This is a genomic window from Microbacterium sp. MRS-1 (assembly GCF_000585455.1).
GTDB lineage: Bacteria > Actinomycetota > Actinomycetes > Actinomycetales > Microbacteriaceae > Microbacterium > Microbacterium laevaniformans.
The window spans coordinates 1-55889 of the sequence record NZ_JAUF01000018.1; the positions used below are offsets into that span (position 1 = coordinate 1).

At 70.7% G+C, this 55889-nt stretch carries 54 protein-coding genes, 1 tRNA gene, 1 other RNA gene and 2 pseudogenes (1 of these 58 running past the window's edge); 34 read left to right on the forward strand and 24 right to left on the reverse strand.

Translation table 11 applies throughout. The features are described from left to right. The coding region (locus AS96_RS04535) for a sulfate/molybdate ABC transporter ATP-binding protein (RefSeq protein ID WP_036286152.1) at positions 1-973 on the forward strand (973 nt) is incomplete at its 5' end. Between the two features lie 24 nt (positions 974-997). Here the strand turns inward: AS96_RS04535 and AS96_RS04540 are convergent. Together AS96_RS04540 and AS96_RS04545 are read right to left on the reverse strand one after the other, a co-directional pair. Further along, positions 998-1513, reverse strand: coding sequence for a tetratricopeptide repeat protein (locus AS96_RS04540; RefSeq protein ID WP_005051408.1), 516 nt, complete (start codon positions 1511-1513; stop codon positions 998-1000). 12 nt (positions 1514-1525) lie between these two features. Beyond that, entirely contained in the window at positions 1526-3037 is a 1512-nt protein-coding gene (locus tag AS96_RS04545; protein WP_036286164.1) for an HNH endonuclease signature motif containing protein, read from the reverse strand. Between the two features lie 171 nt (positions 3038-3208). Between AS96_RS04545 and moaA the strand changes: the two genes are divergently transcribed. Then, the gene (moaA, locus tag AS96_RS04550; protein WP_005051403.1) at positions 3209-4267 is read left to right on the forward strand and encodes a GTP 3',8-cyclase MoaA; all 1059 of its coding nucleotides are present in this window, start codon (positions 3209-3211) and stop codon (positions 4265-4267) included. Between the two features lie 2 nt (positions 4268-4269). Here the strand turns inward: moaA and cydC are convergent, their stop codons facing one another. From cydC to AS96_RS04575, 5 genes are all read right to left on the reverse strand, one after another. Next, the gene (gene cydC, locus AS96_RS04555) at positions 4270-5949 is read right to left on the reverse strand and encodes a thiol reductant ABC exporter subunit CydC (RefSeq protein ID WP_005051401.1); all 1680 of its coding nucleotides are present in this window, start codon (positions 5947-5949) and stop codon (positions 4270-4272) included. Next, positions 5946-7649 (reverse strand): thiol reductant ABC exporter subunit CydD, encoded by a 1704-nt coding sequence (gene cydD, locus AS96_RS04560; RefSeq protein ID WP_051498751.1) that lies wholly within the window; start codon positions 7647-7649, stop codon positions 5946-5948. Before cydD ends, cydC begins: the two co-directional genes overlap by 4 nt. A 78-nt stretch (positions 7650-7727) precedes the next feature. Beyond that, a complete protein-coding gene (gene cydB, locus AS96_RS04565; protein ID WP_036286167.1) occupies positions 7728-8762 on the reverse strand; it encodes a cytochrome d ubiquinol oxidase subunit II in 1035 nt (344 codons plus the stop codon). A 12-nt stretch (positions 8763-8774) separates the two neighbouring features. Continuing rightward, complete coding sequence (locus AS96_RS04570) at positions 8775-10229, reverse strand: cytochrome ubiquinol oxidase subunit I (protein ID WP_036286168.1); 1455 nt, start codon at positions 10227-10229, stop codon at positions 8775-8777. Positions 10230-10329: 100 nt separating this feature from the next. Beyond that, positions 10330-10953 (reverse strand): ArsR family transcriptional regulator, encoded by a 624-nt coding sequence (locus tag AS96_RS04575; protein ID WP_036286170.1) that lies wholly within the window; start codon positions 10951-10953, stop codon positions 10330-10332. 329 nt (positions 10954-11282) lie between these two features. On the opposite strand from AS96_RS04575, the gene AS96_RS04585 reads away from it, so the two are divergent. Next, positions 11283-12587: an alpha/beta hydrolase gene (locus AS96_RS04585; RefSeq protein WP_036286176.1), complete on the forward strand. Its 1305-nt coding sequence runs from the start codon at positions 11283-11285 to the stop codon at positions 12585-12587. A gap of 278 nt (positions 12588-12865) precedes the next feature. Here AS96_RS04585 and AS96_RS04590 read toward each other — a convergent pair whose 3' ends face one another. The 3 genes from AS96_RS04590 to AS96_RS04600 form a co-directional block, all read right to left on the reverse strand. Further along, positions 12866-13798 (reverse strand): extracellular catalytic domain type 1 short-chain-length polyhydroxyalkanoate depolymerase, encoded by a 933-nt coding sequence (locus AS96_RS04590; RefSeq protein WP_036286178.1) that lies wholly within the window; start codon positions 13796-13798, stop codon positions 12866-12868. Between the two features lie 21 nt (positions 13799-13819). Continuing rightward, the gene (locus tag AS96_RS04595; protein WP_036286181.1) at positions 13820-14464 is read right to left on the reverse strand and encodes a dihydrofolate reductase family protein; all 645 of its coding nucleotides are present in this window, start codon (positions 14462-14464) and stop codon (positions 13820-13822) included. A gap of 168 nt (positions 14465-14632) precedes the next feature. Next, the gene (locus tag AS96_RS04600) at positions 14633-15664 is read right to left on the reverse strand and encodes an LLM class flavin-dependent oxidoreductase (protein ID WP_036286183.1); all 1032 of its coding nucleotides are present in this window, start codon (positions 15662-15664) and stop codon (positions 14633-14635) included. Positions 15665-15964: 300 nt separating this feature from the next. Between AS96_RS04600 and AS96_RS04605 the strand changes: the two genes are divergently transcribed. From AS96_RS04605 to AS96_RS04630, 8 genes and pseudogenes are all read left to right on the forward strand, one after another. Next, positions 15965-16915, forward strand: coding sequence for an aldo/keto reductase (locus AS96_RS04605; RefSeq protein ID WP_036286186.1), 951 nt, complete (start codon positions 15965-15967; stop codon positions 16913-16915). Positions 16916-16935: 20 nt separating this feature from the next. Beyond that, positions 16936-17286, forward strand: a complete 351-nt coding sequence (locus AS96_RS15620; protein ID WP_231477105.1) for a hypothetical protein — start codon at positions 16936-16938, stop codon at positions 17284-17286. 9 nt (positions 17287-17295) lie between these two features. Then, positions 17296-17682, forward strand: a complete 387-nt coding sequence (locus AS96_RS15625; protein ID WP_269319596.1) for a rhodanese-like domain-containing protein — start codon at positions 17296-17298, stop codon at positions 17680-17682. Between the two features lie 39 nt (positions 17683-17721). Continuing rightward, a complete protein-coding gene (locus AS96_RS15630) occupies positions 17722-17898 on the forward strand; it encodes a hypothetical protein (RefSeq protein WP_231477109.1) in 177 nt (58 codons plus the stop codon). Positions 17899-17913: 15 nt separating this feature from the next. Next, positions 17914-18798 (forward strand): annotated as a pseudogene (locus AS96_RS04615) (DNA glycosylase AlkZ-like family protein); the annotation flags it as partial. A gap of 33 nt (positions 18799-18831) precedes the next feature. After that, complete coding sequence (locus AS96_RS04620; protein ID WP_016464414.1) at positions 18832-19797, forward strand: hypothetical protein; 966 nt, start codon at positions 18832-18834, stop codon at positions 19795-19797. 103 nt (positions 19798-19900) lie between these two features. Beyond that, entirely contained in the window at positions 19901-21211 is a 1311-nt protein-coding gene (locus tag AS96_RS04625; protein ID WP_036286188.1) for an O-acetylhomoserine aminocarboxypropyltransferase/cysteine synthase family protein, read from the forward strand. Further along, positions 21208-22524: an LLM class flavin-dependent oxidoreductase gene (locus AS96_RS04630; protein WP_036286190.1), complete on the forward strand. Its 1317-nt coding sequence runs from the start codon at positions 21208-21210 to the stop codon at positions 22522-22524. The genes AS96_RS04625 and AS96_RS04630 overlap by 4 nt, the downstream gene beginning before the upstream one ends. 148 nt (positions 22525-22672) lie before the next feature. Here the strand turns inward: AS96_RS04630 and AS96_RS04635 are convergent, their stop codons facing one another. From AS96_RS04635 to AS96_RS04650, 4 genes and pseudogenes are all read right to left on the reverse strand, one after another. Then, on the reverse strand, positions 22673-23602 hold the full coding sequence (locus AS96_RS04635) for an ABC transporter substrate-binding protein (protein ID WP_036286192.1): 930 nt from the start codon (positions 23600-23602) through the stop codon (positions 22673-22675). A 36-nt stretch (positions 23603-23638) separates the two neighbouring features. Further along, the gene (locus AS96_RS04640; RefSeq protein WP_016464418.1) at positions 23639-24352 is read right to left on the reverse strand and encodes an ABC transporter permease; all 714 of its coding nucleotides are present in this window, start codon (positions 24350-24352) and stop codon (positions 23639-23641) included. Then, entirely contained in the window at positions 24349-25041 is a 693-nt protein-coding gene (locus tag AS96_RS04645) for an ABC transporter permease (RefSeq protein WP_036286194.1), read from the reverse strand. Before AS96_RS04645 ends, AS96_RS04640 begins: the two co-directional genes overlap by 4 nt. Continuing rightward, a pseudogene (locus AS96_RS04650) lies at positions 25038-25862 on the reverse strand (ABC transporter ATP-binding protein). Before AS96_RS04650 ends, AS96_RS04645 begins: the two are co-directional and overlap by 4 nt. Positions 25863-25956: 94 nt before the next feature. On the opposite strand from AS96_RS04650, the gene AS96_RS04655 reads away from it, so the two are divergent. After that, positions 25957-27384, forward strand: a complete 1428-nt coding sequence (locus tag AS96_RS04655) for a dihydrolipoyl dehydrogenase family protein (RefSeq protein ID WP_036286196.1) — start codon at positions 25957-25959, stop codon at positions 27382-27384. Between the two features lie 28 nt (positions 27385-27412). On the opposite strand, the gene AS96_RS04660 is transcribed toward AS96_RS04655, so the two are convergent. Next, positions 27413-28273: an NAD(P)H-binding protein gene (locus AS96_RS04660; RefSeq protein WP_036286198.1), complete on the reverse strand. Its 861-nt coding sequence runs from the start codon at positions 28271-28273 to the stop codon at positions 27413-27415. 95 nt (positions 28274-28368) lie between these two features. On the opposite strand from AS96_RS04660, the gene AS96_RS04665 reads away from it, so the two are divergent. Continuing rightward, the gene (locus AS96_RS04665; RefSeq protein ID WP_036286201.1) at positions 28369-28731 is read left to right on the forward strand and encodes a winged helix-turn-helix transcriptional regulator; all 363 of its coding nucleotides are present in this window, start codon (positions 28369-28371) and stop codon (positions 28729-28731) included. A gap of 9 nt (positions 28732-28740) precedes the next feature. On the opposite strand, the gene AS96_RS04670 is transcribed toward AS96_RS04665, so the two are convergent. Beyond that, on the reverse strand, positions 28741-29409 hold the full coding sequence (locus AS96_RS04670) for an NADPH-dependent F420 reductase (RefSeq protein WP_269319594.1): 669 nt from the start codon (positions 29407-29409) through the stop codon (positions 28741-28743). A gap of 48 nt (positions 29410-29457) precedes the next feature. On the opposite strand from AS96_RS04670, the gene AS96_RS04675 reads away from it, so the two are divergent. After that, entirely contained in the window at positions 29458-29838 is a 381-nt protein-coding gene (locus tag AS96_RS04675; protein WP_036286205.1) for a DUF3054 domain-containing protein, read from the forward strand. A gap of 27 nt (positions 29839-29865) precedes the next feature. Continuing rightward, positions 29866-31146: a M18 family aminopeptidase gene (locus tag AS96_RS04680; RefSeq protein WP_036286207.1), complete on the forward strand. Its 1281-nt coding sequence runs from the start codon at positions 29866-29868 to the stop codon at positions 31144-31146. A 12-nt stretch (positions 31147-31158) separates the two neighbouring features. On the opposite strand, the gene AS96_RS04685 is transcribed toward AS96_RS04680, so the two are convergent. Further along, on the reverse strand, positions 31159-32316 hold the full coding sequence (locus AS96_RS04685) for an MFS transporter (RefSeq protein ID WP_231477111.1): 1158 nt from the start codon (positions 32314-32316) through the stop codon (positions 31159-31161). Between the two features lie 326 nt (positions 32317-32642). Between AS96_RS04685 and AS96_RS04690 the strand changes: the two genes are divergently transcribed. Together AS96_RS04690 and AS96_RS04700 are read left to right on the forward strand one after the other, a co-directional pair. Next, on the forward strand, positions 32643-33971 hold the full coding sequence (locus AS96_RS04690) for an MFS transporter (RefSeq protein WP_231477112.1): 1329 nt from the start codon (positions 32643-32645) through the stop codon (positions 33969-33971). A gap of 287 nt (positions 33972-34258) precedes the next feature. Beyond that, on the forward strand, positions 34259-35092 hold the full coding sequence (locus AS96_RS04700; protein ID WP_036286216.1) for an SDR family NAD(P)-dependent oxidoreductase: 834 nt from the start codon (positions 34259-34261) through the stop codon (positions 35090-35092). Positions 35093-35164: 72 nt separating this feature from the next. On the opposite strand, the gene AS96_RS04705 is transcribed toward AS96_RS04700, so the two are convergent. After that, a complete protein-coding gene (locus AS96_RS04705; protein WP_036286219.1) occupies positions 35165-36199 on the reverse strand; it encodes a lactonase family protein in 1035 nt (344 codons plus the stop codon). Between the two features lie 36 nt (positions 36200-36235). Here AS96_RS04705 and AS96_RS04710 point away from each other — a divergent pair, with 36 nt between their 5' ends. The 5 genes from AS96_RS04710 (at position 36236) to AS96_RS04730 (ending at position 40075) form a co-directional block, all read left to right on the forward strand. After that, the gene (locus AS96_RS04710) at positions 36236-36883 is read left to right on the forward strand and encodes an NAD(P)H-binding protein (RefSeq protein WP_036286222.1); all 648 of its coding nucleotides are present in this window, start codon (positions 36236-36238) and stop codon (positions 36881-36883) included. A gap of 37 nt (positions 36884-36920) precedes the next feature. Further along, the gene (locus AS96_RS04715; protein ID WP_036286225.1) at positions 36921-37100 is read left to right on the forward strand and encodes a hypothetical protein; all 180 of its coding nucleotides are present in this window, start codon (positions 36921-36923) and stop codon (positions 37098-37100) included. Between the two features lie 70 nt (positions 37101-37170). Then, the gene (locus AS96_RS04720; RefSeq protein ID WP_036286430.1) at positions 37171-37725 is read left to right on the forward strand and encodes an NYN domain-containing protein; all 555 of its coding nucleotides are present in this window, start codon (positions 37171-37173) and stop codon (positions 37723-37725) included. 85 nt (positions 37726-37810) lie between these two features. Further along, complete coding sequence (locus tag AS96_RS04725; protein WP_036286431.1) at positions 37811-38383, forward strand: PadR family transcriptional regulator; 573 nt, start codon at positions 37811-37813, stop codon at positions 38381-38383. A gap of 6 nt (positions 38384-38389) precedes the next feature. Then, the gene (locus AS96_RS04730; protein ID WP_036286228.1) at positions 38390-40075 is read left to right on the forward strand and encodes an ABC1 kinase family protein; all 1686 of its coding nucleotides are present in this window, start codon (positions 38390-38392) and stop codon (positions 40073-40075) included. Here AS96_RS04730 and AS96_RS04735 read toward each other — a convergent pair. Then, complete coding sequence (locus AS96_RS04735; protein WP_036286231.1) at positions 40072-40980, reverse strand: ATP-grasp domain-containing protein; 909 nt, start codon at positions 40978-40980, stop codon at positions 40072-40074. The two genes, AS96_RS04730 and AS96_RS04735, sit on opposite strands and share 4 nt — an antisense overlap. 142 nt (positions 40981-41122) lie before the next feature. Between AS96_RS04735 and AS96_RS15900 the strand changes: the two genes are divergently transcribed. From AS96_RS15900 to AS96_RS04755, 4 genes are all read left to right on the forward strand, one after another. Then, on the forward strand, positions 41123-41254 hold the full coding sequence (locus AS96_RS15900; RefSeq protein ID WP_269319595.1) for a hypothetical protein: 132 nt from the start codon (positions 41123-41125) through the stop codon (positions 41252-41254). A gap of 26 nt (positions 41255-41280) precedes the next feature. Beyond that, entirely contained in the window at positions 41281-41985 is a 705-nt protein-coding gene (locus AS96_RS04745; RefSeq protein ID WP_036286237.1) for an NUDIX hydrolase, read from the forward strand. 208 nt (positions 41986-42193) lie between these two features. Beyond that, positions 42194-42535 (forward strand): hypothetical protein, encoded by a 342-nt coding sequence (locus AS96_RS04750; protein WP_051498752.1) that lies wholly within the window; start codon positions 42194-42196, stop codon positions 42533-42535. A 123-nt stretch (positions 42536-42658) separates the two neighbouring features. Beyond that, positions 42659-42747, forward strand: a tRNA-Ser gene (locus tag AS96_RS04755). Position 42748: 1 nt separating this feature from the next. Here AS96_RS04755 and AS96_RS04760 read toward each other — a convergent pair. After that, positions 42749-43096, reverse strand: coding sequence for a GNAT family N-acetyltransferase (locus AS96_RS04760; protein ID WP_231477113.1), 348 nt, complete (start codon positions 43094-43096; stop codon positions 42749-42751). After that, a complete protein-coding gene (locus AS96_RS04765) occupies positions 43093-43440 on the reverse strand; it encodes an ArsR/SmtB family transcription factor (protein ID WP_036286238.1) in 348 nt (115 codons plus the stop codon). The genes AS96_RS04760 and AS96_RS04765 overlap by 4 nt, the downstream gene beginning before the upstream one ends. An 88-nt stretch (positions 43441-43528) precedes the next feature. Here AS96_RS04765 and AS96_RS04770 point away from each other — a divergent pair, with 88 nt between their 5' ends. The 3 genes from AS96_RS04770 (at position 43529) to AS96_RS04780 (ending at position 46896) form a co-directional block, all read left to right on the forward strand. Next, positions 43529-44851 (forward strand): NAD(P)-binding domain-containing protein, encoded by a 1323-nt coding sequence (locus tag AS96_RS04770; protein WP_036286239.1) that lies wholly within the window; start codon positions 43529-43531, stop codon positions 44849-44851. A 19-nt stretch (positions 44852-44870) separates the two neighbouring features. After that, positions 44871-45275 carry an arsenate reductase ArsC gene (locus tag AS96_RS04775; protein WP_036286240.1) on the forward strand — a complete coding sequence of 135 codons (405 nt, stop codon included), beginning with the start codon at positions 44871-44873 and terminating at the stop codon, positions 45273-45275. A gap of 211 nt (positions 45276-45486) precedes the next feature. Continuing rightward, on the forward strand, positions 45487-46896 hold the full coding sequence (locus AS96_RS04780; RefSeq protein ID WP_036286241.1) for a dicarboxylate/amino acid:cation symporter: 1410 nt from the start codon (positions 45487-45489) through the stop codon (positions 46894-46896). 22 nt (positions 46897-46918) lie between these two features. Here AS96_RS04780 and AS96_RS04785 read toward each other — a convergent pair whose 3' ends face one another. From AS96_RS04785 to AS96_RS04795, 3 genes are read right to left on the reverse strand one after another with little or no spacing between them, the layout of a single operon-like run. Beyond that, positions 46919-49165: a transglutaminase family protein gene (locus AS96_RS04785; protein WP_036286243.1), complete on the reverse strand. Its 2247-nt coding sequence runs from the start codon at positions 49163-49165 to the stop codon at positions 46919-46921. Continuing rightward, entirely contained in the window at positions 49152-50441 is a 1290-nt protein-coding gene (locus AS96_RS04790; RefSeq protein ID WP_036286245.1) for a DUF58 domain-containing protein, read from the reverse strand. The genes AS96_RS04785 and AS96_RS04790 overlap by 14 nt, the downstream gene beginning before the upstream one ends. Before the next feature lie 13 nt (positions 50442-50454). Then, a complete protein-coding gene (locus tag AS96_RS04795; protein ID WP_036286246.1) occupies positions 50455-51435 on the reverse strand; it encodes an AAA family ATPase in 981 nt (326 codons plus the stop codon). Positions 51436-51517: 82 nt separating this feature from the next. On the opposite strand from AS96_RS04795, the gene ffs reads away from it, so the two are divergent. The 5 genes from ffs to AS96_RS04815 all read left to right on the forward strand — a co-directional run. Beyond that, an RNA gene (gene ffs / locus AS96_RS14885) (signal recognition particle sRNA small type) lies at positions 51518-51614 on the forward strand. A 129-nt stretch (positions 51615-51743) separates the two neighbouring features. Continuing rightward, entirely contained in the window at positions 51744-53894 is a 2151-nt protein-coding gene (gene pta / locus AS96_RS04800; protein ID WP_036286247.1) for a phosphate acetyltransferase, read from the forward strand. Beyond that, complete coding sequence (locus AS96_RS04805) at positions 53891-55081, forward strand: acetate/propionate family kinase (protein WP_036286248.1); 1191 nt, start codon at positions 53891-53893, stop codon at positions 55079-55081. Before pta ends, AS96_RS04805 begins: the two co-directional genes overlap by 4 nt. A gap of 35 nt (positions 55082-55116) precedes the next feature. Continuing rightward, on the forward strand, positions 55117-55857 hold the full coding sequence (locus AS96_RS04810) for an HAD family hydrolase (RefSeq protein WP_036286249.1): 741 nt from the start codon (positions 55117-55119) through the stop codon (positions 55855-55857). A gap of 29 nt (positions 55858-55886) precedes the next feature. Continuing rightward, positions 55887-55889 carry the 5' end (the start) of a glycoside hydrolase family 65 protein gene (locus tag AS96_RS04815; protein WP_036286250.1) on the forward strand. The gene runs 2541 nt beyond the window's last position, so 3 of the gene's 2544 nt are visible here — the first part of the coding sequence; it begins with the start codon at positions 55887-55889; its stop codon lies off the right edge, out of view.

Consider the following 55889-nt stretch of genomic DNA (forward strand, 5'->3'; position numbering starts at 1 on the left):
GATCGCCGGGCTGCTGGCGATCACCGAGGGCCGTGTGCACGTCGCCGGCGAGGTCGTGTCGTCGCCGCGCGTGCAGCTCGCGCCGCAGCGCCGCGGGGTCGTGCTGCTGGGGCAGGATCCGCACCTGTTCCCCCATCTGTCCGCGCGGGACAACGTGGCCTTCGGCGTGCGCGTGTCCGCGGGGGAGGGGCGCGCGGCCGGGCGGGTCGAGCGGCGCTCGCGCGCCGAGCGGGCGCTCGCTGAGGTGGGCCTCTCCGGGATCGGGCATCGTCGTCCGGCGGAGCTGTCCGGCGGACAGCAGCAGCGGGTCGCACTGGCGCGCGCACTGGCCACCGAGCCGCGGGTGCTTCTGCTGGACGAGCCGTTCACGGCGCTCGATCCGGTGACGGTTGCGGACATCCGCCGCACGCTCGCCGAGCGTGTGCGCGCGGCGGGGTGCACGACGGTCTTCGTGACGCACGACGTGGTCGACGCCGTCGCCGTCGCGGATCGCCTCGTCGTGCTCGAAGCGGGGCGGGTGTCTCAGCAGGGCGCGGTGCGTGAGGTGCTCACGGCCCCGGCCACGGATTTCGTCGCCGCCCTCGCCGGCGTCAATCGGGTGGCCGGGCGTGTGGAGGACGGCGTGTGGGGTGCCGGGGTGCTGCGGCTGCGAGCTGCGGGGGTGCGCGACGGGGACGCGGTGGCGCTCATCCCGATCGGTGCCGTACGCCTTGAGAGCGAAGGGTCCGGGGCATCGGAGGGCGAGGCCGCGGGGGCCGGCGCCGCCGAGCCGGTGCGGGCAGCCGGCACCGCGACGTGGACGGCGCGCGTGGAACGCATCGAGGCGACGCCCGCGGGCGCCCGCGTGTACACGGCGTCACCGCCGGTCGTCTGCGAGCTCACCGTCGCGCAGATGCTCGCCGCGGAGACGGCGGAAGGCGACGCGGTGCGCCTGTCGGTGGATGTCGCGGACGTGCGGATCGTCGCGAGCTGAGTGCGCGCAGACGGCGGCGTGCTGTCACGCCCCGCCGTCTGCGGCGACGTCCAGATCTCGCAGGTAGTCCGCGTTTGCGCGCAGCGATGCGCGGTAGCGATCCAGCTCCGTCTCCGACGCGTGCGCGGCGACGACATCGAGCAGCTCGGCGAAGGCCGCGTGGACCTGGCCGGCAGCATGAAGGCTGAGGGCCTCGAACACGGCCAGTGAGACCGCTTCGGGGAACTCGTCGCGAGCGTCGGCGAACACCCGGAGGGACTCGTCGAACCGGTCGAGGTTTCGCAGCGTGCTGGCGTACTGGAGCAGGCATCGGCGGCGGATGTCGCCGGTCAGACCGGCGTCGAGCGCGCGCGGATACAGAGCCGAGGCCGCGCTTTCGTCACCGGCGGTGTCATGCGCCCCCGCGAGCTCGTACAGGACACGCGCGTGATCGGGATGCCGGGCGTGGATCTCCTCGAGCGCCGCGATCGTCGGCGCCATCGCATCGCGATCTCGCGCCGCGAAGATGCGGTCCAACTCGGCATCGAGGCTCTCGCTCATCCGTCGATCCTCTCAGAACGGTGGCGGCTCGCCCCCGCCAGGTGCCGGTGTGGTGGTGTCGGGGACGAATCGGACGCGGCTGGGCGGGTGGTCTTCGTAGTGTCGTCCGGTGGGGGAGGTCCATTGCAGGGTTCCGCCTCCGAGGTGCCGTACTCGCCAGGTGGTGTGGTGTTTGAGCGTGTGGTGTCGTCGGCACAGGTGGGCGAGGTTATCGTGTGCGGTCGCTCCGCCGATCGCGGCGGCGGTGGTGTGGTCCTGGTCGCATCGGTGTGCGGGGCGGGTGCATCCGGGCGTGCGGCATCGTTCATCCCGTGCGCTCAGGTAGCGGCGAAGGCCCGCGGACGGCCGGTACCGGTCGACCGCGACCGGGATGCCGGCGATGGGGTCTGTGAACACCCGATCCCACCCGGGTGCGAGCCCGGTGAGTCTTCGGGCGAGGGCGGGCTGGATCGGGCCGTACCCGGTCAGGATCGCTGGACCTGCGTCCGGGGCGCCGGCGAGAGTGAGTGCGGGGATCGTCAACTGAATCTGCGCGGTCACCGTGTCCAGCCCCGCCCCGGTGGCTGTGGTGGTGGGAGTGGCGGTGAGCAGCAGGTCGCTCAGGATGTCAGCGCGCACCTGCGCGAGCGTGCGGTGATCCTTCTCCTGCACGCAGATCGCACCACCGCAGGATGCTGGGTCGGTGTCGGCGTTGCCAATATCGCTGGTAGTGCGCGCCGTCCCCGTGACGACGCTCTGCCCGTCGTTGTCACCACCATCTCCACTGTCTGCATCACCTTCACCACCGCCGCTCGCGGCCGCGCCGTCGGCGGCGCCTTCGGGGTGGTCGAGGACGTGGCAGGCGCGGCTGGTGAGGGCGTCGTGGATCGCGTAGGCGAGGGGTGCGGGAAGGTCGGCGATCAGGCGTGCCATCCCGTCATCCAGGTCGAACAGTCGGACCGAGCGGGTCTCGTACGCGCGGTCGGTGGCGTCGGTGAACGCGTCGGGGTCGATGGTCGCAGCGATGACTTTCACCGCCGCCGTCATCCGCGTCGGAGACTCCGTCCGTGCGGCCTCCAGGGCGAGGGCTTCGAAACGGGCACGATCGTCGGGCGTGCGAAGCAGCATCCCGATGCGACTGATCGCCCACGCGTGCGCCGCATCAATGCCGCCGTCCTCCCACACCTTCAAGGTGGTGGGGAAGTGCTCACGCAGCAGGAACGCTTCCGACATGCGCCGCTGCACACCCCGATCCGACACCCGCAGCGCCATCGCGAGCTCCAATGCGACCTCTCGCAGCGGTAGGTCCGCGTCGGATGAGCGCACGCGTGCCCGCCCCAGTTGCTGTGCTTCCTGCCGCAACAGTTCCACCCGATCCGCAACCAGATCCACCGCAGCCGCCAGCAACCGGGCTTCTGCCGCCTGCGCCGCCGCCGCGCGACGACGCGTATCGACGACGCCATCGACCAGCCCGTCCAACGCCGGCCACCCCGAACCCGCGGACGCGACCGACTCGACCGGACGAGCATCCGATACCGCGAGCATGATTCACCCCCTAGAGACCTGCAGGCACATCGGCGCGTCAGGGCCGATCCCCCCGCCGCCAGGGGGCATGCGACGGGTTGTGCTTCCCTCCACTATAGAACAAAAGTACGAAACTGGCAAGAGAATCCGCTATTCGGCCTCCGCCCGCGCACAGCCGGGTAGCCTCGGTGCATGCCCGCCGTCCCGCTCATGCTGCGCACGGGACGCGCCGCGTCAGCGCGGCCGACGGCCCCGGGCGCCCCGCTCGTCGACCGTTTCGGTCGCGTGCACCGTGACCTGCGGATCTCGCTGACCGACCGGTGCTCGCTGCGGTGCACCTACTGCATGCCCGAGCAGGGCAACGAGTGGCTCGCGCGCACCAGCATCCTCTCGACCGATGAGATCGTGCGGGTCGCGCGGTTGGCGGCGGCATCCGGGATCACGACCTTCCGGCTGACGGGCGGCGAGCCACTGCTGCGCGCCGACATCGTCGACGTCGTGCGGCGTATCGCCGCGATCGCCGGTCCCGACGGCCCCGTCGAGGTCGCCCTCACGACGAACGGCATCCGCCTGGGCGAGGTGCTGCCCGACCTCATCGATGCCGGGCTTGACCGCCTCAACATCTCGATCGACACTCTCGACCGCGACCGCTTCCGCGAGCTCACCCGACGCGACCGCCTCGACGATGTCGTGGAGGGCATCGCCGCGGCATCCGCATCGGGCCTTCGCCCGCTCAAGCTCAACGCGGTCGCCATGCGTGGCGTCAACGACCACGAGCTCGTCGACCTCGTCGCCTTCGCGCTCGATCACGGCGCCGAGATGCGCTTCATCGAACAGATGCCTCTGGATGCCGGTCACACATGGGATCGCGCCCGCATGGTGACCCGCGACGAGATCCTCTCAGCGCTCTCGGAACGCTGGAGCCTCGAGCCCGTTCCGGGTCGCGGGGGAGCGCCTGCGGAGCGTTTCCTGCTCGATGGCGGACCCGCCGCTGTCGGCGTGATCGCCTCGGTCACCGCCCCGTTCTGCGGCGCATGCGACCGCCTGCGGCTCACCGCGGACGGTCAGCTGCGCAACTGCCTGTTCTCCAACGACGAGTACGACCTTATGCCGCTGCTGCGTGCCGGCGCCGACGATGTCGCGCTCGACGCGCTGCTGCACGACTGCATCGCCGGCAAGCTTCCCGGCCACGCGATCGACGATCCGTCGTTCCTGCAGCCGGCGCGCGGGATGAACGCGATCGGCGGCTGAGCTCAGGCTTCGATGCGTCCGCCGGTCAGCCGCACCGTGCGGTCGACGAGCTCGGCGGGGACGTCGACGTGCGAGATCAGCACGACGGCGCGGTCGGGTCCGACGGCACCGAGCAGGTCGGTCAGGAGGGCGTCGGAGGCGTCCGCGTCGACGCCGGCGGTCGGCTCGTCGAGCACCAGCACGGGGAAGCCGTGCAGCAGCGCCCGTGCTAGCGCGATCCGCTGGGCCTGCCCGCCCGACACGAGGGCTCCGCGCTCGCCGACGCGCGCATCCAGGCCGCCGCGCGCGGCGAGCCAGTCGCCCAGGCCCACCCGCTGCAGCACCGCCTCCAGCTCGGCATCCGTGGCCGTGTCGCGGGCGAAGAGGAGGTTCTGCCGGATGTCCTCGTCGAAGAGCATCGGCTGCTGTTCGCAGAGCCCGACCGTCTCGCGGACGGTGTCGGGGTCGAGGTCGTGCACATCGACCCCGCCGATCGTGTAGCGGCCGGCGGTCGTCTCCAAGAAGCGCACGAGGACGTGCGCCGCCGTGGTCTTGCCGGCGCCGCTGGAGCCCACGACCAGAATCCGCTCGCCCGGGGCGACCGTCAGATCCAACGCGTGCAGGGCATCCTCTGCGGCTCCCGGCCAGCGCGCCGCGACGCCCTGCAGAACGAGGCCAGCGCCGAGAGCGGCGTCCGTTCGTGCGTACGCATCGGCGTCGCGGGCGACCTCGAGCGGGATGCCCGCCGGTGCCTCGTCCGGCACGGCCTCGGCGATGCGTGCGGCCGCGGCGCGCACCTGTCGCCATGAAGACGCTGCCGCCGGCACCGCGGCGAAGACCTCGAACACGGCCATCGGCACGAGCACCGCGACGGCGAAGGCAGGAGCGGTGATCGTCCCGTCGCCGAGCGCCGGAACGGCGGCCAGCACGGCGAAGACGGAGGCCGCGCCAGCCAGCACCGACACGACGGCCGTCGAGCCCGCCTGCGCACCCGCCCGGCGGGTCACCGCCCGCCGCAACGCGCCATCCGCCGCGGCGATGCGCTGCGCACTGTGCGCGTCGGCTCCGTACGCGGCGAGAACGTCCAGGCTCGCGAGATGATCGAGCACGGCGTCGGCGAGGCGTGCGCGCAACGGCGCGATGGAACGTTCGGCGCGAGATCCGGCCACCCATCCCCAGCCGACCGCAACGACCGCCGCCACGAGGAGGCACGCGAGCAGGGTGAGCGCCGCCGGCCACCAGACGATCCCGACGAGCACGACGGCGCCGAGGGCCACCGTCGCCGACGACACGAGCGGCAGCACGACGCGCAGCGGCAGGTTCTGCAGCTCGTCCACGTCGTCGACGAGAGCGCCGAGCACCGAGCCGCGCCGCGTGCGGGTCAGCCCGTCCGGGGCGAGCGGAATGAGCCTGCGTACCAGATCGGTGCGCGTCACCGCGAGCTGGCGCAGCGCCGCATCGTGGCTCGCGAGTCGCTCGGTGTAGCGGAAGGCGGCCCGGCTGAGAGCGAAGGCGCGCACGCCCACGACGGCGGCCGACAGGTACATCACCGGAGGCTGCTCGCTGGCGCGCACGATGAGCCACGCGCTGCAGGCGAGCAGGGCGACCGCCGACGCCTCCGAGAGGAAGCCGGACGCGGCGCCCGGCCAGAATCGGCGCAACGACGGCATCGCCCGCCGCAGCACGTCCGTCGTCGTGGTCATGCTCCGACCTCCGCCGGTGTCGCCGACAGCGTCACGACGCGGTCGGCGATTTCCCGCGCGCTGCGCCGGTGAGAGATGAGAAGCACCGTCGCTCCGCCATCGGCGAGATCTCGGATGCCGCGCCACAGGGCCGCCTCCGTCGCGGCATCCAGTGCGGAGCTCGGCTCGTCGAGGGCGATCACGGCGGCGCGAGCGCGAAGGTGACGGAACACGGCGCGCGCCACGGCGACGCGCTGGGCCTGTCCGCCGGACAAGCCCGCGCCCTGCACTCCGAGCTCCTGATCGGGATCGAGCGCGCCCGCCTGGGCGAGCTCCAGCGCGCGTGCGACCAGGGGGCCCCGCGATGCCGCGGCAGTCTCATCGTCGCCCAGTGCGACATTGTCTGCGATGGTGCCGGAGATCAGTCCCGGATGCTGCCCGGCCCAGGCCAGCCACGTCGCGGGGGAGAGCGCGCTCACGGGTGTGCCGTCCAGCTCGGCGTGCCCGTCGAAGGCGACCGCGCCGCGGAGGGCCGCGAACACGCTCGACTTGCCGGCGCCGCTCGGTCCCTCGATGAGCGTGACGGTACCGGGCTCCGCGACGAGGTCGACGGAGGGCAGGAGCAGGTCGCCGCGCCGGACGCGCAGTCCGGTGAGCACGAGTCGTCCCGGGCCGGCGCTCACCGTCGCGGCGTCGGCCGTCCGCGGCGCGCGCTGCGCATGGGCGGCGAGCTCGCGGGCCTCGTCGAGCACCGCGAAGACGTCGTCGGTCGCGGCCACGCCTTCCGCAGCGGCATGGAACTGCACGCCGACCTGGCGCAGCGGAAGGTACGCCTCGGGCGCCAGCAGCAGCACGAACAGGCCTACCGCGAGCGCGAGCGACCCGTCGACCAGGCGGAAGCCGATCGACACGGCCACGATCGCAACCGAGATCGACGCCAGCAGCTCGAGCGCGAAACCCGACAGGAACGACACACGCAGCACCCGCATCGTCTCGACGCGGTAGGTGTCGGTGACCTTCTCGATCGACCGCACGGCGCGATGCTGACGGCCGAAGACCTTGAGCGTCGACAGACCCTGGACCGTATCGGCGAAGCGGGCGGCCAGGCGCCCCAGGGTGCGCCACTGCTTCTGCTGCACCGTGCGCGTCGCGAGGCCGATCAGCACCATGAACAGCGGGATCAGGGGGAGAGTGAGCAGCACCGTGAGCCCGGAGATCCAGTCCTCCCACCACATCACGGCGACCAGCACCGGGGTCGCGATCACGGTGAGCACGAGCTGTGGCAGATAGCGTCCGAAGTACGCGTCCAGCGCTTCGAGGCCGCGCCCCGCGGTCACCGCGAGCTGCGCGCTGTTGCGGCCTGCCAGCCATCCCGGGCCCAGGATGCCGACGGCATCCACGAGCTGCGCCCGCAGCTGCGCCTGCACGCGCGCGGCGGCACGCGCCGACAGGGCTTCGCGCGCCCAGAGCAGCAGCGCACGGGAGACGATGACGGCGGCCAGCGCGGTCAGCAGTGTGGTCAGCTCGGCCCACGGCATCCCGTCGATCGCGCGCGTGATCGCGTGCGTCAGCAGCCACGCGAACGCGACGACGACCGCGGTCTGCAGCACGCCGATCACCGCGATCGCGGCGAAGAACGCCCGCGATGCCGACGCGTAGCGCACCAGTCGCGGGTCGACGGGCCGCACCCGCGTGCGGCCCTGGTCGGCTTCGGTTGCCATTCTTCGATCCTGCCTCATAAACGGACACCGGCCCCGGTCCTCACCCGTGGGGTGAGCGCCGGGGCCGGTGAAGCGGCCTCAGTGGGCTGCGGCCAGCTCCGCCTTCTCGATCGTCGTGCGGGTGATCCGCTTGCGGAAGATCCAGTACGTCCACGCCTGGTAGGCGAGCACGAGCGGCAGGAAGATGAGCGCGGCCCACGACATGATCTGCAGCGTCATCGGCGTGCTGGACGCATTCGAGATGGTCAGGCTGAAGGCGTCATCGGTCGTCGACGGCATGACGTAGGGGAACAGAGCCAGCCACAGTGTGAGCACGGCGAACACGATCGTGACCGCCCCGGCCGCGAACGCCTTGCCGTCGCGGTCGGCGATGTTGAACCACGCCGACAGCAGCAGCGCGACCGCGGCGATCACACCGCAGGCGATGACCGCCCACAGCAGCGGGGCGCCGCGACCGGCGGCGAGGAAGATCGTCCAGACCACGGTTCCGGCCGCGAAGATCACGGTCGGGATCGCGAGCTTCTTGCCGAGCGCCTGCGCGTCGTGGTGCACCTGACCGTCGGTCTTCAGGCCCACGAAGTAGACGCCGTGCAGGAAGAACAGCAGCAGCGTCGTCACGCCGACCCAGAGCCCGTAGGGGTTCAGGAGGGTGAACAGTGAGCCGGTGAAGTTCTTGTCGGCGTCGATCGGCACGCCCTGCACGATGTTCGCGACCGCGACGCCCCAGAGGAGGGCCGGCACGGCGGAGCCGATCGTGATCATCCAGTCGAAGCGGCGCTTCCACGAGAGGTCCTCGCGCTGGTGACGGTACTCGAACGAGACGCCGCGGGCGATGAGGGCGAGGAGGATCAGCAGCAGCGGCAGGTAGAACCCGCTGAACAGCGTCGCGTACCACTCGGGGAACGCCGCGAACAGGCACGCGCCGGCGACGATCACCCAGGTCTCGTTGAGGTCCCACACCGGGCCGATGGTGTTGATCACCTGGCGGCGCGAGACCTCGTCCTTGCCGAGGAAGGGCAGCGCCATACCGACGCCGAAGTCGAAGCCGTCGAGCACGAAGTATCCGACGAAGAGCACTCCGACGATGAAGAACCAGAGGGTTGCGAGGTCCATGTCAGCCAGCTCCTAGTACACCGTCGAGGGGACGTCGTCGACCTTCAGATGCCCCTCGGGCGTCAGGTCGTCGGGGTCGGGGAGGGCCTGCGGACCCTCGCGCACCGTCTTGAAGATGAGCCCGAACTCCACGACCGCGAGGATCGCGTAGATCAGGGTGAACGCGACGAGCGAGATCAGCACCGTCCAGCCCGGCACGTTCGGGGAGACCCCGTCCTGCGTGAGCATGAGACCGAAGACGATCCACGGCTGGCGACCCATCTCGGTGAAGATCCATCCGACGAGGATGCCGAACAGGGCGAGCGGCGCCTGCCAGATCGCGATCTTCCACATCCAGCCGGCGACCGGGCGCTTCGCGCCCTTGCGGGTGACCCAGAGACCCGCGACCGCGATGGCGGTGGCGAGCAGGCCGAAGCCCATCATCCAGCGGAATGACCAGTACGTGACCCAGAGGATCGGCGCGAAGTTGCCGTCGACCTGGTCGGCGAACTGCGGGAAGAGCTGGGTCGTGTAGAGGTTGTTGAGGTCGTTGATGCCCTCGACGCAGCCGTTGAAGTCGCGCGTGGACGTGGAGAGGAAGGCGAGCACATACGGCACGCGCAGCGACCAGACCTCGCCGGTACCGTCGGGGGTGCCGATGGAGAACAGCGAGAACGAGGCATTCGCGCCGCACGCGGAGTTGAATATCGCCTCCGCCGCCGCCATCTTCATGGGCTGGGTCTGCACCATCACGAGGCCGAGCTGGTCGCCGGAGAGGAAGACGGCCACGAAGCCGATGATCATCGCCCAGAGGCCGAAGCGTAGCGACGTGCGCATGGTGTCGAGGTTGCGTCCGCGCGACAGGTGCCAGGCGGAGGCGGCGATCATCACCCCGGCGGCGAACATGATCGCCGACGAGAGCGTGTGCGGCAGCTGGGTGAGGGCGACCGGGTTGGTCAGCACCTCCCAGAAGTCGGCCATCTCGGCGCGGTGCCCCTCGGTGGACATCTGGTAGCCCTTGGGGTTCTGCATGAACGCGTTCGCCGCGAGGATGAAGTAGGCCGAGAGCCAGGTGCCGGCGACGGTGATCCAGATGGTGGCGAGGTGGATGCCGCGGGGCAGCTTGTTCCACCCGAAGATCCACAGGCCTATGAAGGTCGCCTCGAAGAAGAAGGCCATGAGGCCCTCGAAAGCCAGGGGAGCGCCGAACACGTCGCCGACGAAGCGGGAGTAGCTCGACCAGTTCATCCCGAACTGGAACTCCTGCACGATGCCGGTGACGATCCCCATCGCGAAGTTGATGAGGAAGATCTTCCCGAAGAACCGCGTCAGGTGCAGCCACTTGACCTCTCCGGTGCGGTACCAGACGGTCTGGAAGATCGCGATGAACAGCGACATCCCGAGCGTGAGCGGCACGAAGATGAAGTGATAAAGGGTCGTCAGGCCGAACTGCCAGCGAGCCAGCAGGAGCGGGTCCAGGAAGTCCATCGTCATCCTTCCGAGGGCGGGAGTCTTCTTCGTGACTGAAGCTACACAGGGATTTCCCAGCCCCGGGCGCCCGGGGCCGTGAAAAAGAACCGAGGTCTGATCAGGCCGTGGCGCCGGCGAACATCAGCTGGACGACACACTCGCGCGGGTCGCAGGACGGGCGCATGGCATCGACGGCGAGGGGCCCGCCGGCGGCGCTGAGCACGCTCTGCATGAGACCCAGGTGCACGCGGCACAGCACTTCGCGATGCTCGGCCTGGGAGGAGGCGTGTGCGCAGGGGGTGAGGTCGACGGTCAGCTCGCGCTCATCGACCAGTGGATCGAAGCCGGCGTCGATCAGGTCCTCGACGAGGGCGTCGACCTGATGGAGGGCTTCGGTGTCGAGCTCGGGCGCGGCTCCCGGCAGCACGCGGCGCATGAGGTCGCCCCGCTCGGCGGCGGCGCGCACCTTGCGGCGCTGGATGGCGCTGGAGGCCAGGATGCCGTCGGCCGCACTGTAGAGCACGCGCGGGCGACCGCGGGTGGTGCGGTGCTCCGCCGCCGACACGACGTAGCCCTCGTCGATCAGACGCTGCAGATGCTCGCGCACGGTGTTCGGGTGCAGGGCCGTCGCCTCCACGATCTCGGTGATCGTGCGACGCGGCTGCTCCTGGACGAGGTGCAGGATCTCGACACGTGAATAGCTGGAAATGGCGCTGTACCCAACCGGGCGACCTGTGGTCATACCTCACATTATTCACGGTTTCGCTCGTGTGTGCCACCCCCGATCTGCGGGGGGTTTCTTCCGGCGGGGCGGAAGGCGGTCCGATGGGTGGAAACGCGGGCGTCGGCATCCGTTCACCTGCCGTCGATGCGGCGTTCTCCCGCACCCGCAAACGTCGGCAGAGTCGCTGTCGCGGCGGCCCCGCCGACTCCTCGTCTTCGCGTCTGCGCCTGATCGCGCTGCTCGCGGGTCTCGGCGCGCTGCACAGGCGCCGCCGGCGGCGACGAGTCGGGCAGATCTCTCCCGCGGCGCTCAGCGATGGCCAAGGTGTGTCGCCCTAGAGTCGGTGCATGCAGATCTGGCAGTTGCCGATCATCGATGGCGCTGTCCCGATCATCGTCTACACGATCGCGGGAGCGTTCCTCCTGGTCGTGCTCGTGCGTCGCTGGGACAGGCGCACCATTCTGTGGGCTGCGGGGGGCGCGATCGCGGGAGCCGGGCTGGGCGTGGCGCTCGTGCATGTCGTCGATCGGATGCAGCTGTTCGGCCCGGCGCCCCTGCCGGGGTTCGTCCTGCAGTGGGCGGCCGGCGCCCTCGCTGCCTCCGGGGTCGCGCTCGGCGCGCTGGTGGGTGCGCGATGGTGGCGGCGGATCGTGTCCGCCCTCGCCGTCCTGGTGTTTCTCGTCGCCGCGGCGATCGGCATCAACGCCGGTTTCGGGTTGAACCCGACCTTGGCGACGCTCTTCGGTGTGTCGGGCTACGACCCGCTCGATCTGCCCGACGTCGGGCCCACAACCGATGTTCCGACCGTTCCGCTCGCGCAGTCCTTCGTGCCGCCCGCCGGAATGCCGGCCAAGGGGTCGCGCGGCACGCAGGTCATTCCTGCCACGGCATCCGGCTTCGCCGCCCGCCCCGTGGGCATCTACCTGCCTCCCGCCGCGCTCGTTCCGAACGCGCCGGCCCTACCGCTGGTCATCATGATGATGGGCCATCCCGGAAACCCCGACCCGACCGCGATCAGCGACGTGCTGGACGAGTTCGCCGCCCGCAACCACGGCCTGGCGCCCATCGTGATCGTCGCCGATCAAGTCGGCTCCGCCAACGCCGACACCGCGTGCGCCGACTCTGCGGCCTTCGGCCGGGCGCGCACCTACGTGACGCAGGACGTCGTCGCGTGGGCGAAGGCGCACCTGCGCATCATCAACGACCCCGCCTTCTGGACCATCGCCGGATACTCCAACGGAGGAGGGTGCGCGATCTCCTTCGGGGCCGACTACCCCGCGATGTGGAAGAACATCCTCGACATCTCGGGAGAGCCCTTCCCGGGATCCGAGCAGGTCGCCAACATCACCAAGACCGTCTACGGCGGCAGCAGCGAGGCGTTCGAAGCCTCCAAGCCCGTGAACATCCTGGCGGCCGCTCCGGCCGGGACGTACGCCGGGATGACGGCGGTGTTCACGGCGGGATCCGCCGACCCCGCATACATGGCGCACGCCGACACCCTCGCTGCGGCCGCGCGGAAGGCGGGGATGGCCGTCACCCGCTACGATATCCCGGGCGTCGGGCACACCGGGGACGCGTTGAAGCTCGGTCTGGTCGAGGGCTTCACCGTGCTCTATCCCGTTCTCGGACTCTCGGTCGGTCAGACGCGGTAGCGAGCTGTTGACTTCTCGTCAAGATCGACTTCCTCAAGACTTGCGCAAGATCCGTGCGCTCCGAGCGGCTCGCGAGGCCGCAAGAGCGCTCTATTCAACCGAATGTGCAGGTTGCCGCAAGATTGGCCATATTCACTGGGCGTCTGCGGCTCGAAGACGTAGCGTCGTGACTAAGCGATCCGGCGCCCGAAGCCGGGCAGCGATACGATGAAGGCGACTGTCGGTCTGGGGGGATGCGACGGTCGCCTTCATCGTTCGTCTTCATCGTTCGTCTCCGCTCAGCCGGATGCCGCTCGTCGGTGCGTGTCGAAGAACGACCACAGCTGCGCGGTGGCATCCCATCCCCGGTAGACCTGCTCGCCCTGGGGCGTGGATCCGCCGTCGGGTGAGGGCCATTCGTGGCCGTACCCGGCGATGCTGACGAGCTGTACCGTGCGGGAGTCGGGGCAGGCGGCGGTCTCGGTGGTCAGCGGCGGCGCCGAGGTGGTGACATCCTCGTCGCACGAGGCCGCCCGTGCCCAGAGCGCGTGGACATCCCGTTGCGCGGTGGCGTCGATCCGCGCGGTGCCTACGGTGGATGCGCCCCCGTCGTAGAGCACACGGGTGTCGTCCACACCGTGCACGGCCATCACCGAGGTCGGGGCGGGAGCGGGGCACTCCAGCCCGACCGGCATCGTTCCGGACACGGGGCCGATCGCGGCGAACAGCGTCGTCTGGCACGCGAGTCGGTAGGCCATCATCGCGCCGTTGGACATGCCGGCGGCGAAGACGGCCCCGGCGTCGATCGAAACCCGCTTCTGCGCATCGGCAACCGCCGCAGCGATGAACGCCACATCGTCGGTGCCGTCGCGGGCGGGCCACCCGCAGCATCCCCCACCTGCGTTCCAGGCCCGGCCGTCGCCGTCCGGGTAGAGGATGACGACGCCGTGCTCGTCGGCGATCCGGTCCCACCCGTACGACGCCTCGGCCTGCTGCGCCGACCCGTAGCCACCGTGCAGCATCACGACGAGTGCCGCCGGCGCGGAGAGGTGAGCGGGCACGTACAGCCGATACGACCGGTCGTGGCCGTCGACGGTGAGCCGATGCTGCGAGCTTCCGGAGGCGCTGACGCCGGCCGTGGAGAGCGCGGGCGGGTCGAAGCGAGAGCCGGCGCACGCGGCGAGGCTCGCCACGAGCGTGAGCAGTGCGATGACGGCGATCGCCCGGCGCATCTGCGGCTGCCTTCCCGATCCTCAGCGGCGGAACGTGAGGTGGGTCACGCCGCTTTCGGCTGCCTCGGCGCGCACCTCGTACCCGTTCTCCAGGCCGCGCAGGTCGTCCCAGAGGCGGATGCCGCGCCCCAGGATGATGGGCACGACAGCGACGTGCAGCTCGTCGACCAGCCCGGCATCGAGGAAGGAGCGCGCCGTCCTGGCGCCCCCGCCGATACGGATGTCACCCCCGGCGGCGACGGCGCGCGCCTGGGCGAGGGCTTCCTCGGCTGACGCATCGATGAAGCGGAAGCTCGTGCCGTTGGCCATCTCGATGGACGGCCGCGGCGTGTGGGTGAGCACGAACACGGGCACGCGGAACGGCGGCTCGTCCCCCCACCATCCCCGCCAGTCGGGGTCGTCGCCGTGCTCGTGCAGGCCGAACATGCCCGCGCCCATGATCTCGGCGCCGAGGTCGGCGAAGTAGCGCTGCGCATACTCGTCGTCGACGCCGGTGGTCCCCGCGCCCGTGTCGTCGTGCAGCACGCGCTCCCGGAACGTTCGCGTCGCGGTGTAGTCGCGGGTCAGGCGCCCCCAATCGTCACCGAAAGGGTTCTCCGGGGTCTGATCGGTCGTCGTCGCGAATCCGTCGAGGGAGATGTTCAGGTCCAGGCGCACACGGCTCATGACGACCAGCGTCGGTCATCGTCAGCCTCCGCGCAAGGTCGCCCCGGCGCTCGCCCCGCGCGCATCGGATTCGGATCTGCGCACCGGATGCGGATGCCGCGGCATCCACGGTCCGCATCCGTTGCGCATCTCCGAATCTGCGTGTGCGAAACCCCCGCGAGCGACGGGTCAGGCCGACGCGAGGGTGGACTGCCAGCCGAGGGCGGGCGCGACGTGCGTCGCGAACGACTCGACGATGCGGAGGTTGAACTCCACGCCCAACTGGCTGGGGATGGTGAGCATCAAGGTGTCGGCGGACATGACCGCGGCGTCCTGGAGCAGCTGCTCGACGAGCACGTCGGGGGCGGCGGCATACGTCTTGCCGAACGTCGAACGGAAGCCGTCGATGTAGCCGATGCCGTCGCCCTCCTGACTGTGGCCGAAGTACAGCTCGTCCTCGGCGGTCGTGATCGGGAACACCGATCGGCTCACCGAGACCCGCGGCGTGCCGGCGTGGCCCGCCTCCGCCCAAGCGGCGCGGAAACGATCGATCTGCTCGGCCTGCAGAATGTCGAACGGGCGTCCGTCGGCCTCGGTGACGAGGGTCGAGGACATCAGGTTCAGTCCCGTGCGTCCCGCCCACTCGGCCGTGTCGCGCGAGCCCGCGCCCCACCAGACGCGCGAGCGCAGACCCGGCGCGTGCGGCTCGATGCGCTGCAGTCCGTGACCGCCGCCGAAAGGCGAGTTGGCGTCGCGCTCGGCCAGGCCCTCGCCGTCGATCGCGCGCAGGAACAGGTCCATGTGCTCGCGTGCGAGGTCGGCGCCGCGCGGGTCGGATGCCGTGTAGCCGAACTTCTCGTAGCCGCGCACGACCGTCTCGGGTGACCCACGGCTGACGCCGAGAGCCAGCCGACCGTCGGAGATGAGGTCGACCGCGGCCGCCTCCTCGGCGAGGTACAGCGGGTTCTCGTAGCGCATGTCGATGACGCCGGTGCCGACCTCGATCCGCTTCGTTTTCGCGGCCATCGCCGCCAGCAGCGGCATCGGGGCGGCCTGCTGGCGGGCGAAGTGGTGCACCCGCACCGCGACACCGTTGACACCGAGATCGTCCATGCCCTGCGCGAGATCGATCGCCTGGTGCAGCATGTCGCCGGCGGTCAGCTCGCGACCGCCGCCGAGCGGGCCGTAGTGGCCGAACGAGAGAGTTCCGAAACGTTGCATGATGACGACAACGCTACGCTTCCCGCATCCATTCCGCTGAATGGATGCCGCGGCCGCCCGAAGGACGCCTGAGCCGCGGGCGAGAAACCAACGGCGCCGCGAGAAACCCACCTGGGGGTGGTTTCTCGCGCCGCGCGCGGTTTCTCGGACGTGTCTCTCGCCTGTCGCGCATCGCGGCGGTCCGCGCGGCGCGCGGCCGGGGGCCGTTGCCGATACTCACCCCTCCCGGGTGCGCGTCAGGCCCTGCAACAGATCGGAATGCGGGGAACACGTCCGCCACGCCGGTGGTTGGATCGAAGCATGACCCGCATCGCGCACACCGACATCGACGTCTTCCCCCTCGCCCTCGGCGGCAACGTGTTCGGCTGGACGGCCGACCGCGAGGAGTCCTTCCGGATCCTCGACGCGTTCCACGCCGGTGGCGGCACCTTCATCGACACCGCCGACTCCTACAGCGCGTGGGCCCCCGGCCACAGCGGCGGCGAGAGCGAGACGATCATCGGCGCCTGGCTCACCGAGCGCGGCCACACCGACGTCACCGTGGCCACCAAGGTCAGCCAGCACCCGCAGTTCAGAGGACTCGCGGCATCCACCGTCCGTGCCGCCGCGGAGGCGTCGCTCGAACGGCTGGGCGTCGAGTCGATCGACCTGTACTACGCGCACTTCGACGACGCCGACACGCCCCTGGAGGAGACGGTCGCAGCCTTCGGCCAGCTCGTGTCCGACGGTCTCGTCCGCTACACCGCCGTGTCGAACTACTCCGCCGACCGCATCCGCGAGTGGGTGCGCATCGCGCGCGAGCTGGGTGTCGCCGAGCCCGTCGCCATCCAGCCCCACTACAACCTCGTGCACCGCGAGACCGAAGACGACATCGTGCCGGTCGCCGAGGAGTTCGGCCTGTCGCTGGTGCCCTACTTCTCGCTGGCGAAGGGGTTCCTGACGGGCAAGTACCGTTCGACGGATGCCGCGGCCCACGACACGCCGCGCGCGCAGGGTGCCGCGGTCTACGCCACCCCGCAGGGCCTGCAGATCATCCAGGTGCTCGAGCGCATCGGCGCCGCGCACGACGTGTCGATCGCCGCGACCGCCCTCGGCTGGCTGCGCGCGAAGCCGACCGTGGTCGCCCCGATCGCGTCGGCCTCGAAGCTGTCGCAGGTCGCCGACCTTCTCGACGGCGGTCGCGTGCAGCTCACGGCCGACGAGGTCGCCGAGCTCGACGAGGTCTCGGAGTGGACTCCGGCCGACATGTGAGCGCGCCGTAGGCTCGAACGGTGTCTGCCGCTCCCGCCGTGCTCAACGTCTCCGCCTACCTGTTCACCCCGCTGACGGATGCCGCGCAGTTGCGCGGGCCGCTGCGGGAGCGGGCGGTCGTGGCGGGACTGACCGGGACGATCATCCTCGCCGAGGAAGGGATCAACCTCTTCCTGGCGGGTGCGGCAGAGCCGTTGCGCGCCTATCTCGACGAACTGCGCACAGACCCCCGGTTCGCGGCGCTGCGGGCCACGGAGAGCTGGTCGTCCGCGCAGCCGTTCCGCAAAATGCTGGTCAAGCTCAAGCGGGAGATCATCCGGATGGACCGCCCGACGATCCGTCCGGCGCAGGGTCGCGCTCCGGCCGTCTGACCGGCGACGCTGCGCCGGTGGCTCGATCAGGGGCACGACGACGCGGGCCGCGAGGTCGTCATGCTCGACACGCGCAACGCGTTCGAGGTCGACGACGGCGCCTTTGAGGGAGCCGTGGACTGGCGCCTGCAGCGGTTCACCCAGTTTCCGGATGCCGTCGCCGCGCACAGGGACGAGCTGCAGGACAAGACGGTGGTCAGCTACTGCACCGGCGGCATCCGCTGCGAGAAGGCGGCGCTGGTCCTCCGCGAGGAGGGGGTGGAGGCCTGGCAGCTCGACGGCGGCATCCTGGGGTGGTTCGCCGCGCAGGGCCAGGCGCACTACCGCGGCGACTGCTTCGTGTTCGATGAGCGCGTCGCCGTCGACAGCGCGCTCGCGCCTGCCGCGGCGGGATGACGGGCGGCGCGTGTCTGCGGTGGCGAGTACGCTCGCGGCATGCATCACCTGAGTCGGGAGCAGGCACGTCGCATCGCGGTGCGGGCGCAGCTGTTCGACGCCGACCGCCCGGGCGACATCGTCGAAATCGGTGAGCAGCTCGGATCGATCAAGATCGATCCGACGGCGACGATCGCGCCCGCCGAGCAGACAATCCCCTTCAGCCGGATCGGGTGAGGCTACGAGCCTGGCCAACTGACGAAGGCGGTCGAGGACGACCAGGCGCTCTTCGAGTTCGACGGACAGTTCCACGCGGCATCCCTGAAGCCCGCGTTGCTCGCCGGCATGCGCGCGCGGGTGTTCCGCGCGCAGGCGGCCGGGTGGTTGGAGGCGAATGCGCGCTTCCGTGCCGAGGTCATCTCACGCCTGCGGGCCGACGGCCCGCTGCTGGCCGGCCAGATCGACGACACGAGCCAGGTCGCGCACAAGGACGAGGCCGGCTGGTACGGCTCGAACCAGGTTCCGCGGATGCTCGACCTTCTCTCCTACGTCGGCGAGGCGGCGGTCGTCGGCCGTCAGGGGCGACAGCGGGTGTGGGACCTCGGCGAGCGGGTGTACGCCGAGGTGCCCGTGATCGATCCCGACGAGGCCGCGCACGTGTTGCAGGAGCGACGGTTGCAGGCAGCCGGGATCGCCCGACAGAAGTCCCGGTGGACGCCGGTGGGGATGGCGGGGGAACCCGCCACGGTCGAGGGTTCGGCGTGGTCGTGGCGGGGGGATCCGGCCGCCCTCGCCGCACTCGACGACGATGCCGGCGGTCGCGTGGCGATCCTCAACCCCTACGACGGCATGCTGTTCGATCGCCCGAGGTTGACAGAGGTGTTCGAGTTCGAGTTCGTCCTCGAGCAGTTCAAACCCAAGTCCCAGCGTCGCTACGGGTACTTCGCGCACCCGATCCTCGTGGGCGATCGCTTCGTCGGCCTCTTGGACGCCGAGCTCGACAAGAAGAAGGAGAACCTCGTGGTGACTGCCGTGCACGAGTTCATCGAGCTCGAACCCGAGGAGCGCGAGATGGTGGATGCCGAGATCGGTGATCTGGCCGACTGGCTCGGTGTTCCCGTCCAACGGGCGCGGTGAGGCGCGCGGGTCTGGCGAGGGAGGGGTGTGCGCATGATCGACGAGACCGTTCGGGACTGGCTGCTCGATTCGGACCCCACGCTGCGATGGCAGGTCGAACGCGACCTCCTGGATGAACCCGCGGAGGTGTGGCGCGCGACGCGTGCCCGAATCCCCCTCGAGGGCGACGGCGCGCGCCTGCTCTCGTATCAGGACCCCGACGGACAGTGGGCGGGCGGCGCCTTCTTTCCCGGGGGTTTCGATTTCGATGCGCAGGATGAGATGCCCGGTCAGCCGTATACCGCGACGACCTGGACACTGACGACGTTGCGCGAGTGGGGGATGGATGCGGCCGCGCTCGGTGACACGGCGGACCGGCTCGCTGTGAGTGCCCGCTGGGAGTACGACGACCTGCCGTACTGGGACGGCGAAGTCGATGTCTGCATCAACGCGATGACGTTGGCGAATGGAGCGTGGCTGGGGCGCGACATGACACCGCTGGCCGCATGGTTCGCGGCCCATCAGTTGGAAGACGGCGGCTGGAACTGCGAGTGGGTTGATGGTTCGGTGCGCTCCTCGTTCCATTCGACGATCAACGCGGTGCGCGGTCTGCTGGCGTATGAGGAACTGACCGGTGACAGCTCGGTGGCGGCCTCGCGGCGACGAGGCGAGGAGTACCTGCTCGCCCGGCGGCTGCGCACCCGACTCTCCACGGGCGCACAGGTCGGACCGTGGACGGACCTGCTCGTCTATCCCTACCGTGCGCCCTTCAGCGCGCTGAAGGCGGCCGATCATGTCACCGCCGCAGCGGCGCACGACGGCATCCCGCTCGATCTGCGTGCCGCGGACACCCTCGAGATCGTGCGTCGCGCACGTCAGAGCGATGGTCGATGGCTCCAGGGGTATCTCTTTCCCGGGGAGGTGTGGTTCCCCCTCGATGTGCCGGTCGGTGAGCCCTCCCGGTGGGTGACCTTCCTCGCGCTGCGCGCGCTGTCGCGGGCGGCAGCGGCGTCGGCCTGAGTGGGCGTCACACGAGGAAACGCGATTGGTCCTCGACCGCGCTCGACCGCGACGATGGGTCGGTCATCGACGCCCGATCCGTCGATGTCGACAGGAGGACCCGGTGAGCAGGCGAGCATTCACCACACGGCAGCTGCACGACCGGCCGCGGCGAGACGACGGCGCGATCGCGGCGGCCCGTGCGACACCGATCTATCTCACCGCCGGCTTCGAGTTCGGCGAGTACGATGACGCCGCCGCGCATTTCGGTCGCGGAGAGGGCTACGCGTACACGCGCATCGGCAACCCCACGATCGACGCGGTCGAGCACACCTTGGCCGCGTTGGAAGGCGGCTCGCAGGCGCTGCTGCTGGCCAGCGGACAGGCGGCCACGACGGTCGCGCTGCTCTCGCTGCTCGAGGCGGGCCAGCACATCGTCGCCTCGACGCACATCTACGAGGGCACGCGCGGGCTGCTGCGCGAAAACCTGCCGCGCTTGGGCGTGACGACCGACTTCGTCAGCGAGATCGACGACCTCTCCGCGTGGGAGGCCGCCATCCTCCCGACGACCCGTGCGCTGTTCGCGGAATCGATCTCCAACGCGAGCAATCGACTCGTCGACATTCCGGCGCTCGCCGCGCTCGGGCATCGGCACGGGATCGTCCTGGTCATCGACAACACCTTCGCCACTCCGTACCTCGTCCGGCCACTCGAACTCGGCGCCGACGTCGTCGTCCACTCGGCGAGCAAGTTCCTCGCGGGCCACGGCAGTGTGCTCGGCGGCGCGATCGTCGACAGCGGCCGGATCGACGCCGCCACGGTCGCGCATCAGTACCCGCATCTGCTCGCGCCGGGTCGCGGCGGCGCGCCGAGCCTCTTCGAGCGGGTGGGGCAGGACGCGCGCATCGCCTATGCCCGTGAGTCGGTCGCCCCGCGATTCGGGCCCACGCCGTCGCCGCTGAACGCCTTTCTGATCGGACAGGGCATCGAGACGCTCAGCCTGCGCGTCGAGCGCCAGAGTGCCAACGCCCAGGCCCTCGCCCAGTGGCTGGAGAGCCGCCCGGAGATCGCTTCGGTCGACTACGTCGGCTTGGCCTCGCATCGCGACCACGAGCTCGCGGTGCGAGACCTCACAGACGGGTTCGGAGCCGTGTTCAGCTTCACCCTCCGCGGCGACGTCGAGACGGCGCGCCGGTTCGTCGAGGCTCTCGAGGTCTTCACGCACATGACGCACCTCGGCGATGTGCGTTCGCTCGTGCTGCACCCGGCATCCACCTCGCACGCGGCTCTGACCGACGCCGAGCGCACCGCCGTCGGCGTGCACCCCGGAACGCTGCGGGTTTCGATCGGCATCGAAGATGTCCACGACCTGATCGACGACCTTTCGCAGGCGTTGTCGGTCGCCAGCGACGTTCCCGTCGCGGTGCTCGCGTGAGCCGTCTCCAGCACTTCGGATGGTTCCTCGCGCGCGGCTTCGGCCCGCACGGCTGGGGCCATCCGTACCTGGACTGGAACTGGCAGTGGACGCGTCCCGAGCTCTATCAGCAGTCGGCGCGAGAGCTGGAGCGTGCCGGTTTCGAGTTCGTGCTGATCGAGGACGCCCCGTCGCTCGGTTCGCCCGACACCATCGACCTGAGGGTGCGGCACGCCTTCGGCGGTCCGAAGCTCGACCCGCTGCTGCTGGCCCCGTACCTCTTCCAAGCGACGACCCGCCTGGGTGTGATCCCGACGGTCAACCCGGCCGCGTACCTTCCCTACACGGCCGCACGCCAGTTCGCGACACTCCAGCATCTGAGCGGCGACCGGCTCGGCCTCAACGTCGTGACCGACACCGGAAACGCCCGCCATTTCGGCGACGCCCCGCAGCTGAGCCACGACGCCGCCTACGACCGCGCGGAGGAATGGCTTGACGGGATCCGCGCGCTCTGGAACTCCTGGGGAGAGGGCGCACTCGTGCGCGACACCGCGACCGGCGTCTACGCCGACGGCACCAAGCTGCGTTCGGTACGCCACCGCGGCGAGTACTTCGCTTTCGACGGTCCGCTCAACGCCGTGCCGTTCGAGCGCGGCGAACCCGTCATCGCCTCACCCGGCGGTTCGGGGCGGGGTCTCGGCTTCGCGGGCGCGAACTCCGACGTCCAGCTCGCCCTGGCGCCTCTCACCGAACAGAGCGTGCGCGCCTACCGGGCCAAGATCCACGCCGCCGCGATCGAGCGCGGGCGCTCACCCTCGGACATCACGATCATGTTCGCGATCCAGCCGGTCATCGTCTCCTCGCCGGAGGAAGCCGACCGCGTCGTGGCGGCGTCGGCCCACCCCGACGATGCGGTGTTGCGCGTGATCGCGCAACGGCAGTCCAGCGACCTGGAGACCGACCTGACCGTGCTCGATCTGGACGCCCCGCTGCCGGAGGGACTGTTCGCCGAGCATGTCTCGCAGGGCTCGATCCGCCGGCTGATCGGAGATCGGGATGCCGCGACGGCGCCCCTTCGCGCCCACTTGACCGCCCTCGCGCGAGCCGGGCGCATCTCGGATCGCAGCGGCTTCGTCGGAACCGCCGAAGAGTTCGCCGACATGATCGAGGAACTCGGCGAGTGGGGCAACGACGGCGTGCTGCTGTGGGGCGACCTGCACCCGGTCACGATCCACCGCACTCTCGACGATCTCGTTCCGGTGCTTCGTCGCCGCGGCATCCTGCGCGACGAGCTGTCGGACGGCGGCCTGCGCGCGAGTCTGCGCTCGTTCTGAGCCGCGACCGGGGGTGGTCTGCGTTTCGACGCGCTGCCCGCGCTCAACGACCGGGGGATGGAACCCCGGCCGTTGAGCGAGGAGCGCAGCGACGAGTCGAAACGCAGACGAGTCGAAACGCAGACGAGTCGAAACGCGGCGCGACGGCTCAGCCCAGGCCGTTGGCCTTCAGCCAGGAAGCCGCGATGTCCTTGGTCGACTTCTGGTCGACCTTGGACTCGACGTTCAGCGCGATCAGGCCCTCGGGGGTGAGCTTCGCGTCGACCGCGTTGATCACATCGGCCGCGTCGGCGGGGAAGGAGCTGTTCACGAGCGGCACGACGTGCGACGCGAGGAAGAGACCCTTCGGGTCCTCGAGCGTGACGAGGTTCTTCGTCTTGATGCTCGGGTCGGCGCTGTAGACGTCGGCCAGCTGGATGCCGCCCGCGACGAGCTCGTCGACGGTCGTGTCGGCCGTGGCGCTGAAGCTCACCGTGACGCCGTAGATGTCCTTCAGCCCGGTGGGGCCGTACGGGCGCTGCTCGAGCTCGGGCGCGCCACCGAGCACGAGGTTGGGCACGTTCGCGAGATCGGCGATGCTCTTGAGGTTGTGCTGCGCCGCGAACGCCGCCGTCACGTTGTACGAGTCCTGGTCGGTCGCCGACGCCTGGTCGAGCACGCTCAGTCCTTCGGGCAGTGCCTTCTTGAGGGCCGCGTACACGTCCTCGGTGGTCGTCGCGGTGGTGCTCTTGTCGAAGTACTGCAGAAGGTTGCCGGTGTATTCCGGGGTCAGCGAGATGGTGCCGTTCTGCAGCGACGGCACGATCGCGTCGCGCTGGCCGATGTTGAACTTACGGTCCACCGTGAAGCCGGCGCCTTCGAGTGCCTGAGCGTAGATCTCGGCGATGATCTCGTTCGAGTAGTACGCCTGGGAGCCGATCGTGATGGTCTCGGACGAGCCGGTCGCACCGCCGGTGGCGGCGGGCTGCTCGAGTGAGCTGCTGGAGCCGCAGCCGGTGAGGGCGAGGGCGGTGACGGTGAGCGCCGTGGCCGCCAGGGCCAGGCGCGCTCCGAAGCGGGAGGTGCGCAGTGCGGACATGAGGGGTGCCTTTCGTTGGGTGCTGTGGAGAGGAAGTCAGGATGCCGTGGCAGCCCGGGTCGCCGCCCGCGGCCGGGCGGAGCGCCCGGCGACGCCGCGGGGCACGACGATGCGCTGCAGCAGCGCGAAGACGCCGTCGAGCACGAGCGCGAGCGCGACGACGAGGAGCGAGGCGCCGAGGATCTGCGCGGTGTCGCGCAGCTGGATGCCCTGGATGATGTAGAAGCCGAGCCCCCCGAGGCCCACGTAGGTGGCGATCGTCACGGTGGCGACGACCTGGAGGGTCGCGGAACGGATGCCGCCGATCAGCAGCGGCAGCCCGAGCGGGACCTCGACCTTCCACAGGATCTGGCGGCCGGTCATGCCGACCGCGCGCGCCGCGGAGATCGTGGAGCGGTCGATCGCTTCGAAGCCCGCGTAGGCGCCGGCGAGGATGGAGGGGATCGCCAGGATGACGAAGGCCACGACGGCGGCCTGGCTCTTGTAGACGACGCCCACCAGTAGATACAGCAGCACGACCAGACCGAGCGTCGGGATCGCGCGCGCCGCTCCGGACAGGGCGACGGCGAACTCCCGTCCGCGTCCGGTGTGGCCGATCGCCCAGCCGGCCGGAATGGCGATGAGCGCGGCGAGGAGCACCGAGCCGAAGGTGAACGCGAGATGCTGAGCGATCGCCTCGGGCAGGGGGAGCGAGCCGGTGAGGCGGTCGGGGGAGAAGATCCACGCGAAGGCGTCGACGAAGAGGTTCATGCGACCCCCTCCGACGCGAAGCGCCGCAGCGCGCGTCGCTCGGCGCGACTGCCGTCGCGGCGAGGCACCCACGGCATGAGCAGGCGTCCCGCGAGAACGAGCAGCAGATCGAAGAGGAGCGCGATCAGCACCACGATCACCACGCCCGCGAGCACTTCGGGGATGATCCGCCGTTGCAGGCCGTTGGTGAACAGGTAGCCGAGGTTCTCCACGCCGATGAGGATGCCGACCGTCGCCAGCGCGATCGTGGACGTGGCCGTCACGCGAAGCCCCGCGAGCAGCACCGGACCGGCCAGCGGGAGGTCGACGGTCCAGAAACGTCGCCAGGGCCCGTAGCCGACCGCGATGGCGGCGTCGCGGGTCGCGGCGTCGACCGCGTCGAGGCCGTCGGCGACCGACCGTGTCATGATCGCGACGCCGTAGACCGTCAGCGCGATGATGAGGTTGTTCTCCGACAGGTAGGGGATGCCGAAGACCGCCCAGAGCAGCGCGAAGAGCCCCAGGGAGGGGATCGTGTACAGCAGGCCGATCGTGGTGAGCACCGACCCCCGCAGAGCCGTGTAGCGCCAGGCGACCCAGCCGAGCGGAAGCGCGATGACGAAGGCCGCGACGATCGCGATCGCGCTCTGGCGCAGATGCGCGAGGGTCAGCCCGCCGATCAGATCGAGGTTGTTGACGACCCAGTTCATGGCGCTCCGTCGACCAGCACGCCCTGCGCGCGACCCGCGGCATCCACGAGCACGGTGCCGTGCGCGGTCTTCTTCGCGGTGAGGGCGCGTGAGCCCCGCTCGACGCCGACGAATTCGGCGACGAACTCGCTGGCAGGCGCGGCGATGATCTCGTCGGGGGTGCCGACCTGGGCGATGTGGGCGCCCTTTTCGAGGATGACGACCTGGTCGCCCAGCAGGAAGGCCTCGTCGATGTCGTGGGTGACGAAGACGACCGTCTTGTCGAGGTCGCGCTGCAGGCGGATGGTCTCGGCCTGCAGTTCCTTGCGCACGATCGGGTCGACGGCGCCGAACGGCTCGTCCATCAGCAGGATGTTGGGGTCGGCGGCGAGGCCGCGGGCGACGCCGACGCGCTGCTGCTGTCCGCCGGAGAGCTGACGGGGGTAACGATCGGCGAGAGAGCGGTCCAATCCGACGATGTCGAGCAGCTCGAGCGCGCGCGCACGCGCCTGCTTCTTCGGAGTGCCGTTCAGGACCGGAACCGTGGCGACGTTGTCGACGACGCTGAAGTGGGGGAGCAGTCCTGCGTTCTGCAGCACGTAGCCGATGCCACGGCGCAGCTACACGGGGTTGCGGTCGCGGATGGGTTCTCCGTCGATCGTGATCTCGCCACTGGTCGGCTCGATGAGGCGGTTGATCATCCGCAGCAGTGTCGTCTTGCCGCAGCCTGAGGAGCCCACGAACACGGTGGTCTTGTGCGCGGGCAGGACGAGGCTGAAGTCGTCCACAGCGGTGGTGCCGTCAGCGAAGCGCTTCGTGACGGAGCGGAACTCGATCGCCATACGTCCTCCGGGGTCGGATGATCCACCCAACCACATCCCTCCGACACCGTGACAGGGGCTGGAATCTGGCGTCACAGTCGGGTATGCGTGGGGGATGGAATCCGCAGAGTACGACCTCATCGTGATCGGTGCCGGGCCCGTGGGCGAGAACGTCGCCGACCGTGCCGTGCAGGGAGGGCTGACGGTGGCGATCGTCGAGTCCGAGCTCGTCGGGGGCGAATGCAGCTACTGGGCGTGCATGCCGTCGAAGGTGCTGCTGCGCGCCGGCGCCGCCCGCGCCGACGCCGCCGATGCCCCCGGCGCCCTGGCAGCCGCCCCGTCCGGGCCCGTCGACGTCGCGGCGGTGCTTCGCCGGCGCGACGAGATCGTGCACGACTGGAACGACTCCGGACAGGTCGAGTGGCTCGACGGTGCCGGCATCGCCCTCGTCCGTGGCCACGGGCGTCTGAGCGCCCCGCGGGAGGTCACGGTGCGCCAGGACGGGACGGATGCCGTCGTGCTGCGCGCCCGGCACGCCGTCGCCGTCTGCACCGGATCGGCGGCGTTGCTGCCGGACATCGCCGGACTCGCCGATTGCGCACCGTGGACCTCGCGCGAAGCGACGGGCGCACATCGGGTGCCCGACTCTCTCGTCATTCTCGGCGGCGGGGTCGTGGCGTGCGAGATGGCGACCGCGTACGCCTCGTTCGGCTGCCACGTCACCGTGCTCGCCCGTTCCGGCCTTCTGGGGGGGATGGAGCCGTTCGCCGGCGAAGCGGTGGCGGCAGCCCTGCGCGCGGCGGGCGTCGAGGTGCGCACCGGCGCCGAGATCCAGGCGGTATCGCGGGATGCCGCGACCGGCGCGGTCACGGTGACGCTGGCCGACGGCGAGATCACGGCATCCGAGATCCTCGTCGCGACGGGGCGCGTGCCTCGGACGGGGGACGTGGGCCTGGAGACGGCCGATCTGACGCCCGGCTCGTGGCTGGATGTCGACGACACGATGCGGGTTCGCGGCAGCGACTGGCTGTACGCCGTCGGCGACGTCAACCACCGGGCACTGCTGACCCATCAGGGCAAGTACCAGGCGCGGGCGGCCGGTGACGTCATCGCGGCCCGCGCCCGCGGCCGCGCCGTCGACGACCAGGAGTGGGGCACCCACGTCGCGACGGCGGACCACGTCGCCGTCCCGCAGGTCGTGTTCACCTCGCCCGAGGTCGCCGCCGTCGGCCGGACGGCCGCGCAGGCGCAGAAGGAAGGGCTCGCCGTCCGGGTCGTGGACTACGACCTCGCGAACATCGCGGGAGCGAGTACCCGCGCCGCCCACTATCGCGGGCAGGCGCGGGCGGTGGTCGACACCGACCGCGACGTGCTCGTGGGCGCGACCTTCGTCGGGGCCGACATGGCGGAGCTTCTGCAGGCCGCCACGATCGCGATCGTCGGCGAGGTGCCGCTGGCCCGGCTGTGGCATGCCGTGCCGGCCTACCCCACCCTCAGCGAGGTGTGGCTGCGGTGGCTCGAGGCGATCGGGCGCCCGGTCTGAGCGCGGCCGATCGCCTCGATCCTCCGATTCAGCCCGCCAGCGCGGCGCGGAACGTGTCGACGACCGGGGTCGTCGTGCGGCCGATGAGGCGCGACAGCGTGCCGTCGGTGTCGGCGAGGACGCCACCGCGGATGCCGTCCTCCATGCTCGCCACGAACTCGGCGGTTCCGGCGTCGAGTCCCGATCCCTGCAGCGCGGCGACGAAGTCGTCGCGCGAAACCGGCACATAGGCGACGTCCCGTCCGAGGGCCTCGGCGGCGGCGGCAGCGAGGTCGGCGTAGCCGAGGCTCGCATCGCCCGCGAGCTCGTAGACCTCACCGATGTGTCCGTCTTCCAGGAGCACCACCGCGGCGGCTTCGGCATAGTCGGCGCGGGCCGCGGGGGCGACCCGGCCGTCGGCGACCGAGGCTGCGATGACGCCGGACTCGGCGGCGCGCTGCACGTCGCCGACGTAGTTCTCGGTGTACCAGTCGTTGCGCAGGATCACGGTGGGCAGCCCGCTCGCGGACAGGGCTTGCTCCGTGGCCTTGTGCTCGGCACCCAGCGGCCAGTCGAAGCTCGTGGCCTTCGACACGCTCGTGTAGACGAACTTCGAGATGCCGGCGGCGACCGCCGCGTCGATGACGTTCTTGTGACCGGCGTAGCGGCGGCCCGCCTCCGATCCGGAGATCAGCAGCACGGTGTCGACGCCGTCGAGAGCCGCCGTGATCGTGGCGGGGGCGTTGTAGTCCAGGTGCACGGTGCGCACGCCGCGTGCGGCGAGGTCGTCGATCGCGGAGAGGGTGCGCGCGCCGGCGACGATGTCGGATGCCGTGGCGCCGCGAGACAGCAGTGCGTCGACGACGAGGTGGCCGAGGTGCCCGCTGGCACCGGTGACGAGGATGGTCATGGGAGGTCCTTTCGTTGGGGTCCGGGGAGAAGAACCGTGCCCGGCATCCCATGCATTCCAGAGATCGGGTACCCACTTTTCGGTAAGGTACCTACATGGCGGTAAGTCTCGCGGAAATCCGGACACAGCACGACCAGGTCTTCACCGAGAACTGCCCCACGCGCACCGTGCTCGATCACGTGATGAGCAAGTGGGGCATCCTCGTGCTGCTGGCGCTCAGCGAGGGCACGGCCCGGTGGGGTCAACTGCGGCGAGCGGTCGACGGCATCAGCGAGAAGATGCTCGCGTCGACGCTGCGCACCCTCGAGGCCGACGGCCTGGTCGTGCGTACCGCCTACCCCGAGGTGCCGCCGCGCGTCGAATATGCGCTCACCGCCCGCGGCGACGAGCTCATGCAGCGAGTGCTCCCGCTGATGGGCTGGATCGCCGACAACGCGGACGAGATCGTCGCGCGCTGACGGCGTGTCTCAGCGGGTCGCTCGGGCCAGGTTCGCGCGGAGCTCGTCGGCGTCCTGGCGGACGACGTAGGCGGGCTGGTCGCGCTCGACCCGCCAACTCTCGGCGACCGAGCCGATGTCGACGGTGTCGAAGCCGAACTCGTCGTAGACGGCGGTCGCGAGGGCCGCGGCATCCGCGTGGTCGCTCGCGATCGCGAGCGCGCGACGACCGGGGGTGCCGGCCGGGGCGCCGTCGGTGAGGATGGCGGCGGCGGGGATGTGGTTGAACGCCTTCACGACGTGCGCGCCGGCGAGGTGGTCCTGCACCATCTGCGTCGTGGTCGTCTGCTTGTCGTCGAGTGCGGCGATGTGCCCGTCGCGCTCCCAGTAGTAGTTGTTCGTGTCGAGGACGATCTTGCCGGCCAAGGCGGCGGCCGGGATGTCGTCGATCGCCTTCAGCGGCACGGTGACGATCGCCCAGTCCGCCGCCTCCGCGGCTTCGGCGGGGGTCGCTGCGCGCGCCGTCGCACCGAGCCGGGCGACGAGGTCCGCAAGGGTCTCGGGTCCTCGCGAGTTGCTGATGACCACCTCGTAGCCGCGAGCGACGAGGCCCTGCGCGAGTGCGCTGCCGATGTGTCCTGCTCCGATGATTCCTACTGTTGTCATGTCGGTGGCAACGCCCGGTGTCCGCGCCGGCATTCCCACGCGCTGCCCGAGACCACCGCGCGACGGGAGGAGGATGGAGGAATGTCGCGATCCGCCTCCGTTCTCCTCTCCTTCGTCCTCGACGCGGCGCTGGTCGTCACCTTCGCGGCCGTGGGTCGAGCCAGCCACGATCCCGACGTGTGGACGGGGCTTGCGATCACGGCGTGGCCGTTCCTGGCGGCTCTGGTGCTCGGCTGGCTGGTCGCGCGGGCCTGGAGGGCGCCGCGTGCGGTGGCGCGCACGGGTCTGCCGGTGTGGGCCGTCACCCTCGCCGGCGGCATGCTGCTGCGTGTGGTGTCGAGTCAGGGTATCGCCGTCTCCTTCGTCATCGTCGCGGGCATCGTGCTGGCGGTGTTCCTGCTGGGGTGGCGCCTGATCGCCCTGCTCGTGCAGCGCGCGCTGACGCGGCGCCGCGCGGCGTGAGCACAGGCGCCGAACTACGCTGAGAAGATGCCCGCCTCCGCTGCCGTCCGTGCCCACGCCGACGACCTCGCCGACTTCGTCGCCGCGTCCCCTTCGAGCTTCCACGCGGCCGCGGAGGTCGCACGCCGCCTCGAGGATGCCGGGTTCACCTCTCTCGTCGAGGAAGAGGGGTGGTCGCTCGTTCCTGGCGGGCGGTACGTCGTCGTGCGCGACGGCGCCGTCATCGCCTGGGTGGTGCCGCGCGCGGCCGACGCGCGCACCGGCATCCACGTCTTCGGCGCCCACAGCGACTCCCCGGCGCTGAAGCTCAAGCCGAAGCCGACCACCGGTCGCTTCGGCTGGCTGCAGGCGGGAGTCGAGATCTACGGCGGCCCGCTGCTGAACTCCTGGCTCGATCGCGAGCTGCGCCTCGCCGGGCGACTGGTCCTCGATGACGGGTCCGCCGTGTTGACCGCAACCGGGCCGTTGCTGCGTCTGCCGCAGCTCGCGATCCACCTCGACCGCGAGGCCAATGACCACCTCGCTCTGAACAAGCAGACCCAGACCCAGCCCGTCTGGGGACTTGGTGATGCCGCGTCCGCCGATCTGCTCGCCGAGCTCGCAGCCGCCGCCGGCGTCGACGCCGGGCGCATCCGCGGCTATGACATCGTGACCGCCGATGCCACCCGCGGTGCTGTCTTCGGCAAGGACGATGTCTTCTTCGCCAGCGGCCGTCTCGACGACCTCGCGTCGGTGCACGCCGGCGTCACCGCCCTCGTCGCCGCGCCGTCCGACACCGCGCACATCCCGATGCTCGCGGTCTTCGACCACGAGGAAGTCGGCTCGGCGACGCGCTCCGGCGCCGCCGGCCCGTTCCTGTCGGACGTGATCGAGCGGGTGCAGCGCGGGCTCGGGGCCGACCGGGATGAGCAGTTGCGCGCGCTCGCGGCATCCTGGTGCGTCTCCAGCGACGTCGGCCACTCCGTGCACCCGAACTATCCCGAGAAGCACGACCCCGTCGTCCAGCCCGTCCTCGGCAGCGGCCCGATCCTGAAGATCAACGCGAATCAGCGCTACGCGACGGATGCCGCCGGTGCCGCCGCCTGGCACGGCTGGTGCGAGGCCGCGGGCGTGCTCTCGCAGGAGTTCGTCTCGAACAACGCCGTGCCGTGCGGATCGACGATCGGCCCCATCACGGCGACGCGTCTCGGCATCCGCACTGTCGACGTCGGCATTCCCATCCTCTCGATGCACTCCGCGCGCGAGCTCGCCGGCACGGCCGACCTGTTCGCCCTCACCCGTGCGGCGGGGGCGTTCTTCTCCTCCTGAGCGCCGTCGACCTCAGTAGCGGCGGTGCGCCGCCGACGTCGCCAGCAGATTGACGAGGGCGAACACGGCGCCTGCGCCGAACAGCAGCGGATAGCCGATCATCGGGCTGAGCGAGGCGAGGACCGCGGGCACGAAGAAGCCGAGGTAGCTGAGCGAGTAGTAGACGGCGGTCAAACCTGCCAGATCGTCGGGGCCGGCGATGCGCTGCACCTCCTGCAGTCCGGTCACCAGCAGGAACCCGTAGGCCGTGCCGAGCGCTGCGGCGGCGATGATCGCGACGGGCAGCGACATGCTCACCGCAGCTCCCGCCGCCAAGGCCAGCCCGATGGTTGTTGCCGCGAATGAGGTGACGATCGTCCGCGCGCTGCCGGCCCGATCGATGCGCCGGACGAGGCTCTGAGCGGCCACGCCGCAGCCGAGCGCGATGAGGCACAGCAGGCCCGCGAACCCGACCTCGAAGCCTGGCACCTGGGCGGAGAAGAGCACGGGCAGGATCGCGTAGGCGCTCGCCGCCGTGCCGAACACCCACGGGGCGAGGGGGGCGACGACGAACAGGAACCGCCGGTGAGCGGCGGCCGGGATCCGGAGGTCGTCGCGCAGTCGACCCGGGTGCGCGGCGCGCGTGCGCGTCTCGGGCGCCGACCACATGAGCGTGAGCGCGAGTGCACACAGCACGACGTTGACGAGGTAGGGCAGCACTTCCGGAGCCGTTCCCGACTGGGCGATGGCGGCCGCGACCGCCGCTCCCAGCGCGAACCCGACCGTCAGCACCAGCGCCGCGCGCCGCGCGCCGGCGCCGGCGTCGGCGTCGGTGTCGAACGGGGCCGTCGAGAGCTCCTTGATCCACGCCGTCCCCACGGCCATCACGAGACCGAGTGCGAGGCCGGAGAAGACCCGGCCGACGAACAGTTGCGCGGCCGACCCTCCGCCGGCGGCGAGCACGGCGAATCCGGTGAGAGCGAGGACGGGCGCGGGCAGCGCGAGGGCCCGGCGGCCGAACCGATCCGAGAGGGGGCCGCCGATGAGCAGGGCCGGCACGATGCCGAGGACATACGCGCCGAGGAGGAGGTTGACGGTCAGAGCGCTGAGGTGCTGGTCCAGCCGGTAGGTGACCAGCAGTGGCGTGAACTCGTTGCCGCCCCACGCCACGGCGAAGACCGCGGCGCTCACGCGCAGCCATGGCGCCACGCGTGCACGACGTATGGCCCCAGTGACCGGAATCGGCAGGGAGGAGGTAGCGACTGACATGCGCGGGTGCCCATCTGTGAGGATGCGGCGCCGTTGTCGCTGGCGGTCGGGGACTGTTCGATGCTACTCCGATTTGCAGTGTGGTCAGACCACCGGAGATATCCATCCGGTACACTCGAGTGTCGTGCTCCCTCGCGGAGCGCGAAGTGCATCTACCTGCTCCACCCAGCCATCCGACCGCGACGTCGCGGACGGCACCCGGCCCCGGATTCGTTCGGAGGGCAAGGCGGCACGTGAACAACGAGCCCATGTCCCGGAGGAACCCCGTGCACCACCCCACGACCGTCAGCGGTCGTTCATCGCTGATCGCGCACACCGGCTGGACGTACTGGCCGATCGCCTTCGTTGCCCGGCTGCCCTTCGCGATGATGACCGTCGGCGTGCTCATGCTCGTCGTCCACGCGACCGACTCGGTCGGCTTCGGCGGACTCACCTCGGCCGCTGTCGGCATCGGCGTCGTCATCGCCGGTCCCGTCATGGGCGACCTCGTCGACCGGCACGGCCAGCGGCGCGTGCTCGTCCCGGTGGGCCTCGCCAACGGCATCCTGCTCGCGCTGTTCCCGCTGGTCGCGACCGCAGACACGCCCCCGGGCGTGATCCTGGCGGCGGCTCTGGCGATCGGGCTGACCGGGCCGCAGGCGGCGGCCATGTCGCGCAGTCGACTGCTGGCGATCGTCGCCGCGCGCATCGCTCCCGAGCGCCGCACGAAGACGACCGCGCGTCTGATGTCCTACGAGTCGGCTGCCGACGAGACGGCCTTCGTCATCGGTCCGTTCCTCGTCGGCATCCTCGCGGCCCTCATGGCGCCGTGGGCGCCCATCGCGGTGGCCGCCGCGCTCAGCTTCGGCTTCGTCCTCGCCTTCGCGCTGCACCCCACCGCGCGCCTGCTGGAGAGTCGCGCCGAGGCCGCGGCCGAGCGGGCTGCCTTCCGCGCCGTGCTGACGCCGTCGATGCTCGTGCTCGTGGCGGCGACGTTCGGCGTGGGGATGTTCTTCGGCTCGGCGTTGACGTCGCTGACCGCCTTCGCGCGCGCCGCGGGCGACGAGGCGCAGGCGGGCCTGCTCTACGGGCTCATGGGTATCGGCTCCGCGGTGCTCGCCCTCGGCGTCGTGCTGCTGCCCGCGCGCTTCGCCCTACGCCACCGCTGGCTCGTCTTCGCAGGAGTGCTGACCGCGGCATCCGTCGGGTATGCGACATCGTCGAGCCTCGGCGTGGTTGCCGGCTGGCTGCTCGTCATGGGGCTCGGCGTCGGGCCGACTCTCGTCACGCTGTTCTCCCTCGCAGGTGAGCGCGCTCCCCGCGGACGATCGGCGACGACCATGACGCTGCTCAGCTCCGCCCTCACGCTCGCGCAGGCGCTCGCCGCGGCGGCGACCGGCTGGATCGCCGAAGAGGTCTCGCTGGGCGTCGCGATGGCCGTGCCCGCGGCGGCTGCGGCGGTCGTGTTGTCGCTGGGCGTCGTGAACATCGCGATCGGGCGCCGTCACCGCGCCGTTCCCGCTCATCCGGCCGCAGATGTCGCTGCGGAGGAGGCATGGCGACGCGACGGGACGGACGAACGCGCCCGCGTCCGCTAACACTGCTCGACAGCGCTGTCAATCCACCTGTGCGGCGGCGCCTCGTCGCCGAGACTGCCGGGATGACCCGCGACCAGTGCACGTTCAGCGATCCGGCCCCCCTCCGCGCCGATCTCTGCGACGAGACACGCCGCGGCGTCGGTCGCGCGTCCGGCCCATGTCATCGGCGAGACGCCGAACGTCAAGGGCGGCATCCCCTCGCCCTGACCCCCTGCACTCCTGTCGGGTCGCGGTCATGCAGGGGGCGGCCCGGCAGGACCCTTCGTCGGCGGACGTAGACTCCCGGCATGACCGAGAACGAGCCTCGCACGATCGTGATCACCGGAGCCAGCAGCGGCATCGGGGCCGCCGCTGCGCGGCAGCTGACCCTTGCCGGGCAGCGGGTCGTGATCGTGGGGCGCGACCCGCGGCGCACGCGGCAGGTCGCCGATGAACTCGGCGTGCCCTTCCACGTCGCGGACTTCGCCGTGCTCGCCCAGGTGCGTGCGCTCGCCGACGAACTGCGGGCGAGCTACCCGCGCATCGATGTGCTCGCGAACAACGCGGGCGGCATCTTCGGCGATCGCACGGTCACGGTCGACGGCTTCGAGGCGACCTTCCAGACGAACCATCTGGCGGCGTTCCTGCTCACGAATCTCCTGCGCGATCGCCTCGTGGACGCGGGGGCCTCGGTCATCCAGACCTCGAGCGTCGCCGCCCGACGTTTCTCGCGCTTCGACATCGACGACCTCAACGCCCAGCGGCGATACTCTGCGAGCTCGGCATACGGCAACGCAAAGCTCGCGAACATCCTGTTCACGAGGGAGATCGTGCGGCGCTGGGGCGACGACGGTGTCGCCGCGGCCGCCTTCCACCCCGGCGTGATCGGCAGCAGTTTCGCCTCGACGGCGAAGGGGCCGTGGCGCTTCCTGTACACCAGTCCGGTGACGAGCCGTCTGCTGACCTCGACCGATGTCGGCGGGGCGCGGCTGGCCTGGCTCGCACTGGGCAAGCCGGGTCTGGACTGGGAGCGCGGTGGATACTACGTCGCCAACCGCCTCGCGCGAACCTCGCCGCTGGCCGCCGACCCGGTCATCGCCGCGCGCCTGTGGGAGCGCAGCGCGGACATGGTCGGCCTCTGACCCGGTCCATCCGTCCGCTCTGGTCGTCATCGGTCGGCGAATGCGGCCAGACGGGACGGACGAAGGTGGGTGTCAGTCGATGAAGCGCACCCAGTTGGCGCCGTTGCCGGTCTCGGCGCGCTGGAGCAGCTCGAGGCGCTCGCCGTCCACGGCGTACAGCGACACCGACGTCGACTTCTCGCCGGCGGCCACGAGGTAGCGGCCGTCGGCGCTCGTGGCGAAGCCGCGGGGCTGCTGCTCGGTGACGGTGAAGGTCGCGGCATCCGAGACGGTGCCGCTGGCGGCCACCGGAACCGCGGCGAGCGTGCTCTCGGTGCGCTCCGACGCCCACAGCACGCGGCCGTCCGCGCCGGCGTGCAGGTCGGCGCCCCAGATGAAGTGATGGGCGAGGGGATCGGCGCCGAACTCGCCGTGACCGAGACCCTTCGAACGGTCGAAGGCGGATGCCGCGCCCACCAGCTCCAGCGTGCCGGTCGCCGTATCGCGGGCGTAATGCAGCACCTCGCCGGAGAACTCGGTCATGACGTAGACGGCATCCTGCGTGTCGTTCACCAGCAGATGGCGCGGTCCGCTGCCGGCGGGAGCCGCCGCGGTCGCGGGCTCCAGCGGGACGAGGGCGAGCTCGTCGGCGATCGCGTACTGGGCGACGAGGTCGGCCCCGAGCGAGACGAAGTAGGCGAACCGGCCGTCAGCGCTCGGCAGCACCGAGTGCAGGTTGGGGTAGGAGATCGTCGACACCGGCTCGCCGACGACGCCGTCGACGATGGGGGAGAGGATGCCGTAGCCACCGCCGTAGCTCGCGCCGAGAAGGGCCGAGCCGTCGCGCGTGAGCGCGAGGTAGTTCATGCCGCCGGCGGGGAGATCGCGGCGTGACAGCGGGGTGAGGATGCCGCTCGTGCGATCGAGCGAGAGGGTGACGATGCCGGCGGGATCGCCCTTGACCGCCGCGTAGACGAGGTCGCGCGTAGCGTCCACGGCGAACGTGGAGCACCCCGTCAGCCCCTCGGTCACGGCGATGCGCTCCAGTGCGCCGTCGGTGAGACGGAAGGTCGAGAGGGAGCCGTCTGCAGCGTTGGCGACGAGGACGAGGGCAGTCGTGGCGGTCATGGTTCCAGCGTAGGTGGCGCCGCGTACGCTGGAACCATGGCACGCATCCTCATCATCGGCGGACACGGCAAGGTGGCGCTGAAGGCCGAGCCGCTGCTCGCTCGGGCCGGCCACGAGGTCAGCGCGGTCATCCGCACCGCGGGCCACGTCGATGACGTGACGACGGCGGGTGCGCATCCCGTGGTGGCCGACGTTGCGAGTCTCGACCTCGCCCAGCTGACCGACCTCGTCCGCGGGTTCGACGTCGTCGTCTGGTCGGCGGGCGCCGGCGGCGGCGATGCGGCACGCACGTACGCCGTCGACCGCGACGCCGCGATCCGCACGATCGATGCCGCCCTGGCGGCGGGCGTCGACCGGTTCGTCATGGTGTCGTACTTCGGTGCCGGGCCCGACCACGGCGTCGACCCCGACAACGGCTTCTTCGCCTACGCCGAGGCGAAGGCCGCTGCCGATGCGCATCTGCGCGCCAGCGGCGTCGAGTACACGATCCTGGCGCCGTCGACCCTGACCGACGATGACCCCACCGGGATGATCGAGACCACTGCCCCGTCGGGCACCTCGGTGTCGCGCGCCGACGTCGCCGCGGTGCTCGCGGCCGCGGTCGACGAGCCGGCGACGCGAGGGCGCACCGTGAGCTTCAACACCGGCTCGACGCCGATCGCCGCCGCGCTGGCGGCCGCTTGACGCGCGGCGCGACGGCGCACGCCCCTACGCTGGAGGCATGAGCAAGAGCACTCTCTGGAGCATCGTCGGCGTGATCGTGGCGATCGCGATCGCCTGGGTGATCGTCAACGTCATCTTCAGCGTGCTGTGGTTCGTGGCGAAGCTCGTCGTGGTGCTGGTCGTCGCGGTGATCGTCTTCTTCGTGCTGCGGCGGCTGTTCGCCCGCAGCGACCGGTGAGTCAGCGCGCCCCTGCTAGCGTCGAAGGGCGCGGCCCGGGTGGGTGCGCGCGGATGCCGAGGGAGGCAACGTGACGGATCGCACCAGCTGGATCCTCGTCGACGGCGAGAACATCGATGCCACGCTCGGCGGATCGATCCTGGGCCGTCGCCCGCAGCCCGACGAGCGCCCCCGGTGGGATCGTCTGCTGAGCTTCATCGAGGAGCGCTGGCAGCAGCCGGTACGCGGCCTTTTCTTCCTCAACGCGTCGACGCATCTGCCCATGCCGTTCGTGCAGGCGCTGCTGGCGCTCGGCTACACCCCGGTGCCGCTGTCGGGTCCGGCCGACGCGAAGGTCGTCGACCTCGCCATCCAGCGGACGCTCCGGGCTCTCGAGGATCGCAGCGGCGACGTCGTCCTCGTCAGTCACGACCGCGACTTCGTCGACGACCTCGCATCCCTCGTCGACGATGACCGCCGCGTCGGGCTGATCGGGTTCCACGAGTTCCGCAGCAGCGAGTTCGCCGCCGTTCCCGGCATCGAGTTCTTCGATCTCGAGTACGACGTGCACGCCTTCGACGCCCAACTGCCGCGCGTGCGCGTCATCCCCATCGAGGAGTTCGACCCGGCCGAGTTCCTCGGCTGAGGACGCACGAACTCACGGCGCGAACACAGGTGAACGATATATCGTTCACTATCGCCGAGTGGTCGGCGCGATTTCGGGAGGCATCATGAACGGTTCATTCTCCGGTCCGGGCTTCGGCGGACGGGGGTTCGGCTCCGGCCCCTTCGCGGCTGGGTCGGCTGGCATGTGGGACGCGATGGAGAATCTCCGCGCATCCTTCGAGCAGCGCACCGGACCCCGCATGGGACGTGGCGACGTACGCGCCGCGGTGCTGGCCCTGCTCGCCGAGCAGCCGATGCACGGCTACCAGATCATCCAGGAGATCGAGCAGCGCAGCGACGGCGCCTGGAAGCCCAGCGCCGGCTCGGTGTACCCGACGCTGCAGATGCTCGCCGACGAGGGCCTGATCGTCGCCGAGGAGGCGAACGGCCGAAAGACGTATGCGCTCACCGACGCCGGTCGCGCCGAGGCAGAAGCCTCCGCGGACCGTCCGGCGCCCTGGGAGACACCGAGTCAGCGCGACGGCGGCCGCATGAGCGCGCTGCCGAAGGCCGGCTTCGCGCTCGCGCAGGCGGTCGGGCAGGTGGGGCGCACCGGCACGCCCGAGCAGGTGCAGAGCGCCGTCGAGATCCTCGACGAGGCCCGTCGCCGCGTGTACGCGCTGCTCGCACAGGGCTGATCGGCGGTGCAGTCCGGCTCACGCGCGCGGTACCGGCGCATCCTCCGCTTCGCCGCACTTTCGCTGGCGCAGACCTGGTGGTACGACCTGTTCCTGCCGCGCGTGGGCCTCGGGCGCCTCGCCGAGCGGTCGCGCAGCGCGCGGATGCAGCGCATCGCCCGCCGCTTCCACGCGCTCGCCGTCGACCTCGGCGGTCTCATGATCAAGGTCGGCCAGTTCATGTCCTCGCGCCTGGACGTGCTGCCGCCGGAGATCACGAAGGAGCTGGAGGGGCTGCAGGACGAGGTGCCGCCGGTGCCGTTCGCGGACATCCGTGCCGCCGCCGAGGCGCAGCTCGGGATGCCGCTGGAGCGCGCGTATGCCTGGTTCGACGAGACTCCTGTGGCCGCGGCATCCCTGGGGCAGGCGCACCGCGCCCGACTGACGCCGGCAGATGCGACGCTGAGCGGATTCGGCGCCGTCGTCGTGAAGGTGCAGCGCCCGGGGATCGACGAGATCGTCGACGTCGACCTGGCGGCGCTGCGCCGAGTCGCAGGGTGGCTGAGTCGCGTGCGGCTCGTCTCGGACCGCGTCGATGCGCCCGCGCTGGCCGAGGAGTTCGCCGCGACATCGCGCGAGGAGATCGACTACCTGCACGAAGCGCAGAACGCCGAGCGATTCGGCGCGGACGTGGCGGATGACCCCGCCGTCGCCGTGCCGGAGGTCGTCTGGGAGCGCTCGACGCGCAAGGTTCTGACGCTGCAGGATGTGACGGCGATCAAGATCTCCGACGTCGCGGGCCTGCGCGCGGCCGGCATCGATCCCGTGGAGGTGGCCGAGGTCTTCGCGACGACCATGTTCACGCAGCTGTTCCGCACGGGTTTCTTCCACGCCGATCCGCACCCGGGCAACGTCTTCGTGACGCCCCGCCCCGCCGGCGCGGATGCCGCGGCGCCGGCGTGGACACTGACCTTCATCGACTTCGGCATGATGGGCATCGTCGACGACCGGCTGCGCTCAGGGCTTCGTACCGTGCTGCTGGCCGTCGCGGCTCGCGACAGCAAGAGACTGGTGCAGGGCATTCTCGATGTCGGCGCGCTCTTGCCCGGCGCCGACACCCGCGAGCTCGAGCGTGCCTACGCGAAACTGTTCGCCCGCTTCGGCGGCATGGGATTCGCGCAACTGCGCGAGGTCGATCCCCGCGAGTTCCGCGACTTCGCGGAGGAGTTCGGCGATGTCGTGCGGAGCCTGCCGTTCCAGCTGCCGGAGAACTTCCTGCTGATCGTGCGCGCGATCTCGCTCACCTCGGGCGTCTGCAGCACGCTGGAGCCCGAGTACAACATCTGGGAGAGCATCGAGCCGTTCGCCGGTCAGGTGCTGCGTGATGAGGGCGGCAACGTCGTGAAGGACGCGCTCGCGCAGGTCGCGGAGGTCGCCACGACCGCGTGGCGTCTGCCCGGACGCCTCGACGGACTCATCACGGGTTTCGAGGAGGGCACGGTGTCGGTCGACCTGTCGCGCCTGGAACGCCGGCTCGACCGCCTGGAGCGGATCGCCCAGCGGGGACTCGCGGCGGTGGTCTTCGGCATCCTGCTCATCGGCGGCATCCTGCTGCGGGTGACCGACGAGGTCTTCGGTGTGGCGATGATGATCGCGTCGCTCGTCCCGCTCGTCGTCAGCCTCCTGCCGCGCGGTCGGCGCCGGCGCCGCTAGGACGCTCCGCCTGTTGCCGCGGTGAGAAGCGCATCGACGACGGCGTCGGTGACGTGCGGTGCGACGTGCAGGTTGAGGGCGGGCTCGACGAGCTCGACCTCCAGCAGCGCCAGGCCGTAGGCCCGCGAGCGCACGGTGTCGACGCGGGCGTAGAGGGGGAGCGGACCGCCGGTGACGGCCTGCACCGCCCGCACGACGGCGGTGGCGAAGGCGACCTCGTCGTCGTAGGCGGGTACCTGTTCGGGATGTTCCTCGTAGACGCCGCCGATGAGTCCGCCGCCCACTTCGAGCAGGGCGCCCTTGGAGATGGCGTGCGTGAACCGACCGTCGATGAGGTAGAGAGCCTTCTCCCACCCGCGGGACAGTTCGGGCACCTCGGGCTGGATCATCGCGGTATCGCCGGCCTCGATGATCCGTGTCGCCAGGTCGAGGGCCCGCTCGTCGTCGGCGTCGAAAAGGCCGGTGTCGCGCGCCCCCGCCGACACCGCCGGCTTCACGACGACGCGGTCGTGCGCGGCCAGCGCCGCGCGGACGTCGTCGACGCTGTCCGCATACGCGGTCGGTACCACGCGGATGCCGACGCCTTCGAGGTCGGCGAGGTAGTGCTTGTCGAGGTTCCAGCGCATCGTCGCCGGGGCGTTGACGACGCGGGTGGATGCCGCCGCGCGCTCGAGCCAGGCATGGAACTCATCGGGACGCTCGGGGTAATCCCACGGCGAGCGGATCGCGAGCAGATCGAAGGCGGCGAGATCGACGCTGTCGTCGTGCCAGACGACGGCCTCGGCCGCCGCGCCGCGAGCGCGGAGTGCATCCAGGAGCACCGGGGTGTCGTGGTCGGGGTCTTCGTCGGAGTAGAAGGCGGCGTCGGTGACGACGATGCCGATCCGCGGTGCAGGCGAGGTCACGAGAGACCACCCTACCGAGGGCGTTCTCCTTGACCGGGCCCCTCCCGGGCGGCAGGCTGGCGGGAACGAGCGTGTTGTTCATCACGCGGCATCCGATGACGATGCGCGGCGGATTCTCGGGCGCGCGGCCACCGGTGTCGTCGTGCCCTTCGTCGTCGCGACGATCGTGTCGCTGACGTGGCTCACCCTGGTCCCGGTGCCGGACCCCGGCGAGCCGTACGCGATCGCTTTCCCGTTCCCCTTCGCGTCCGGCGAGTTGCGTATGACCCCGTAGCGGCCGACGCGTCGTAGCCTGAACGGGTGCCCTCCGACTCCACCGCTTCCGCCGCCGGGGCACGCGCCGAGTTGGCCGCTCTGGCTCGCGATGGCCGGGACTGGGGAGCGCCACGGCAGAGACTGTCTGCAGCGTTCTCGCCGCGCGCCGCCGCGGTGCTGATTCTGTTCGGCGTGCTCGATGACGTACAGAGCGCACACGCGGCGCAGGATGCCGCGGTCTCGCGCGACCTCGACGTGCTGCTGCTGGAGCGTGCGACCACGCTCCGCGCTCATCCGGGACAGGTTGCGTTTCCCGGAGGACGCCTCGACCCCGCGGATGCCGGGCCCATCGCGGCCGCACTGCGCGAAGCCGAGGAGGAGACGGGGCTCGATCCGGCCGGCGTCGAGGTGCTGGGCGCGCTGCCGCCGGTGCCGTTGGAGTTCTCCGGGCACCTCGTCACGCCCGTGTTGGGGTGGTGGCGGCATCCGTCGCCCGTTCGTGTCGTCGACGATGCGGAGTCCGCTGCGGTGTTCCGCGCCCCGGTGGCCGACCTCCTCGACCCGCGCAGCCGTGGGGTGACCGTGATCGAGCGCGAAGGGCAGACGTGGCGCGGGCCCGCCTTCGAGGTACAGGGCCACCTCGTCTGGGGTTTCACCGCGATGGTGATCGACGCGCTGTTCGACCGGCTCGGCTGGACCGAGCCGTGGGACCTGGGCGCCCAGACCCGGCGCATACCGCTGCCGATCTAGGCTGCCGGGCGCCCTGTGCCCGCGGCGGCGCGGGTCCGAAACGGGGGCCAGATCTGTGGTTTGCGCGACGTCGTGAGCACCGTTTGCGACCCCGCGTTCCGTGTGGCTGCTGGGCGTTTCGCCAGCACGCCCGATGAACATGCTCGGTCCGTGGAGTTGGCGCGGACCGGCGTGTGACGATCGGCGAGCACGATCGGAGAAGGAACACATGGACGAACGTCGGCAGGCGCGCGACGCACTCTCGCGACGAACCCTCCTGACCGCGGGCGTGGGGTCTGCAGCGGCGCTGACGCTCTCGGCGTGCTCCGCGGGGAGCAAACGCCCTGCGCAGACGGTGACGCCGCTGGCCGCGAGGTTGGGGCTCGCTCTGGAGACGACGTGGAAGAAGGACGACACGGCCGCGCTTGCCGCGGCGCTGCGTACGACGACGGGGTGCACGCTCGTCGCCTGGGAGCACGAGCTGATCCCCGACATCCTGAGCCACCTCGGATCGATCGACCCGCCCCCGCCCGCCGCGTGGCCGGGGGATCGATTCGACCTGGTGTGGTGACTCAGCCCCGCGGATGCCGGGGCGTGGCGGTTCACGCAGGTGCCGCAGCTGCCGCTGGCCGGGGACCTTCTCGCGACCGCGTGAGCGACAACGGCCGTCGCGGCGGCTGATAGGATCGTCGACGGAAGTGTGTCCGAGCGGCCTAAGGAGCATGGCTGGAATCCATGTAGGCGGGGTAACTCGCCTCGCAGGTTCAAATCCTGTCACTTCCGCTCAGCCGAGAACCCCGTCCACGCGAAAGCCTGGGCGGGGTTCTCGCGTTACGGCGCTCCGTCGGGGCGGCGACGTTCGACCAGGATCGGTGTCGCGCCACTGACCCGCGACGACGCCGCGGTACACCGCGCGGGTCGAGACGGCGGATGCCGCGACCCATCCCGTGACGCCGCCGTCGGCGTCGACGGCGACCAACCGGCTGACGCCGAGCTGGCCGGTGTCGAAGGCCTCCCAGGTGGGCGGCTCAGCCTCGAAGCTGGCGTTTCCCGTGGCGAGGCCTTCGTGATAGATCCCCTCCACCTCCGGCCAATCTTCGGGCCGCATCGCGCGGATCGAGACCGCCTTCACGGGCGGAGAGCGTTCGCGGCCTGGTCGAGGGCATCGGTGACGACCCGGAAGTACGCCCAGCGCCCGCGCTGCTCACGCGTGGCGAGCCCGGCATCCACGAGAAGCTTCATGTGGTGGGACACGGTCGGCTGGGAGAGGCCGACCGGTGCGGTGAGATCGCAGATGCAGGCTTCACCGCCCGGCGATGCGGCGATCAGCGATAGCAGGCGCACCCGCGTGGGGTCGCCGAGCGCCTTGAAGGTGCGGGCGAGCATTTCTACCTCATCCGCCGTCAGTGCGTTCACGGGCGCGGTCGAGCTGCACCCGTCGGCGGTGTTCGTCAGGAGGGGCAGCAGCGTCGGCATCTTTCGATTGTGCACCTCGTATTGACATCTGTCGATGCATGCCGGAATCTTTACCCATCGACAGATGTCGATACGAAGGAGGAGTCCGGTGGATGACGCACTGCCCGTCGTCGTGATCGGCGCCGGACCCCAGGGCCTCGCCGCCGCCGCCCATCTCATCGAACGCGGGATGCCGGTCGTCGTGCTGGAGGCCGGTGCGACGCCCGCCGCCGCCGTGGCGGAGTGGGGCCATGTGCGGCTGTTCTCCGACTGGTCCGAGCTCGTCGATGCCGCCAGCGCTCGCGTCCTTGACGCGACGGGCTGGACACCGCCGCCGAGCGGCTACCCCACCGGCGTGCAGTGGATCGGTCGCTATCTCGCACCGCTGGCCGACGCACTCGGCGATCGTGTTCGTTACGGCGCGCGCGTCGTCGGCGTCTCGCGGTCGGGACGCGACCGCCTCGTCGATGCCGGTCGCGGCGATCAGCCCTTCACGGTGCACGTCCGACCGACCGGAGGCGACGACTACCGCCTCGCGGCACGCGCCGTCATCGACGCCTCCGGTACGTGGGAGACCCCCAACCCCGCGGGTGCGGACGGTCTGCCGGCTCTCGGCGAGCGCGCGGCGGCCGACCGGCTCAGCTACCGCATCCCCGATTTCCGAGATCGCTCCGGATTCGAGGGCAGACACACCGTCGTCGTCGGTTCCGGGCATTCCGCCCTCACCGCGGTCTTGGCCCTGGCACGGATGGCGCGCCGCGACCCGTCCACGACGGTGACCTGGGCGCTGCGTCGTGCGAGCGCGCGGAAGGCGTTCGGCGGGGGTGAAGCAGACGAGCTGCCCGCGCGCGGAGCCCTCGGCATCCGGGCGAAGGAGTTCGTGGATGCCGGTCTCGTCTCGCTCGTGACGGGGTTCCGCGTGGAACGAGTCACGGATGCCGGTGATGGCGTGGTCCTCGTGGCGGAGGACGGTCGTCACCTCGCTGCCGACAGGGCCGTCGTGCTCACCGGGTTCCGCCCCGACCTGTCGTTCCTGTCGGAGCTGCGTCTGGAGCTCGACTCCACCTTGCAGGCTCCCGTTCGCATCGCCGCCGAGGTGGATCCGAACGTGCACTCGTGCGGCTCGGTCGCCGCCACCGGCGCCGCCGACCTCGCCCACCCCGAACCGGGTTTCTTCATCGTCGGCGCGAAGTCGTACGGCCGCGCGCCGACCTTTCTCGCGCTCACCGGGTACGAGCAGGTGCGCAGCGTCGTGGCCGACGTGGCGGGCGATCACGAGGCCGCACGGCGTGTCGAGCTGGTCTTGCCCGATACTGGCGTGTGCGGCGGTGCCGGGCTCTTCGACGCCTCGGGCGCTTCACGTGGCGGCGCCTGCTGCGCACCGCCGCCTCAGACCGTCTCGATCATCCCGACCGCGCCCGCCCTCTCCTGACACCCGAACGAGGAATGCCATGATCGACTCCACCAAGCCCGCCGTCCTCTTCGTCTGCGTGCACAACGCCGGCCGCTCTCAGATGGCCGCCGGATACCTCCGTGCGCTCGCCGGCGACCGCATCGATGTGTTCTCGGCCGGCAGCGAGCCGGGCAACGCGGTAAACCCGGCAGCCGTGGCCGTGATGGCCGAAGAAGGCATCGACCTGTCCTCGGCCACCCCGCAGATTCTGACGACGGACGCCGTGCGCCAGGCCGACGTCGTCATCACGATGGGATGCGGGGATGCATGCCCCATCTTCCCTGGAAAGCGCTACGAGGATTGGCAGCTGACCGACCCGGCGGGCCAGCCCGTCGAGGTCGTCCGCGGGGTGCGTGACGACATCAAGGGGCGGGTGCAGGAACTCATCGCCAGCCTGAGCTGACCGGCTGCGGCTCGAGGGGAGCGGGAACCGAATCCCGACCGCCGGGAATGCACCGGTTATCGCCGCCGTTGGAGTGACGGGCGGTCCGCGCTCGCGTGTCACCCGCGTCATCGTGCGTCATCGTGACTCGCGAGTGCGCCGGACGCGACGTAACGTCGACACCCTGCGAAGTTCCACCCGGCATCCGCCGAAACAGGAGATATCCCCCCTCATGAGTTCCACCAGCACCACCGCGCCCGCCGCGCGTCCGCCCAAGCCGAAGAAGCCGTTCTACCGCTCGTTCGGCTTCCAGATCACGGTCGCGCTGATCGCCGGCATCCTGCTCGGCATCCTCGCCCTGAACCTCGGTCCGGATGCCGCGGGCAACCCCAACGGCCTGTCCGCGACCCTGTCGACCATCGGCTCGTCCTACGTGACGCTGCTGAAGGCTGCCGTCGTCCCGCTCATCTTCCTCGCGGTCGTGGCCAGCATCACGCAGCTGCGCAACGTGACCAACGCCGCGCGGCTGGCGGGTCAGACCCTGCTGTGGTTCGGGATCACGGCGCTCATCGCCGTGACCATCGGCATCGTCCTGGGCATCACGATCCAGCCCGGTAACCGCGTCGCCCACGACCAGCTCACGACCGGCGCCCCCTACACGGTCGGCACGTGGTGGAACTTCCTCAAGGGCCTCATTCCGCAGAACGTCCTGGGTCTGACCGTCTCGAGCTCCGCAAGCGACTCCGGTGCGATCACCTCGACGGTCGGATTCAACGTGCTCCAGGTCATCGTGGTCTCGGTCGCCGTCGGCATCGCCGCGCTCAAGGTCGGCAAGCGCGCCGAGCCGTTCGTCGCGTTCACGCAGTCGTCGCTGAAGATCGTGCAGCGAGTGCTCTGGTGGATCATCCGCATCGCGCCCCTCGGCACGCTCGGCCTCATCGCCTCGGCGGTCGTGCAGTACGGCACCGACAAGCTGCTCACGCTGGTCTGGTTCGTCGTGGCCGTCTACGTCGGGCTCGTGCTCGTGCTGTTCGTCGTCTACCCGATCCTCGTCAAGAGCCACGGCCTGTCGATCAAGCAGTACTTCTCCGGCGTCTGGCCGGCCGTGCAGCTCGGGTTCGTCTCGCGCTCCTCGATCGGCACACTCCCGCTGACCCAGCGCGTGACCGAGCGCAACCTCGGCGTGCCGCGCGAGTACGCCTCGTTCGCGGTGCCGCTGGGTGCGACGACCAAGATGGACGGCTGCGCCGCGATCTACCCGGCGATCGCCGCGATCTTCGTCGCCCAGTTCTTCGGCATCGAGCTGAACATCGTGTCGTACCTGCTGATCGCGCTCGTCTCGGTCGTGGGCTCGGCGGCCACGGCCGGCACCACCGGCGCGACGGTCATGCTCACGCTGACCCTCTCCACCCTCGGCCTGCCCCTGGAGGGTGTCGGTCTGCTCCTCGCGATCGACCCGATCCTCGACATGGGCCGCACCGCGGTCAACGTCGCAGGCCAGGCCCTGGTGCCCACGATCGTCGCGAAGCGCGAGGGCATCCTCGACCGCGAGCTGTACGACGCGCCGCGCGACGGCGAGCCGTTCGCCGACGACTCGGCCGACGACGCCGACGAGCAGGCCCCGGCGCTCGCGCGCAGCTGATGACTGATCGCGACGCGCCGGTTCAGGCCGGCGCGTCGCGATCGGCCAGGCCGGAGCCCGGCCGCACGACGAGCGACCACGGCAGCGCCAGCGTGCGCGCCCGCCGCGCCGCCGGCATCGCCGCGAGCATGGCGGATCGGATGCCGAGGGCGGCGCTCATCGCGGCGGCATCCGGGCCCGCGCCGGCCGCGTCCGCCGCGTAGTTCGCCCGCTCGACGGCGGCCACGAGCTGAGACATCGGCGTCGCGGGGGCGCCCCCGGCGCTGACGAGGAAGGCGCCGAAGGCGCGTGGCGAGCGCGACGACGGCACCGGCAAACCCGCGTCGATCGCGGTGTCCTGCACGAGGCGCCACGCGGCGGTCACCGTTCCGCGCCGGCGCAGCATGAGCCGCCGGAGCGCCCCCGCCACCCCCGGCAGTGCGGCGACCACGACGACGGCGCCGAGGATGCTCAGCAGCGGACGCAGATCGATCAGCGTCGGGCCCGAGCCTGCGGCATCCGTCTGCGCCCCCTGCTGCGGGTCGTTCACGTCGGCCGTCGGGGCGGTCGTGGCCGCGGAGGTCGCCTCCGGACGGGGCGACGTCGTCGGCGCCGTGGTCGCGGTCGAGGCGGCGCTGTCGAAGCGCGTCTCGGTGCCGAGGCCCTTGGTCGGCTCGAACGGGACCCATCCGATGCCGCGGAAGGACACCTCCGGCCACGCGTGCAGTTGGCGCCGCGTCACATCGATGACGCGCTGGCCGTCAACGACCTGGCCCGTGAACGAGCCGGGAAGGAACCCGACCACGATCCGGGTCGGCATGCCGAGGCTGCGAGCCATGAGGGCGAAGGCGCCCGCGAAGTGCACGCAATATCCTGTCTTGGCCTGGAGGAAGGCGGCCACGGCGTCGACGCCCTGCCCGTCGAAGCCCTCCTGCACGGGCGCGTCGAGCGAGTACGTGAACTCCGGACCGCGGAACCAGTCCTGCAGCGCGATGAGTTTGTCGTAGTCGGTGTCGGCCTGCGCGGTGACCTGACGGGCCAGCTGCGCGATGATCGGCGGGCTGCCGGCGGGGAGGGAGTCCACGTCGATGCTCACACCCGCGCCTCCCGCCGACGACGCGCGGATCTGCTCGAGCGTCGGCTGGGCGATGTCGGAGACGACGGTGTACTGCTGTCCCTGCGTCGCTCCGGCCGCGCCGGCGACGGTGCGGTTGTACGGGGCGAACTGCCACGCCCCGGTCAATCCGTCGACCTCGGTGGCCGGGTAGGGGACGGGCGCGTAGGCGGACGCGAGGTTCTTGATCGCGACGGTCGTGCGGGTCTGTACGACGGCGATGTTCGCCGAGAGCTCGACGGGCTCGAGCGGCGCTGCGCTCAGATCGACCGTGCTCGTGCGATCGGGCTGCCACACCGTGCCATCGAACAGCGACAGCGTCGCCACGCGCAGGTAGGGCACGCTGGTGCCGTCGGTGCGCAGGGTGAGCACCGTCGCGCCGTCCTGGCGACGCAGGTTTTTGCCGAGATCCAGCGACGGATCGATCATCGTGGAGGTACCGAACCCCGCGGCGGGAACCGACGCTTGCAGCGTGGGTCCGACCGCGAGCGCCGCGATGATCGCGACGGCGCCGATCGCGGTGGCGACGGCCGCGACGCCGCCGGCGCGCGCGGTGACGGCGCGTGGGGACGCGGCGGCGCTGGGTGTCTCGCGGGTGCGGGTCTCGGCGCGGATGAGCAGCAGCACGGATGCCGCGAGCACCACGAACGCCACGATGTCGACCCCGGCCGGCACGGCGATGGCGGGGATGAGCCAGACGGCGACCAGGGCGATGCTGGCCAGAAGCGGCATCCGCGCCGTGATGACGACGTGATCGAGGGCGACGGTCAGAAGCCCGAGCGATGCGACGATGAGGAACACGAGCGGCTGCGTCGGCGTCAGGGGAGCGACACCGTCCGTGATGAGAGCGGATGCCGTGGTGATCATCCGGGGCAGCGCCTCCACGACGCCGCCGGTCGGGATCACACCCAGAAGGGCGTTCGCCGGGAAGAAGACGGCGGTCACCGCGCCGGTCCACGCGGCGAGCTCGATGATCGTGACGACGATGACCGGCAGTCGCAGCCGGCGCAGTCCGTAGCCGAGCGCCAGCAGCGCGAACGGCAGGGCGATCGCGCCCCACAGCCACGAGCCGCTCTGCACGACGCGGGTGAGCGGAACGAGTGTGCTCAGGATGCCGAGCCACAGCGCCAGTGCGAGGCGCAGCTCTCCGTGGCGGCGCCGCTCACGAGGCGGCACGGTGCACGCTCCGGGTCTCGCGCGACGCCAGGGCGTCGCTCCAGGCGGCCGCGACGTCGCCGCCCGCGGTCAGCGCGCCGACGCGCCACCCGGTGTCGGCGGCGGCCGCCAGCACCTCCTGTGCCTCCGACACGAGGAGGAGGATCGGCATGGTGCTGTGGTGCGGCACGGGTGCGAGCGCGACGACATCCGCGGCCGCCAGGCCACCGGTCACGACGATCACGGGACCGGCCGCGATTCCCGTGAACAATCGGGCGAGCGCCTCGAGGGGGAGATCGCGCCGTGCGGTGATCGTGGCGAGGGCGACGGCGAGACGCTCGACGCCCGCCGTGTCGCCGCCCTCGATCGGGTCGCACAGTACGGCGCCGTCGGCGTCGATGACGGTGACGAGGTAGCCTTCGCGGACCAGTCGCGCCGTCGCCGAGACGCAGGCGGAGACCGCCGTCTCGAAGGCGGGGTCCGCGCCCGCGGCGCGCCCGGCGGCGGGCGACCAGCGCGCCGCGCCGCGATCGAGCACGACCACGGCTTCCGGGGTGGTCTCCTGCTCCTCCTGACGCACCATCAGCTCGTCGCGGTGGGCGCTGGCGCGCCAGTGGATGCGTCGCATCGAGTCGCCGGGCGCGTACGTGCGCGGGATGAGGTTGTCGGCGCCCTGGCCCATCCGATCGGTCACGCTGCGGGTGCTGCCCCCGGCGTCGCCGGGGAGGTCGTGCAGCTCGTCGAGATCGACGATCTCGGGCACGATCACCAGCGGCGAGGTGTCGCCGACCGTCCGGCGCCGCCGTGTGAAGCCGAACGGATCGGTCGTCACGAGTGCCAAGGGCCCCACGCGGCGAAGTCCACGGCGCTCGGCGCGCACGGCGTAGTCGACCTCGACCTGCGACGGGCCGGCGATCGCCGACCCGGTCGGCGGCAGCACGCCGTCCGGCGCGGCGCCGGCCGTGGATGCCGCGACCACGCCGTCGGGCACGGCGTCACGCCACCGCGCCTCGCTGGTGGGCAGAGAGGAACGGATCTCGACGGTGAGGCGCACCCGCACCTCGCTGCCGGCGGCGGCGACGTCGGGGGAGAAGGCGCGGGTCGCCCGCGCGGAGCTCGGGAGCAGGTACAGGGTGGCGGCGCTGACGACCACGGCTGCCGCCAACAGCGCGCCCACGTAGGCGAGCTCCGCGATGCCGAAGCGCTGGGCCAGCATGCCGCACGCCGCGGCGAGCACCAGTGCGCCCAGGCCGCGCAGGGTCAGCGGCAGGCGAGACAGCAGGGGCCAGCGGGGCATCGGGCGCTCTCGATCAGCGGGTCGCGAGCGGCACGCGCACCGCGCCGACGATCGCGCGCAGCACGGCGCCGATCGTCTCCGTGCTGGAGCGGCCTCGAGCCGACGCGGTGCCACGCGACGCGATCAGTCGATGAGCGAACACCGGCTCGACGAGCGCCGCCACGTCATCCGGAATGACGAACTCGCGTCCGTCCAGCGCCGCGCGCACCTTGGCGGCGCGCACGAGCTGCAAGGTCGCACGGGGGCTCGCCCCGAGGCGCAGGTCGGGGTGCTCGCGTGTCGCCCGCGACAGCCCGACGGCGTACTCTTCGACGGCGGGGGAGACGTGCACGGCGCGCACCCAGGCGATGAGGTCCCTGATGTCGCCGGCGCCGAGCACGGGAGTGAGCGCGTCGAGAGGGTTGATGCGCTCGCGCTGACGCAGCATCAGGACTTCGCTCTCGGCATCGGGGTAGCCCATGGAGATGCGCATCATGAAGCGGTCGCGCTGCGCCTCGGGCAGGGCATACGTGCCCTCCATCTCGAGCGGGTTCTGCGTCGCGACGACGAGGAACGGGTCGGCGAGCGGGTGGCTGGTGCCGTCGACGGTGACCTGATGCTCCTCCATCGCCTCCAGAAGAGCCGACTGCGTCTTCGGTGAGGCCCGGTTGATCTCGTCGGCGATGACGATCTGCGCGAAGACGGCACCTGGCTTGAACTCGAACTCGCGATCGACGGGGTTGTAGACACTCACGCCCGTCACATCGCCCGGGAGGAGGTCGGGCGTGAACTGGATGCGACGCACGCTCGCGTCGACGGATGCCGCGAGCGCCCGCGCCAGCATCGTTTTACCGACCCCGGGCACATCCTCGATGAGGAGGTGTCCTTCGGCGAGGAGGCAGACGAGCGCGGCGCGCACGGCATCCGGTTTGCCGTCGATGACGCGCGTGATCGAGGATTCGATGGCCTCGGCCGCGCGAGCGAACGATTCGGCGGTGAGCGGGTGGTCGGGCATGCGTCTCCCTGTCTCAGCGGCGGTGCTTGCTCGATGCTAACCCGGCTGGCGAGGGGGGAGCCCGTCGTCGGGTAAACTCGCATACAGCTCTCCGCGAGGCGGCACCCAGGCCAACTCCCCCAGGACGGAAACGTAGCAAGGGTAACCAGGCTCTGCCGGGTTCGCGGAGAGTCTTTCTTTTGCCCGGGGACTTTCCGCGCGTGCGTCGGCGTGCGCTACCCGTCCGGATCGCTGCTTGCGTCCCGGCGGAAGGTTTTCTCCGGCAGATCCCTGCCGGGCCGCAGCGCCCCCCACCTAGGCTGGAACCCGTGGCGCAGAGCATCTACATCACCTCCACCGAGGGGCTGTCCGGCAAATCGACCATCGTCCTCGGAGTGCTCGACGCACTGACCCGTTCCACTCCCCGAGTGGGCGTGTTCCGGGCCATCGCCCGTTCGATCGACGAACGCGACTACGTGCTCGAGATGCTCCTCGATCACATCGGAGTCGACCTCGACTACGAGGAGGCCGTGGGCGTCACCTACGACGACGTGCGACGAGACCCGGATGCCGCGCTCTCGCGCATCGTCGAGCGGTTCAAGGCCGTCGAGGCGAAGTGCGACGCGGTCGTCGTGGTCGGCAGCGACTTCACGGACGTCGGCTCGACCAGCGAGCTCGGCTACAACGCCCGCATCGCGGCGAACCTCGGCGCTCCCGTGCTGGTCGTGCTCAACGGTCGGGCAGACCAGGGCGACCGCCTCGGGGTGAGCGTTCCGCGCACGCCGCAGCAGCTGGCGCAGCTCACCGAACTCGCCCTCACCGACATCACGCACCAGCGCGCCGAGCTGTTCGCGGTCATCACCAACCGCGCCGACCCCGCGCACCTCGACGAGATCAACGCGGCGATCGGCGACGTCGTGCGCGGCGTGCCCGCGGTCGACGGCAATCGTGAGGCCGAGGTCGCGGTGTGGTCCATCCCCGAAGACGTGTTCCTCGTCGCCCCGGCCGTCCGCGACATCATGCTCGCCCTCGGCGGCACGCTTCTTCGTGGTGACGAGGCGCTGCTCGTGCGCGAAGTGCTGGACGTGGTCGTCGCGGGTATGTCGCTCAACAACATCCTCCCGCGCCTCACCGAGGGTGCCATCGTCATCGTGCCGGCCGATCGCACCGAGGTGCTGCTCGGACTGCTGCTGGCGAACTCGTCGGGCACCTTCCCCTCGATCGCGGGCATCATCCTCAACGGTCCGTTCCCGCTGCCACCGGCCGTGCAGGACCTCATGGTGGGGCTCGACTCGCCGCTTCCGATCATCCAGACCGACCTGGACACGTACGACACCGCCGTCCGGGTCATGAGCACCCGCGGCCGCCTCGCCGCCGGCTCGCAGCGCCGCTACGACACGGCGCTGGCCCTGTTCGAGCAGCACGTCGACACCGACGAGTTCACGCGTGCTCTGGGATTGGCCCATTCCACGGTGGTGACGCCGCTGATGTTCGAGTACCAGCTCCTGGAGCGTGCCCGTGCGGGCCGTAAGCGCATCGTGCTGCCCGAGGGCGGCGACGACCGCGTGCTGCGGGCGGCGGCGACCGTGCTCGCCCGCGGCATCGCCGACCTGACGATCCTCGGCGACGAGGCCGAGGTGCGCGGTCGCGCCGTCGAGCTCGGTCTCGACCTGAGCGCCGCGCAGGTGCTGAGCCCGTTCGACCCGCAGATCGTGCACCGTTTCGCCGAGGAGTACGCGGAGCTGCGCAAGCACAAGGGCATCACGTACGAGAAGGCGGCCGACACCATCACCGACGTGTCGTACTTCGGCACCATGATGGTGCACCTGGGTCTCGCCGACGGCATGGTCTCCGGCGCCGCCCACACCACGGCGCACACCATCCGGCCCGCGTTCGAGATCATCAAGACCCGTCCGGGCGTCTCAGTCGTCTCCAGCGTGTTCCTCATGGCGCTCGCCGACCGCGTGCTCGTGTACGGCGACTGCGCCGTGATCCCGGACCCCACCGCCGCACAGCTCTCCGACATCGCGATCTCGTCGGCCGCCACGGCGCGTCAGTTCGGCATCGAGCCCCGCATCGCGATGCTCTCGTACTCCACCGGCGAGTCCGGATCGGGCGAGGACGTCGACAAGGTGCGCGAGGCCACGGCCTTCGTTCGCGAGCGCGCGCCCGAGCTGCTCGTCGAAGGACCGATCCAGTACGACGCGGCGGCCGACGCCGCCGTCGCCAAGGCGAAGATGCCCGACTCCGCGGTCGCGGGCCGGGCGACGGTGTTCGTCTTCCCCGACCTCAACACCGGCAACAACACGTACAAGGCGGTGCAGCGCTCTGCCGGAGCGATCGCCATGGGACCGGTGCTCCAGGGACTCAACAAGCCCATCAACGACCTGTCGCGCGGCGCGCTGGTCGAAGACATCGTCAACACGATCGCCATCACCGCGATCCAGGCGCAGAACCAGCAGCAGGGAAACAACGCATGACCGTCGTCCTCGTCATCAACAGCGGCTCCTCGTCGTTCAAGTATCAGCTCGTCGACGTCGAGTCCCAGACGGCGCTCGCGTCGGGTCTCGTCGAGCGCATCGGCCAGGAGACCGGCTCGGCCCGCCACAAGGTGGGGGATGCCGATCACTCGCGCGAACTGCCGATCCCCGACCACGCCGCCGGCTTCCGCGTGATGCTCGACGCGTTCGAGGAGTACGGTCCGTCGCTGGTCGAGACCCCGCCGTCGGCGGTGGGGCACCGCGTCGTCCAGGGCGGCGCCCGTTTCTTCCGCCCGACGCTGATCGACGATCTGGTCGAGATCAACATCGACGAGCTGTCGGTGCTCGCCCCCCTGCACAACCCCGGGGCGCTGCAGGGCGTCCGCGCCGCGCGCGCCGCGTTCCCTGCCCTGCCGCACGTCGCCGTGTTCGACACGGCCTTCCACCAGACCCTCCCGCCGGCGGCGTACACCTATGCGATCGACCAGACGATCGCGCGCAAGCACCGCATCCGCCGCTACGGCTTCCACGGCACCAGTCACAAGTTCGTCAGCGAGGCCGCCGCGGCGTATGTGGAGCGGCCTCTGCGAGAGCTCAAGCAGCTCGTGCTGCACCTGGGCAACGGCGCCTCGATCACGGCGATCGACGGTGGGCACTCCGTCGACACCTCCATGGGACTCACGCCGCTGGAGGGCCTCGTCATGGGGACCCGCTCCGGCGACCTCGATCCGTCGGTGCTGCTCGTGCTGGCGCGCCGCGAGGAGATGAGCCCGGGCGAACTGGACGAGTTCCTCAACAAGCGCAGCGGCATGGTGGGCCTCGCCGGCGTGTCCGACATGCGCGACATCGAGGACCGCCGTGCCGAGGGCGCGGGGGCGGCGATGCTCGCCTTCGACGTCTACATCCACCGGCTGCGAGCCTACATCGGCGCCTACATCGCCCAGCTCGGCGGCGTGGATGTCATCTCGTTCACCGCCGGGGTGGGGGAGAACTCGCCGCTCGTGCGTGCGGAGGCGATGGCGACCCTGGGCTTCCTCGGCATCCGTCTCGATCCGGAGCGCAACGAGGCGCGCGAGCGCGGCATCCGCACCATCTCCGCCGACGACTCCTCGGTCACCGTCCTCGTGGTCCCCACGAACGAAGAGCTGGAGATCGCCCGGCAGACGCTCGCCGTCGTCGCATCGTGACGCGCGGGTCACACCCGGGCCACTACGCTGAACCCGTGACAGCCGAGCTTCCCGAGCTTCCCGACCTGCGCGCACTGAACGGCGTGCTCTTCGACCTGGACGGCGTGCTGACGCCGACGGCCGACGTGCACATGCACGCGTGGCAGTCGATGTTCACCGAGCTGTTCAGCTCGTGGGGGATCGAGCCGCCGTACACGGAGGACGACTACTTCCGCTACCTCGACGGAAAGCAGCGCTACGACGGCGTCGCGAGCCTCCTGCGCTCCCGTGACGTCGAGGTGCCGTGGGGCGACCCCTCCGATCCGACCACCGCCGACACGGTCTGCGGCATCGGCAACCGCAAAAACGAGGTGTTCGCGCGGGTGCTGCGCACCGACGGCATCGCCCCCTACCCGGGATCGCTCGCGCTGATCGAGCAGCTGCGCACCGCCGGCACTCCGATCGGTGTCGTGTCGAGTTCGAAGAACGCCGAAGAAGTGCTGACGATCGCCGGCATCCGCGACTATTTCCCGGTCGTCGTCGACGGGGTCGTCTCGGCGCGGGAGGGGCTGCGCTCCAAGCCCGCCCCCGACATGTTCGCCGCCGGGGCCCGCCTGCTCGGCGTCGACCCCGCCCGCAGCGCCGCCGTCGAAGACGCCCACTCCGGTGTCGCCTCGGCCGCGGCCGCCGGCTTCGGGCTCGTCGTCGGCGTCGACCGCGGTGCCGGAGCCCAGGCGCTGCTCGATCTCGGCGCGACGCTCGTCGTCGAGGACCTCTCGGCTTTCGTCACCCGATGACCGGCCCCTCCGACGAAAGGATGGACAGGATG

Excerpts from the sequence above, each read along its gene's own strand:
- AS96_RS04715 (WP_036286225.1), top strand. The coding sequence starts at position 36,921 with ATGAGCAAGAGCACTCTCTGGAGCATCGTCGGCGTGATCGTGGCGATC.
- AS96_RS04645 (WP_036286194.1), bottom strand. The coding sequence starts at position 25,041 with ATGAACTGGGTCGTCAACAACCTCGATCTGATCGGCGGGCTGACCCTC.
- AS96_RS04680 (WP_036286207.1), top strand. The coding sequence starts at position 29,866 with ATGCCCGCCTCCGCTGCCGTCCGTGCCCACGCCGACGACCTCGCCGAC.
- AS96_RS04545 (WP_036286164.1), bottom strand. The coding sequence starts at position 3,037 with ATGCTCGCGGTATCGGATGCTCGTCCGGTCGAGTCGGTCGCGTCCGCG.
- AS96_RS04700 (WP_036286216.1), top strand. The coding sequence starts at position 34,259 with ATGACCGAGAACGAGCCTCGCACGATCGTGATCACCGGAGCCAGCAGC.
- AS96_RS04780 (WP_036286241.1), top strand. The coding sequence starts at position 45,487 with ATGAGTTCCACCAGCACCACCGCGCCCGCCGCGCGTCCGCCCAAGCCG.
- AS96_RS04585 (WP_036286176.1), top strand. The coding sequence starts at position 11,283 with ATGCAGATCTGGCAGTTGCCGATCATCGATGGCGCTGTCCCGATCATC.
- AS96_RS04805 (WP_036286248.1), top strand. The coding sequence starts at position 53,891 with ATGACCGTCGTCCTCGTCATCAACAGCGGCTCCTCGTCGTTCAAGTAT.
- AS96_RS04660 (WP_036286198.1), bottom strand. The coding sequence starts at position 28,273 with ATGACCATCCTCGTCACCGGTGCCAGCGGGCACCTCGGCCACCTCGTC.
- AS96_RS04635 (WP_036286192.1), bottom strand. The coding sequence starts at position 23,602 with ATGTCCGCACTGCGCACCTCCCGCTTCGGAGCGCGCCTGGCCCTGGCG.
- cydC (WP_005051401.1), bottom strand. The coding sequence starts at position 5,949 with ATGACCACGACGACGGACGTGCTGCGGCGGGCGATGCCGTCGTTGCGC.
- AS96_RS04690 (WP_231477112.1), top strand. The coding sequence starts at position 32,643 with ATGTCCCGGAGGAACCCCGTGCACCACCCCACGACCGTCAGCGGTCGT.
- moaA (WP_005051403.1), top strand. The coding sequence starts at position 3,209 with ATGCCCGCCGTCCCGCTCATGCTGCGCACGGGACGCGCCGCGTCAGCG.
- AS96_RS04725 (WP_036286431.1), top strand. The coding sequence starts at position 37,811 with ATGAACGGTTCATTCTCCGGTCCGGGCTTCGGCGGACGGGGGTTCGGC.
- AS96_RS04665 (WP_036286201.1), top strand. The coding sequence starts at position 28,369 with ATGGCGGTAAGTCTCGCGGAAATCCGGACACAGCACGACCAGGTCTTC.
- AS96_RS04620 (WP_016464414.1), top strand. The coding sequence starts at position 18,832 with ATGATCGACGAGACCGTTCGGGACTGGCTGCTCGATTCGGACCCCACG.
- AS96_RS04670 (WP_269319594.1), bottom strand. The coding sequence starts at position 29,409 with ATGCCGGCGCGGACACCGGGCGTTGCCACCGACATGACAACAGTAGGA.
- AS96_RS04775 (WP_036286240.1), top strand. The coding sequence starts at position 44,871 with ATGATCGACTCCACCAAGCCCGCCGTCCTCTTCGTCTGCGTGCACAAC.
- AS96_RS04575 (WP_036286170.1), bottom strand. The coding sequence starts at position 10,953 with ATGACCACAGGTCGCCCGGTTGGGTACAGCGCCATTTCCAGCTATTCA.
- AS96_RS04790 (WP_036286245.1), bottom strand. The coding sequence starts at position 50,441 with ATGCCCCGCTGGCCCCTGCTGTCTCGCCTGCCGCTGACCCTGCGCGGC.
- AS96_RS04750 (WP_051498752.1), top strand. The coding sequence starts at position 42,194 with ATGGACGAACGTCGGCAGGCGCGCGACGCACTCTCGCGACGAACCCTC.
- AS96_RS04640 (WP_016464418.1), bottom strand. The coding sequence starts at position 24,352 with ATGAACCTCTTCGTCGACGCCTTCGCGTGGATCTTCTCCCCCGACCGC.
- AS96_RS04540 (WP_005051408.1), bottom strand. The coding sequence starts at position 1,513 with ATGAGCGAGAGCCTCGATGCCGAGTTGGACCGCATCTTCGCGGCGCGA.
- AS96_RS04600 (WP_036286183.1), bottom strand. The coding sequence starts at position 15,664 with ATGCAACGTTTCGGAACTCTCTCGTTCGGCCACTACGGCCCGCTCGGC.
- AS96_RS04710 (WP_036286222.1), top strand. The coding sequence starts at position 36,236 with ATGGCACGCATCCTCATCATCGGCGGACACGGCAAGGTGGCGCTGAAG.
- AS96_RS04655 (WP_036286196.1), top strand. The coding sequence starts at position 25,957 with ATGGAATCCGCAGAGTACGACCTCATCGTGATCGGTGCCGGGCCCGTG.
- AS96_RS04605 (WP_036286186.1), top strand. The coding sequence starts at position 15,965 with ATGACCCGCATCGCGCACACCGACATCGACGTCTTCCCCCTCGCCCTC.
- AS96_RS04765 (WP_036286238.1), bottom strand. The coding sequence starts at position 43,440 with ATGCCGACGCTGCTGCCCCTCCTGACGAACACCGCCGACGGGTGCAGC.
- AS96_RS04675 (WP_036286205.1), top strand. The coding sequence starts at position 29,458 with ATGTCGCGATCCGCCTCCGTTCTCCTCTCCTTCGTCCTCGACGCGGCG.
- AS96_RS04590 (WP_036286178.1), bottom strand. The coding sequence starts at position 13,798 with ATGCGCCGGGCGATCGCCGTCATCGCACTGCTCACGCTCGTGGCGAGC.
- AS96_RS04570 (WP_036286168.1), bottom strand. The coding sequence starts at position 10,229 with ATGGACTTCCTGGACCCGCTCCTGCTGGCTCGCTGGCAGTTCGGCCTG.
- AS96_RS04595 (WP_036286181.1), bottom strand. The coding sequence starts at position 14,464 with ATGAGCCGTGTGCGCCTGGACCTGAACATCTCCCTCGACGGATTCGCG.
- AS96_RS04705 (WP_036286219.1), bottom strand. The coding sequence starts at position 36,199 with ATGACCGCCACGACTGCCCTCGTCCTCGTCGCCAACGCTGCAGACGGC.
- cydD (WP_051498751.1), bottom strand. The coding sequence starts at position 7,649 with ATGGCAACCGAAGCCGACCAGGGCCGCACGCGGGTGCGGCCCGTCGAC.
- AS96_RS04795 (WP_036286246.1), bottom strand. The coding sequence starts at position 51,435 with ATGCCCGACCACCCGCTCACCGCCGAATCGTTCGCTCGCGCGGCCGAG.
- AS96_RS15630 (WP_231477109.1), top strand. The coding sequence starts at position 17,722 with ATGCATCACCTGAGTCGGGAGCAGGCACGTCGCATCGCGGTGCGGGCG.
- cydB (WP_036286167.1), bottom strand. The coding sequence starts at position 8,762 with ATGGACCTCGCAACCCTCTGGTTCTTCATCGTCGGAGTGCTCTTCGTC.